The following is a 57,671-nucleotide window of genomic DNA, read 5'->3' as shown; positions in this document are numbered from 1 at the left end:
GGTCAGCGGCGGGGTCATGTAGCTGGCCAGTTCGATATCATCGTAGCCAATCACCGCCATATCGTCAGGAATACGCAATCCCGCCTGGTACAACGCCTTATACGCCCCAAATGCCATGGCATCGTTGCCAATAAAGACGGCCTGCGGGCGCGGTGTCTGCGCCAGCAATGTCTGCATCGCCTCGAAACCGCCCTGAAATTCAAAATCGCCGGTAATACGGTAACCCTCCGGAACCGCGAGTCCCGCCCGAGCCATCGCGGAAAGGTATCCCTCCAGACGCAGACGCGCCGGGGTTTTATCCAGCGGGCCAGTAATGCAGGCGATGCGGGTATGGCCTTTGTCGATCAGATACTGGGTTGCCATATCTCCGCCCAGCAGGGAGTTATCCTGAATCAGATCGCTGGTCCCGTCGAACGGCGCCCAGTCCATCATCACCGTGGGGATAGACGGATAACGCTGAATGATCTCTTTCGAGGGTTGATGCGTTTCGGTACACAGCAGCAGTAACCCGTCGACGCGTTTTTGCATCAGCGTCTCCAGATTACGGTTCATACGCTGCTCATCCCCTTCGGTATTGCACAGCACCAGACTGTAGCCGCGTTCGAAGCAGCTGCGTTCCACCCCGCGGACAAGTTCAGAATAAAAGGGATTCGTACTGGCGGTGATCAGCATGCCAATGGTGCGCGTCTGGTTGAGCTTCAGGCTGCGGGCCAGCGCAGACGGCGCATAGTTGAGATCTTTCACTGCGGCTTCGACTTTCTCCCGAATCGCCTCGCTGACGAAGCGATCGTTATTAATGACGTGGGAGACTGTCGACGTAGAAACGCCCGCCAGGCGGGCGACATCTTTCATTGTGGCCAAGCGTTACCCCTGCTGACTTAAGAATTCATCGATCTCTTTACGCCACGGAACGGAGGGCTGGGCACCTTTGCGCGTGACGGCGATAGCCGCAGCAGCATGCGCAAAGCGGAGAGCATCATCCATTCCCTTTCCTTCCAGCAGCGCTGTCACCAATGCTCCGTTAAACGTGTCGCCAGCCGCAATGGTGTCAATCGCCTTGACCTTAAAGCCCGGCACGCGACGGCCTTCGCCGTTTACGCTTGCCCACACGCCGCGGCTACCGAGGGTAATGATAACGGTGCCGATGCCTTTATCGTGCAGCGCTTTCGCTGCACGTGCTGCGTCAGCATCATTTTCAACACGAATGCCCGTCAGTTTTTCCGCTTCGGTTTCGTTCGGTGTAATGATGTCCACCCGCGCCAGCAGTTCGTCTGATAATACACGGGCAGGCGCAGGATTAAGTACGACAGTGGTATGATTTTGATGCGCAATGTCAGCGGCCGCCAGTACGCTTTCTACGGGCGATTCCAGCTGCATCAGTAACGCGTCGGCATTAGCGATAAGCTCACGCTGTGCTTCAACGCGTTCCGTCGTAAGACGGGCATTCGCGCCTGCATGAATACCGATGACATTCTCACCTTCCGCGTTGACGAAAATCAGCGCCACGCCGGTCGATTCCCCTGCAACAACGCTGACTGGCGCAACATCGATGTTATCGCTGGCGAGCTGTTTACGCACGCGCTCACCGGTATCGTCATCACCTGTACAGGCGATAAACGCGATATTTGCCCCACTGCGTCCTGCTGCAACCGCCTGGTTGGCACCTTTACCGCCAAATGCCACCTGATAATGGTTGCCGGTGACGGTTTCGCCCGGCGTCGGGAAGGATTCAAGGTTAAGAATGTGATCGGCATTGATACTGCCAAGGACGACGAGGTTGCCTGCGGTTTTCATGGTTGAGCTGTCCATCTGAGAGCGCCACCGGTGTTACCCGGTGGCGTATGCCACACTTTTCTTTATTGGTGTCCCTCAGGCAGCCAGCGACTGCCTGAATCGCCTTTTTACTGCTTGATGACCAGTTTCAGGTCAACTGGATATTTAGCCTGAACTTTTTCGCCCTTCAGCACTTTGTCAGCAGTCTGCACGCCAGTCGCGCCGATCTGCTCAGGCAGCTGAGCGATGGTCGCCGCCAGTTTGCCATCATTTACCGCTTTTTCACCATCTGGTGTGCCGTCAAATCCGACAACCATCACATCAGATTTACCTGCAGTCTGCAGGGCACGCAGCGCGCCGAGCGCCATTTCGTCGTTCTGTGCGAACACCGCCTGCACGTCTGGGTGCGCGGTCAGCAGGTTCTGCATGACGTTCAGACCTTTAGTACGGTCGAAGTCAGCAGGCTGGCTGGCCAGGACGTTAAATTTGTGAGCCGCAACCGCCTGCTGGAAACCTTCGCCACGTTCGCGGGCTGCGGACGTACCGGCAATACCCTGCAGTTCGATAACTTTCGCGCCTTCACCTGCTTTCTTCGCGATGTAGTCACCCGCGATTTTACCGCCCAGCACGTTATCAGACGCAATGTGGCTCACAACGTCGCCTTTCGTTGCCTGACGGTCCAGGGTGATCACTGGGATCTTCGCCTGGTTTGCCATCTTCACGGCGTTACCCACCGCGTCAGAATCGGTTGGGTTGATCAGCAGAATTTTGGTGCCGCGAACGGTTAAGTCCTGCACGTTAGCCAGCTCTTTCGCCGGGTTGTTCTGTGAATCCAGCACCACCAGGTTGTAGCCCAGTTTGTCGGCTTCTTTCTGTGCGCCATCCTTCAGGGAGACGAAGAACGGGTTATTCAGCGTGGAGATAACCAGCGCGATGGTGTCTTTCGCCATAGCGTTAGCACTTACGGTTGCGCTCAGCGCGACAGCAGAAACCAGGGTAGCCAGTTTTTTCATGTTCATATCTAAGATGTCCTGTAGTGTCGTCAGTTACTGTTTTTTGTTGTCTACCAGGACCGCCAGCAAAATCACCACTGCTTTAACGATCATCTGGTAATAGGAGGAAACACCTAACAAATTCAAACCATTATTCAGGAAACCGAGAATCAGTGCGCCGATCAATGTCCCAACAATGCGACCTTTACCGCCCGCAAGACTCGTACCGCCCAGAACCACTGCCGCAATGGCATCCAGCTCATACCCCGTACCCGCCGTTGGCTGCGCGGAAGAGAGGCGCGCCACTTCGATGATACCCGCCAGAGAGGCCAGCAAACCGCACAGTGAGTAAACGATAATTTTAACTTTGTTGACGCTGATACCGGACAGACGCGTTGCCGCTTCGTTACCACCCAGTGCATAAATATAGCGGCCCAGACGCGTGTGGTGCAGCATGTACCACGCCGCCAGGAAGACGATGGCCATGATCCAGACCGGCGTCGGGATACCCAGCGGGCGACCGATACCGAACCAGCCAAACAGATCGGCGTTGTCCGTAAAGCCGGTGTTAACCGGGCTGCCGTTGGTATACACCATGGTGACACCGCGCAGCAGCAGCATCATTACCAGCGTCGCAATAAACGCCTGAACACGACCTTTCGCCACAATAACCCCGGTGACAGCACCAATTGCCGCACCCAGCGCCAGCGCAGCGGCAACGGCCACCAGCGCGTTGACCTCAATCCCGACGATTGAAGCAGCAACCGCACCGGTGAGCGCCAGCAGGGAACCGACGGACAGATCGATACCCGATGTCAGGATCACCAGCGTCATCCCGACCGCCATAATGGCGTTCACGGAGGTCTGCTGAAGAATGTTGAACAGGTTATTAACGGTGAAGAAATTGGGACTCATGGTCGACACAATCGCGATCAGCACCAGCAGGGCAATCAGCGATTTTTGTTCCATCAGCCATGCCTTTGTGAAATAACGGCGACCAGAAACAGCCTGGGTAGTCATCTTCTTACTCCTGATTCACGCGATTAAGCTTGCCCACAGCGGCAGCCATCAGAACTTCCTGGGTGGCCTGCTCGCGAGTGAATTCACCGCCGAGATGCCCTTCATGCATGACGATAATGCGATCGCTCATGCCTAATACCTCTGGCATCTCGGAAGAGACCAGAATGATGCTCAGACCGTCGGCCTTGAACTGGTTAATCAGCTGATAGATCTCTTTTTTGGCCCCTACGTCCACGCCGCGGGTAGGTTCATCAAGGATCAACACTTTCGGGCGCGTCATCAGCCCGCGTGCAATCGCCACTTTCTGTTGATTACCGCCGGACAGCAGGCCAATCGCCTGTTCCATCGAGGGGGTTTTCACATTAAAGAGGCGGATAAAATCGCTGACTGCCTGCTGTTCATCTTTATGTTTCAGGCTGCCGCCGCTGCGGCTGAAATAGCGCAGGGCGGTAAGAGACATGTTCTCTTTCACCGACATGCCCAGCACTAAGCCGTCGCGCTTACGGTCTTCGGAGATATAAACAATACCATTCGCCAGGCCATCCTGCGGAGAGCGCGTCACCACTTCATGCCCGTCGAGAGTGACATAACCGCTGGATCGCGGCAGCGCACCGTACAGCACTTTCATCAGCTCGGTACGGCCAGCACCCATTAGCCCTGCCACGCCAAGAATTTCCCCTTTACGCAGGGTAAAGGAGACATTGTCCACGCCAGGGCCACAGAGGTTATCCACCTTCAGGCGGATCTCACCCGGTGCTTTGTCGAGGTGCGGGTACTGATCTTCGAGCTTGCGTCCCACCATCATTTCGATAAGCGTATCTTCCGTCAGCGATGCCACTTCACGCTCGGCAATAAACTGCCCGTCGCGGAAGACGGTAACGTCGTCGCAGATCTCGAAAATCTCTTTCATACGGTGAGAGATATAGACAATTCCACGTCCCTGCGATTTCAGCTCGCGGATGACGCGGAACAGGGATTCGGTTTCGGTATCGGTCAGGGCGTCCGTCGGTTCATCCATAATGATGACCTTCGACTCAAAGCTCAGCACTTTCGCGATCTCCACCATCTGCTGGTCGCCAATGGAGAGTTCGCCCACCAGACGGTCGCTTTTGAAGCGCAGGTTCAGCTTCGCCAGCAGCTTATCCGCTTCGGCATACATCGTTTTCCAGTCAATTTTGCCAAACCGGTTAACAAATTCGCGGCCAAGGAAGATGTTCTCCGCAATAGTGAGCTGCGGGATCAGGTTCAGTTCCTGGTGAATAATGCCGATCCCCGCTTCCTGCGAGGCTTTTGGACCGCTGAAGGTGGTCTCTTTACCCAGCCACAAAAGTGAACCGGCATCGCGTTGATAGATACCGGTCAGCACTTTCATCATGGTGGATTTGCCGGCGCCATTCTCGCCCACCAGCGCCATTACGCGTCCGGCATAAACGTTCAGCGCCGCGCCAGAAAGGGCTTTTACGCCCGGGAACGATTTATCGATCCCTTTAAGTTGTAGTAATGCGTCCATGATGGCCTCAGAAGGTGACGCCAGCACAGAGAATGATATTCGCATACGGGGAACACTCCCCGCTGCGAATCACCGCCTGACTGTCTGCGGTTTGTTGTTTGAACTGTTCGTGCGTTGTGTAACGAATTTCTATGGTGTTTCCCTGGTGTTGTTGCAGTTGCTCAATGTGATTGAGCAACGTTTCGTGGAGTTGCGGATTATGTTGTTTAATTTCCGTCGCGAGAATGGCCGCCTCAACCTGCATCTCCGCGGTCACTACATCCAGTACCTGCATAAACGAGGGCACGCCCTGCGTTAACGCCATATCAATACGGGTTGTGTTGCGCGGAACCGGTAAGCCAGCATCGCAAACCACCAGCGTATCGGTATGCCCAAGACGGGAAATAACCGATGAGATTTCTGAGTTGAGAACCGTGCCTTTCTTCATTTTCTTGCTCCACTAGCGAAACGTTTCGCTGAAATCAGTTTAGTCTTAAGAGTGTTCAGAAAACCACCATGACGTAACAGAATTGTGATCGGTGTCGAAACGTTTCGCTAAGTGAAATGAGAAGTAAATTTTGGCGGGAATATTGAGTATGAATAGGCCGGGTAAGCGAAGCGCCACCCGGCATTTTAAGAAGCTTAAATCTCGACCTGGGTTCCCAGCTCGATCACACGGTTAGGCGGGATCTCAAACTGGTCCGGCGCACGCAGGGCGTTTCGCTGCAGAATAAGATACAGCTTGCCGCGCAGGCGCAGATACCACGGACGTTTACCGATAATCAGCGACTCATGCGACATAAAGAACGATGTTTCCATCATGCGGCAGCTTAAACCTTCCAGACCGCAGCGGTGGAAGACCTCTTCCACGTTCGGCGTCTCACGCCAGCCGTAGCTCGCCACCACGCGCCAGAAGGTTGGCGACAGTTGCTCAATTTGAACACGGCGCACATTGTGAACATACGGTGCATCTTCGGTGCGCAGGGTCAGCAGGATAACCCGCTCATGCAGTACCTTGTTGTGCTTGAGGTTATGCATCAATGCGAACGGAATAACGTTCAACGCACGAGACATATACACCGCCGTGCCCGGTACGCGAACCGGTGGGGATTTCTCCAGCGAGGCAATCATCGCCTCCAGGGAGTTTCCGTGTTCATGCATACGACGCAGCAGACGGAAACGCTCGCTTTTCCACGTGGTCATCACAATGAACATCAACAGACCAAGCGTCAGCGGCAGCCAGCCGCCGGAGACAATCTTATCGAGGTTTGCCGAGAACAGCGGTACGTCGATGCACAGGAAGCCCACCAGAATCATCGCCACGAGGAACTTGTTCCAGTGCCAGTTTCGGTACGCCACCGTGGTGGAAAGAAGCGATGTCAGCACCATGGTGCCTGTTACCGCAATACCGTACGCCGCGGCCAGGTTGCTGGAGTGCTCAAAGCTGACGATCACGATCACCACAGCAAAATAGAGCAGCCAGTTAACAAACGGGATGTAGATCTGGCCCGATTCCATCTCTGAGGTATGGATGATACGCATGGGAGAGAGATACCCCAGACGCACGGCCTGGCGCGTCAGAGAGAACACGCCGGAAATGACCGCCTGAGAAGCGATAACGGTGGCCAGCGTGGCCAGAATAAGCATCGGCACCAGCGCCCAATCCGGGGCCAGCAGGAAGAAGGGGTTTTTAATCGCTTCCGGTTTTTTCAGCAGCAGCGCCCCCTGCCCGAAGTAGTTCAATACAAGCGATGGCAGGACAACTAAAAACCACGCCACGCGAATCGGCAGTTTGCCGAAGTGCCCCATATCTGCATACAGCGCTTCAACACCGGTAATAGAGAGCACAACGGCGCCGAGCGCCACGAAGGAAACGACTTTGTATTCAAGGAAGAAATGGATAGCCCAGTATGGGTTCAGCGCCTGCAGAACCTCCGGGTTGCCAATAACTCCGCGCAAACCGAGCGCCGCCAGAATCAGGAACCAGGCCAGCATAATCGGTGCGAACAGTTTCCCCACCAGCCCGGTACCGTGCTTCTGGATAATAAACAGCAACGTCAGAACGATTATCGCCAGCGGAACCACCCACGTATCAAGCTGCGGTGCGATAATCTCAAGCCCCTCAATCGCCGAAAGCACCGAGATAGCAGGCGTGATGACCACTTCCCCATAGAAGAAGCTGCCACCAATCAGGCCAATAATAACCAGTACCGACGTCATTCTGGCCGAGGTGTTGCGCCCCGCAAGGGACATCAGGGTCAGGATCCCCCCCTCACCTGCGTTATCTGCACGCATCACAAAGGAGAGGTATTTAACAGAAACCACCAGGATCAGCAGCCAGAAGATGAGGGACAGGAAGCCAAATACGGCATCGCGTTCAACACCAAAGCCAAACTGGCCGGACAGACATTCACGAAGCGTATAAAGCGGGCTGGTGCCGATATCACCGTAGACAACCCCGATCGCCGCAAGCGTAATTGCGGGTAATGATTGCTTATTATCAGTGCTCATAGACTAGTCTTTTCGTTTAAATAACAAATGTGTTCCTGTTCCCTTGGTCCACAAAAAGCGCACAGTATGCACGATTCGTTGCAAAATCGAACCCCTAAATGCAACCGCATTAATGTAGCGCAAAGAAAATTGCGCCGCACTTCAGCCTATTACCAGCCCTGACTGAAACGTCTATACTCGCTTCAATTAGCCGCCACGACGGCGAAAGGATGCAAAAACTATTATGGCTCACTCACATTTATTAGCAGAAAGAATTTCCCGTCTCAGCAGCGCACTGGAGAAAGGTCTTTTCGAACGCAGTCACGCCATCCGCCTCTGTTTACTGGCGGCGTTGAGCGGTGAAAGCGTATTTCTGCTTGGCCCGCCGGGCATTGCTAAAAGCCTGATTGCCCGTAGGCTGAAATTTGCCTTTCAGAATGCACGCGCCTTCGAATACCTGATGACCCGCTTTTCCACCCCTGAAGAGGTTTTCGGCCCGCTGTCCATCCAGGCGCTGAAAGATGAGGGGCGTTATCAACGCCTTACCGAGGGGTATCTGCCGGAAGCAGAGATTGTATTTCTCGATGAGATCTGGAAAGCGGGACCGGCCATTCTGAATACCCTGCTCACGGCGATTAACGAACGTCGGTTCCGTAACGGCGCCAGCGAAGAAAAAATCCCGATGCGCCTGCTGGTGGCCGCCTCGAACGAACTTCCCGAAGCCGACAGCAGCCTTGAAGCGCTGTATGACCGCATGCTGATCCGCCTGTGGCTGGACAAAGTGCAGGATAAATCGAACTTCCGCTCCATGCTGACCAGCCAGCAGGATGAAAATGAAAACCCGGTAGCCGCTTCACTGCAGGTCACGGACGAGGAGTATCAGCAGTGGCAGGTGGATATCGGCAAAATCACACTGCCGGACGCGGTCTTTGAGCTGATCTACCAGCTCCGTCAGCAGCTTGATCTCCTTCCTTCTGCACCTTATGTTTCCGACCGTCGCTGGAAAAAAGCAATCCGTCTGCTGCAGGCCAGCGCCCTGTTCAGCGGGCGCGACGCGGTTGCCCCTATCGATCTGATCCTGCTGAAAGACTGTCTCTGGCACGATGCCGAAGGGATGAATCTGATGCAGCAGCAGCTTGAAATATTGATGACCGGACACGCCTGGGGCCAGCAATCAATGCTCAACCAGCTTGGGGCGATAGCCCAACGGCGCATTCAGCTACAGCAGCAGCAAAGTGATAAAACAGCACTGAAGGTGAACCGTCTTGGCGGCATGTTCGCCCGTAAACCGCACTACGAACTGCCCGCTGAGCTGACCAGCCCAACGCTGACGCTGCTTCTCCAGCAGCCGCTTAAACTCCATGACATGCAGGTGGTGCACATTACGCTTGAGCGTGACGCGCTGGCCCAGTGGCTTGATAAGGGCGGAGAGATCCGCGGTAAGCTTAACGGTATAGGCTTTGCACAGCCGCTGAATATGGAAGTGGACAGCAGTCAGCACCTGGTGATCCGCGACGTAAGCCTACAGGGGTCACGCCTTGCCCTCCCGGGAAGCGCCTCTGACAGCGTGCCGGAAGAGATCACGCAGCAGCTGGAGGCGCTGGATACCGAATGGCATCAGCAGCATACGCGCTTCAGCGAACAGCAAAAGTGCCTCTTTATTCACAGCGACTGGTTAGGTCGCATTGAAGCCAGCCTGCAGGATGTGAGCGCGCAGATCAAACAGGCTCGTCAATGCTAACGCTGGATACGCTTAACGTCATGCTGGCCGTCAGCGAAGATGGGTTGATCGAAGAGGTGATTATTACTCTTCTGGCGTCTCCTCAGCTGGCGGCTTTTTTTGAAAAATTCCCGAAGCTAAAAAAAGCGATGACGGACGATCTCCCGCGCTGGCGGGACAACCTGCGACAGCGGTTTAAAGAGACCGAAGTGCCACAGGAGTTAACCGAAGAGGTGGCCTGCTATCAGCAGTGCCAGCGCCTTTCCACGTCGCAGTTTATTGTTCAGATCCCGCAAACCCTGACGTTACTCGATAAAGTACACTCCCCTTTTGCCAGCCAGGCCCGGGCGCTGGTCACCGATAACGCCACCTTCACCCCCGCCTTACACACACTCTTTTTACAGCGCTGGCGCCTCAGCCTTGTGGTTCAGGCCACGACGCTGAACCAGCAACTGCTGGATGAAGAGCGTGAACAATTGCTCAGCGAAGTTCAGGAACGCATGACCTTAAGCGGTCAGCTGGAGCAGGTACTGGTAGAGAATGAAAACGCTGCCGGACGTCTCTGGGATATGAGTGCAGGCCAAATCAGGCGTGGGGATTATCAGCTGATTGTCCGGTATGGTGATTTCCTGGCGCAGCAGCCCGAGCTGATGAAGCTTGCGGAACAGCTGGGTCGCTCAAGGGAGGCTAAATCGGTCCCAAAGAAGGATGCCCCGATGGAAACCTTCCGCACCCTGGTGCGGGAACCGGCCACCGTGCCGGAACAGGTGGATGGGCTCCAGCAAAGCGATGACATTTTACGCCTGCTGCCTACGGAGCTGAGCACGCTCGGGATGACCGAGCTGGAATATGAGTTTTATCGTCGGCTGGTGGAAAAACAGCTTCTGACCTATCGCCTGCATGGCGAAGCCTGGCGCGAAAAAATCAGCCAACGTCCGGTGGTCCATCAGGATTTTGATGAGCAACCGCGCGGCCCATTTATCGTTTGTGTGGATACATCCGGATCGATGGGCGGTTTCAACGAACAGTGTGCCAAAGCGTTCTGCCTGGCGCTGATGCGCGTGGCGCTCGCCGACCGACGTCGCTGCTTTATCATGCTCTTTTCCAGTGAAGTGGTCAGCTATGAGCTGACCCATCAGCAGGGTATTGAGCAGGCGATCCGCTTTTTAAGCCAGCGTTTTCGCGGCGGTACCGATCTGGCCAGCTGTTTTCGCAGCATTGTGGAACGTATGCAGGGCGGCGACTGGTACGACGCTGACGCGGTGGTGATTTCCGATTTTATTGCCCAGCGGCTGCCGGATGACGTGGTGAACAAAGTGAAGGAGTTACAGCGGGTGCATCAGCACCGTTTCCACGCAGTGGCGATGTCCGCCCATGGAAAACCCGGCATCATGCGCATCTTCGATCATATCTGGCGCTTTGATACCGGGTTGCGTAGCCGCCTGCTCAGACGCTGGCAGCGTTAATTACAGAAGCGAGCTGACGCTTTCGCGTACCTGCTGCGGCCAGACACCACACTGCACCTGACCAATATGCGACAGTTGCAGCAGCAGCATGGTCAGACGGGACTGGCCGATGCCGCCGCCAATGGTCTGCGGCATCTCACCGCGCAGCAGCGCCTGGTGCCATTCCAGCGTGAGACGATCTTCATCACCGGTCACCGCCAGCTGGCGTTTCAGCGCATCAGCATCCACGCGGATCCCCATTGAGGAGAGTTCAAACGCATCTTCCAGCACGGGGTTCCAGACCAGAATATCGCCGTTCAGACCAGCAAATTCGCCCTCGCTCATGGTGCTCCAGTCATCATAATCCGGTGCACGAACATCATGACGTTTACCATCCGACAGCTTACCGCCGATCCCCATCAGGAAGACGGCACCCAGTTCTTTAGCGATCGCACGTTCACGACCTTTAGTATCCAGATCCGGGAAACGACTCAGCAACTCCTGGCTGTGAACAAAGTGGATCGATTCCGGCAGGAACGGTGCCAGACCAAACTCTTTGCTTACGGCCGCTTCGGTCGCTTTGATCCCGGCGTAGATCGCCTCAACGGTGGATTTCAGCGTGCCGACATGACGCTCGCCATCACCCATTACGCGCTCCCAGTCCCACTGGTCAACGTAAACAGAGTGAATGGCAGACAGGCGGTCTTCATCGGGGCGGAGGGCTTTCATGTGCGTGTAGAGTCCTTCGCCCGCGCTGAAGTCGTGCTGTCCCAGGGTTTGACGCTTCCACTTCGCGAGGGAATGAACCACTTCGAACTGGGCGTCTGGCAGTGTTTTCACTTTCACCTGCACCGCTTTTTCGCATCCGGACAAGTTATCCTGCGTCCCATCACCCACGCGGCTGAGAATCGGTGCCTGAACTTCAATCAGACCCAGCTTCTCTTCCAGCTGGCGGGAAAAATGGGATTTAACGAAACTGATCTGGCGTTGTTTTGCGATATAAGCGGTTTTCATTATTTATACTCCTGCGTCCTGTTGGTATTGATTAAGCAACAGAAAAGGCATTCAATTCAATAATCAAACAACAAAAAGCCACCTTCACTTTTGATTCGTTAAAATTTAACGCTAGAATAGAGTGATTCATTAATCTTCATAAGAAAAAGCTATGGAAAATTATCAGATCGATAATCTGGACCGCGGCATCCTGGAGGCGTTAATGGCCAATGCCCGTACCGCCTATGCCGAACTGGCGAAGCAGTTTGGCGTCAGCCCGGGGACGATTCATGTTCGTGTAGAGAAGATGAAACAGGCGGGGATCATTACCGGGGCACGTATTGATGTCAGCCCAAAACAGCTGGGTTATGACGTCTGCTGCTTTATTGGCATTATTCTTAAAAGCGCAAAAGATTATCCTTCCGCGCTGGCGAAGCTGAACGCGCTCGATGAAGTCACAGAGGCGTACTACACCACCGGCCACTACAGCATCTTTATCAAGGTGATGTGCCGTTCCATCGACGCCCTGCAGCAGGTACTTATCAACAAGATCCAAACAATCGATGAAATTCAGTCCACCGAGACGTTGATCTCCCTGCAAAACCCGATCATGCGTACCATTCGCCCCTGATCGGGCAAATCCATACCCACATTTTCCACAGGTAGATCCCAGCCCGTTCACAGCGTACAATGGCCCCTCTTTATCTGAGCGAGCGATCAATGGCGGACATTACCCTTATCAGTGGCAGCACCCTTGGCGGCGCGGAATATGTAGCGGAACATCTGGCTGAGAAGCTGGAGGATGCGGGATTTTCCACACAAACGCTGCACGGGCCTTTGCTTGAAGATCTCCCGACTGATGGGGTCTGGCTGGTGATCACCTCCACGCATGGCGCAGGCGATCTTCCGGATAACCTGCAACCTTTATATGACGAACTGCAGGAACAGCAGCCAGACCTGTCAAACGTGCGTTTTGGCGCAGTGGGTATTGGCAGCCGTGAATATGACACCTTCTGCGGTGCTATAGAGAAAGTCGAAGCCGCTGTCACCGCCTGCGGAGCTAAACAGGTGGGTGAAACGCTGAAGATCAACATCCTCGATCATGATATTCCGGAGGATCCGGCTGAGATCTGGCTGGGTGAATGGAAAAATTTACTCAAAAACGATTAAAGATCGCGCGAACAGATGTGGATAACTCTGGTTAAAAGCTCGTATTAAGCAGTAGTTATCCAAAGAACAACGTTGAAGTCGTTTTTGCCCTGTGTATAAAGTCGCGATCTGATCCCAGCTTATACGGGCCAGGATCACCGATCATTCACAGCAAACGATCCTTTCTAACCCCATGATCTTCTTTATGAGATCGGACTTATCCACAAAGGTCCGCGATCCTAATAAGAGATCACAATAGAACAGATCTCTAAATAAAAAGATCTTCTTTTTAATAGCCCAGGATCCCAATGCTTTCTCGAAAGACTAAAGTTGAGTAGAATCCACGGCCCGGGCTTCAATCCATTTTCATACCGCTTTACGCGAGGCAGACCACCATGTTTTATCAGGATCCTTTTGACGTCATCATCATTGGCGGGGGTCACGCAGGCACTGAGGCCGCAATGGCCGCAGCGCGAATGGGTCAGCAGACCCTGCTTTTGACACACAATATCGACACGCTGGGACAAATGTCCTGTAATCCGGCGATTGGCGGCATTGGGAAAGGACACCTGGTAAAAGAAGTGGATGCACTTGGCGGCCTGATGGCGAAAGCGATCGATCACGCAGGTATTCAGTTTAGGATACTAAACGCCAGTAAAGGCCCCGCTGTGCGTGCGACCCGCGCTCAGGCAGACCGCGTGCTTTATCGTCAGGCGGTGCGTACCGCCCTGGAGAACCAGCCGAACCTGATGATCTTCCAGCAGGCAGTGGAAGATCTTATCGTGGAGAACGATCGTGTCGTTGGCGCGGTTACCCAGATGGGGCTCAAATTCCGCGCCAAAGCGGTTGTTCTGACCGTCGGGACATTCCTGGACGGTAAGATCCATATCGGTCTGGATAATTACAGCGGCGGACGTGCTGGCGATCCGCCATCTATCCCACTGTCACGCCGTCTGCGTGAACTGCCGCTGCGTGTCAGCCGTCTGAAAACCGGTACTCCACCGCGTATTGATGCGCGCACCATTGATTTCAGCGTGCTGGCACAACAGCACGGCGATAACCCAATGCCGGTCTTCTCGTTCATGGGCAATGCAGCGCAGCATCCGCAGCAGGTACCGTGCTATATCACGCATACCAACGAAAAAACCCATGACGTGATCCGCAATAACCTCGATCGCAGCCCGATGTACGCCGGCGTGATCGAAGGGATCGGCCCACGCTATTGCCCGTCGATCGAAGACAAAGTCATGCGCTTTGCCGATCGTAACCAACACCAGATCTTCCTTGAGCCTGAAGGGCTGACCTCGAACGAAATCTATCCGAACGGCATCTCCACCAGCCTGCCGTTCGATGTGCAGATGCAAATTGTTCGCTCAATGCAGGGGATGGAGAATGCGAAAATCGTTCGCCCTGGCTACGCTATTGAGTACGATTTCTTCGATCCGCGTGACCTGAAGCCAACTCTGGAGAGCAAATTCATCCACGGTCTGTTCTTCGCAGGTCAGATTAACGGCACCACCGGTTACGAAGAAGCTGCTGCACAGGGCCTGCTGGCCGGTCTGAACGCCGCCCGTTTCTCTGCCGAGAAAGAGGGCTGGGCTCCGGCGCGTTCTCAGGCTTATCTGGGCGTGCTGGTCGACGATCTCTGCACGCTGGGCACCAAAGAACCGTACCGTATGTTTACCTCTCGCGCAGAATATCGCCTGATGCTGCGCGAAGATAACGCCGACCTGCGTCTGACCGAAATGGGTCGTGAGCTGGGTCTGGTGGATGACGAACGCTGGGCGCGCTTCAACGAGAAACTGGAGCGCATTGAGCAGGAACGTCAGCGCCTGAAAACGACCTGGGTTAATCCGCAGGCTGAAACCGCTGCGGAAGTGAACGCTCACTTAACTGCGCCGCTCTCGCGCGAAGCCAGCGGTGAAGATCTGCTGCGTCGCCCGGAAGTGACCTATGAGAATCTGGTGAAACTCACCGCCTTTGCCCCGGGTCTTGAAGACGCTGAAGCGGCAGAGCAGGTTGAGATCCAGGTGAAATACGAAGGTTACATCGCGCGTCAGCAGGATGAGATCGAAAAGCAGCAGCGTAACGAAAACACGCTGCTGCCGGAAATGCTGGACTATCGTCAGGTGACGGGGCTGTCCAACGAGGTGATCGCCAAGCTGAACGATCACAAACCGGTGTCGATCGGCCAGGCCTCCCGCATCTCGGGCGTTACCCCAGCAGCGATTTCGATTCTGCTGGTGTGGCTGAAAAAGCAGGGCATGCTGCGCCGCAGCGCGTAATATGTGTAATTCGCCCGGTGGCGCTGCGCTTACCGGGCCTACAGAACTCCGTAGGGCGGGTTAGCGAAGCGCCACCCGCCACTTAAGTCTCTCAACAGGTATTCACCGTGCTCAATAAACTCTCTCGTCTGCTGGATCAGGCAGGTATTTCGCTCACCGATCACCAGAAAAATCAGCTGGTGGCCTATGTCGATATGCTGAACAAATGGAATAAAGCGTACAACCTCACCTCCGTACGCGACCCCAACGAGATGCTGATTCGCCATATTCTCGATAGCATTGTGGTTGCGCCGTACCTGAACGGTGAGCGCTTTATCGATGTGGGCACGGGTCCTGGCCTGCCGGGTATTCCCCTGTCAATTGTCCGCCCGGAAAGCCATTTCACGCTGCTGGATAGCCTTGGCAAGCGCGTGCGTTTTTTGCGCCAGGTACAGCATGAGCTGAAGCTTGAGAACATCACGCCTGTGCAAAGCAGGGTAGAGGAGTTTCCGGCAGAGCCACCGTTCGACGGGGTTATCAGCCGTGCGTTTGCTTCGCTTAATGACATGGTGAGCTGGTGTAAGCACTTACCGGCAGGGAATGGCCGTTTTTATGCGCTGAAAGGGCAGTTGCCCGGCGATGAAATTGAACAGCTTCCGGACGGTTTTGCTGTCGAGTCCATTGAGAAATTACAGATTCCTCAGCTCGAAGGCGAACGTCATCTGGTGATAATTAAGCCAAACAATTTTTAAAAAATTAATAAAAAATGTGGAATTTGTGCTGTTCTGTCAGTGTTAAAAAACAGCACAACACAACGGATTTTGCCGGAGAGAATTTAACCGTGTTTTTACTAAGGGTTTTCTAATGGTTAACTTCCTCACCATTGTTCACCCTGAAGATAATCAACCACGAAAATATCAGCCTGCTAAAAGTGGAAAGCAGCAACCAGAATGCAATGTTAAATATTTATTAAGAATGTCAATAAAAGGTTTTTATTGTATACGGGGCTGTTTTGAAAATAGTTGCGACATTTTATCTTTAATTTCAGAAAGATGAAATTAAGCGATTTACGAGTTTGATAAATACAACCTTATCGCAAATGTGTATTTTGTGATCTCGTGCACGCTTTGTAGTCAACGTTTTCGCGCTGTTTGCAGTTTTGCTCGAAGGTCGGGGCTTTCATCAAAAGTTGAAAAATAGCGGCGGGGAAAAATATTTAAACATTTATTCACCTTTTCGCTACTTAATGTTTGAAATCACGGGTGCGCACCGTATAATTTGACCGCTTTTTGATGCTTGACTCTGAGCCTTAAAGGACGTTTTATACGACACGCGGCATACCTCGAAGGGAGCAGGAGTAAAAACGTGATGTCTGTGTCGCTCTTGAGTAGAAACGTTGCTCGTAAGCTTCTGTTCATTCAGTTTCTGGCTGTGATAGCAAGTGGACTGCTGTTTAGCCTCAAAGACCCCTTCTGGGGCATCTCCGCCGTGTGCGGGGGTTTGGCGGTTGTGCTGCCAAACATGTTGTTTATGATTTTTGCCTGGCGTCATCAGGCGCATACACCTGCCAAAGGCCGCGTGGCCTGGTCCTTCGCCCTCGGCGAAGTGTGTAAGGTGTTGCTGACCTTTGCTCTACTGGTGATGGCGCTGGCGGTTTTGAAAGTGGTATTCATGCCGCTGATAGCTACGTGGGTTTTGGTGCTGGTGGTACAAGTTCTGGCTCCAGCTGTAATCAATAACAAAGGGTAAAAGGCATCATGGCTTCAGAAAATATGACGCCGCAGGATTACATAGGTCACCATCTGAATAACCTTCAGCTGGACCTGCGTACATTCTCGCTGGTGGATCCGCATAACCCCCCGGCCACCTTCTGGACGATCAACATCGACTCCATGTTCTTCTCGGTGGTTTTGGGTCTTCTGTTCCTGGCCATGTTCCGCGGTGTTGCTAAAAAGGCGACCAGCGGTGTTCCAGGGAAATTCCAGACGTTCGTTGAGATGATCATCGGCTTCGTCCATGGCAGCGTGAAAGACATGTACCATGGTAAGAGCAAGCTGATTGCGCCACTGGCACTGACCGTGTTCGTGTGGGTCTTCCTGATGAACCTGATGGACCTTCTGCCTATCGATTTCCTGCCGTGGATTGGCGAGCATGTCTTCGGTCTGCCTGCTCTGCGCGTGGTTCCGTCTGCTGACGTGAACATCACCCTGTCGATGGCGCTGGGCGTGTTTATCCTGATTCTTTTCTACAGCATCAAAATGAAAGGCGTAAGCGGCTTTGTGAAAGAGCTTACCTTGCAGCCGTTCAACCACTGGGCGTTTATTCCGGTCAACCTGATCCTGGAAGGCGTTAGCCTGCTGTCCAAACCTGTTTCACTGGGTCTGCGACTGTTCGGCAACATGTATGCGGGTGAGCTGATTTTCATTCTGATCGCGGGTCTTCTGCCGTGGTGGTCACAGTGGGTTCTGAATGTGCCGTGGGCCATTTTCCACATCCTGATCATTACGCTGCAAGCCTTTATCTTCATGGTTCTGACGATCGTCTATCTGTCGATGGCGTCTGAAGAGCACTGATTTTTTACCAACACTACTACGTTTTAATTGAAACAAACTGGAGACTGTCATGGAAAACCTGAATATGGATCTGCTGTACATGGCTGCCGCTGTGATGATGGGTCTGGCGGCTATCGGTGCTGCGATCGGTATCGGCATCCTCGGGGGCAAATTCCTGGAAGGCGCTGCGCGTCAACCTGATCTGATTCCTCTGCTGCGTACTCAGTTCTTTATCGTTATGGGTCTGGTGGATGCTATCCCAATGATCGCTGTAGGTCTGGGTCTGTACGTGATGTTTGCTGTCGCGTAGTAGTTGTTTTAAAACCCCAAGCCACAGAAATTTAAGAGGTATTGTGCTGTGAACATGAACGCAACAATCCTCGGCCAGGCCATCGCGTTTATTATCTTTGTCTGGTTCTGCATGAAGTATGTATGGCCGCCTTTAATGGCTGCCATCGAAAAACGTCAGAAAGAAATTGCTGACGGTCTGGCTTCTGCAGAACGTGCAAAGAAAGATTTGGACCTTGCACAGGCCAACGCGACAGACCAGCTGAAAAAAGCGAAAGCGGAAGCTCAGGTAATCATCGAACAGGCTAACAAACGCCGTTCTCAGATCCTGGACGAAGCCAAAGCTGAAGCAGAACAGGAACGTACTAAGATCGTGACACAGGCTCAGGCTGAAATTGAAGCTGAGCGTAAACGTGCTCGTGAAGAACTGCGTAAGCAGGTTGCGATTCTGGCTGTTGCTGGCGCCGAGAAGATCATCGAACGTTCCGTGGATGAAGCTGCTAACAGCGACATCGTGGACAAACTTGTCGCTGAACTGTAAGGAGGGAGGGGCTGATGTCTGAATTTGTTACGGTAGCTCGCCCCTACGCCAAAGCAGCTTTTGACTTTGCTGTCGAACACCAAAATGTCGATCGCTGGCAGAATATGCTGGCGTTTGCCGCTGAGGTGACGAAAAACGAACAAATGGCCGAGTTGCTTTCTGGTGCATTAGCACCTGAAACCCTCGCCGCGTCGTTCATCGCCGTGTGCGGAGAGCAACTGGATGCCAACGGCCAGAACCTGATTAAGGTAATGGCAGAAAATGGTCGTCTCCGTGTGCTCCCGGATGTTCTCGAGCAGTTTGAGCACTTACGTGCCCTTAGTGAAGCTACTGCTGAAGTTGAAGTAACTTCTGCGACTGAACTGAGTCATGAACAGCTTGCGAAAATTACCGCCGCGATGGAAAAACGTCTGTCACGCAAAGTTAAGCTGAATTGCAAAATCGATAAGTCTGTAATGGCAGGCGTAATCATCCGCTCGGGTGATATGGTCATTGATGGCAGCGTACGCGGCCGTCTTGAGCGCCTTGCAGACGTCTTGCAGTCTTAAGGGGACTGGAGCATGCAACTGAATTCCACCGAAATCAGCGAACTGATCAAGCAGCGCATTGCTCAGTTCAATGTTGTGAGCGAAGCTCATAACGAAGGTACTATTGTTTCTGTAAGTGACGGTGTTATCCGCATCCACGGCCTGGCCGATTGTATGCAGGGTGAGATGATTTCCCTGCCGGGTAACCGTTACGCTATCGCACTGAACCTGGAGCGCGACTCCGTAGGTGCAGTTGTGATGGGTCCATACGCTGACCTCGCCGAAGGCATGAAGGTTAAGTGTACTGGCCGTATTCTGGAAGTTCCGGTTGGCCGTGGCCTGCTGGGTCGTGTTGTTAACACCCTGGGTGCACCAATCGACGGTAAAGGTCCGGTTGAGCACGATGGCTTCTCTCCAATCGAAGTTATCGCACCGGGCGTTATCGACCGTCAGTCCGTAGATCAGCCTGTTCAGACGGGTTATAAGTCCGTTGATGCCATGATCCCAATCGGTCGTGGTCAGCGTGAACTGATCATCGGTGACCGTCAGACCGGTAAAACCGCGATGGCTATCGATGCCATCATCAACCAGCGTGACTCCGGCATCAAATGTGTGTACGTGGCTATCGGCCAGAAAGCGTCCACCATTTCTAACGTGGTTCGTAAACTGGAAGAGCACGGCGCGCTGTCTAACACCATCGTTGTTGTGGCTACCGCTTCTGAATCTGCTGCACTGCAATACCTGGCGCCATACGCCGGTTGTGCTATGGGTGAATACTTCCGTGACCGCGGTGAAGATGCACTGATCGTATACGATGACCTGTCTAAACAGGCTGTTGCTTATCGTCAGGTTTCCCTGCTGCTCCGTCGTCCACCAGGACGTGAAGCGTTCCCTGGCGACGTATTCTACCTCCACTCTCGTCTGCTGGAGCGTGCTTCCCGCGTTAACGCGGAATACGTCGAGAACTTCACCAAAGGTGAAGTGAAGGGTAAAACGGGCTCTCTGACCGCGCTGCCGATCATTGAAACCCAGGCGGGTGACGTTTCTGCGTTCGTTCCGACCAACGTAATCTCCATTACCGATGGTCAGATCTTCCTGGAAACCAACCTGTTTAACTCCGGTATTCGTCCGGCGGTTAACCCGGGTATCTCCGTATCCCGTGTAGGTGGTGCTGCTCAGACCAAGATCATCAAGAAACTGTCCGGTGGTATCCGTACCGCGCTGGCACAGTATCGTGAACTGGCTGCGTTCTCTCAGTTCGCATCCGATCTGGACGAAGCAACCCGTAAACAGCTGAGCCATGGTCAGAAAGTGACCGAGCTGCTGAAGCAGAAACAGTACGCACCAATGTCTGTTGCTCAGCAGGGCCTGGTACTGTTCGCGGCTGAACGCGGTTACCTCGAAGATGTGGAACTGGCGAAAATCGGTAGCTTCGAAGCCGCTCTGCTGGCTTACGTCGACCGTGATCACGCTCCGCTGATGCAAGAGATCAACCAGACCGGTGGCTATAACGACGAAATCGAAGGCAAGCTGAAAGCTATCCTCGATTCCTTCAAAGCAACCCAATCCTGGTAATCGTCCGGCGGCTTGTCTCAGGACAAGCCGCCTGGCATTGAGGAGAAGCTCATGGCCGGCGCAAAAGAGATACGTAGTAAGATCGCAAGCGTCCAGAACACGCAAAAGATCACTAAAGCGATGGAGATGGTCGCCGCTTCCAAAATGCGTAAATCGCAGGATCGCATGGCGGCCAGCCGTCCTTATGCAGAAACCATGCGCAAAGTGATTGGTCACCTTGCAAACGGTAATCTGGAATATAAGCACCCTTACCTGGAAGAACGCGACGTTAAGCGCGTGGGCTACCTGGTGGTGTCGACCGACCGTGGTCTGTGTGGCGGCTTGAACATTAACCTGTTCAAAAAACTGCTGGCGGATATGAAAGGCTGGTCCGATAAAGGCGTTCAGTGCGACCTCGCATTGATCGGCTCTAAAGGCGTCTCTTTCTTTAACTCCGTTGGTGGCAACATTGTCGCTCAGGTGACCGGTATGGGTGATAACCCGTCCCTGTCCGAACTGATCGGCCCGGTTAAAGTGATGTTGCAGGCCTATGATGAAGGCCGTCTGGACAGACTGTACGTTGTCAGCAACAAATTTATTAACACCATGTCTCAGGTGCCAACGCTCACTCAGATGCTGCCTTTACCGGCTTCAGAAGATGACGAGCTGAAACAGAAAGCCTGGGATTACCTGTATGAACCCGATCCGAAACCGCTGCTGGATACCCTGCTGCGTCGTTACGTTGAATCTCAGGTTTATCAGGGCGTTGTAGAAAACCTGGCCAGCGAGCAGGCCGCACGAATGGTGGCGATGAAAGCCGCGACCGATAATGGCGGCAGCCTGATTAAAGAGCTGCAGTTGGTTTACAACAAAGCTCGTCAGGCCAGCATTACTCAGGAACTCACCGAGATCGTCTCGGGGGCCGCCGCGGTTTAACCAGGTTTACGAATTACGTAGAGGATTCAAGATGGCTACTGGAAAGATTGTCCAGGTAATCGGCGCCGTGGTGGACGTCGAGTTCCCTCAGGACGCCGTACCACGCGTGTACGACGCGCTTGAGGTACAGAATGGTAACGAGAGCCTGGTGCTGGAAGTTCAGCAGCAGCTCGGCGGCGGTATCGTGCGTACCATCGCGATGGGTTCTTCCGACGGTCTGCGTCGTGGTCTGGAAGTTAAAGACCTTGAGCACCCGATCGAAGTCCCGGTAGGTAAAGCAACACTGGGTCGTATCATGAACGTATTGGGTCAGCCAATCGACATGAAAGGCGACATCGGTGAAGAAGAGCGTTGGGCTATCCACCGCGCGGCACCTTCCTACGAAGAGCTGTCCAGCTCTCAGGAACTGCTGGAAACCGGTATCAAAGTTATCGACCTGATGTGTCCGTTTGCGAAGGGCGGTAAAGTTGGTCTGTTCGGTGGTGCGGGTGTAGGTAAAACCGTAAACATGATGGAGCTGATCCGTAACATCGCGATCGAGCACTCCGGTTACTCCGTATTTGCGGGCGTAGGTGAACGTACTCGTGAGGGTAACGACTTCTACCACGAAATGACCGACTCCAACGTTCTGGACAAAGTATCCCTGGTTTACGGCCAGATGAACGAGCCACCAGGAAACCGTCTGCGCGTTGCGCTGACTGGTCTGACGATGGCTGAGAAATTCCGTGACGAAGGCCGTGACGTTCTGCTGTTCGTTGATAACATCTACCGTTACACCCTGGCCGGTACTGAAGTATCTGCACTGCTGGGTCGTATGCCTTCAGCGGTAGGTTATCAGCCTACGCTGGCGGAAGAGATGGGTGTTCTTCAGGAACGTATCACCTCTACCAAAACCGGTTCTATCACCTCCGTTCAGGCGGTATACGTACCTGCGGATGACTTGACTGACCCATCACCAGCAACCACCTTTGCGCACTTAGATGCAACCGTGGTACTGAGCCGTCAGATCGCGTCTCTGGGTATCTACCCGGCCGTTGACCCGCTGGACTCCACCAGCCGTCAGCTGGATCCACTGGTTGTTGGTCAGGAACACTACGACACCGCGCGTGGCGTACAGTCCCTGCTGCAGCGTTACCAGGAACTGAAAGACATCATCGCCATCCTGGGTATGGATGAACTGTCTGAAGAAGACAAACTGGTGGTAGCACGTGCGCGTAAGATCCAGCGCTTCCTGTCCCAGCCGTTCTTCGTTGCGGAAGTATTCACCGGTTCTCCAGGTAAATACGTTTCCCTGAAAGACACCATCCGTGGCTTTAAAGGCATCATGGAAGGCGAATACGATCACCTGCCAGAGCAGGCGTTCTACATGGTTGGTTCCATCGAAGAAGCTGTGGAAAAAGCCAAAAAACTTTAACGCCTTAATCGGAGGGTGATATGGCAATGACTTACCACCTGGACGTCGTCAGCGCAGAGCAACAAATGTTCTCCGGTCTGGTCGAGAAAATCCAGGTAACGGGTAGTGAAGGTGAACTGGGTATCTTCCCGGGTCACGCACCGCTGCTCACCGCCATTAAGCCTGGTATGATCCGCATCGTTAAACAGTTCGGTCACGAAGAGTTTATCTATCTGTCCGGCGGCATTCTTGAAGTGCAGCCTGGCAGTGTGACCGTTCTGGCCGATACCGCTATTCGTGGCCAGGATCTCGACGAAGCGCGAGCCCTGGAATCGAAGCGTAAGGCTGAAGAGCACATTAGCAGCTCTCATGGTGACGTGGATTACGCTCAGGCGTCTGCGGAGCTGGCCAAAGCGATCGCCAAACTGCGCGTTATCGAGTTGACCAAAAAAGCGATGTAACACCGGCTTGAAAAGCACAAAAGCCAGTCTGGATACCAGGCTGGCTTTTTTTTCGTCCTTAATTCATGACGAAAAAGATGTAGAATTTTAAGCACCAAACGTTTTTACTTCTCACTCAAACTACCGTCAGGATGCGTATGTCAAACAGTGCGATGAGCGTGGTGATCCTTGCCGCAGGCAAAGGTACCCGCATGTATTCCGATCTGCCTAAAGTGCTTCATACACTGGCAGGAAAGCCAATGGTGCAGCATGTTATTGATGCAGCAAATGAATTGGGCGCTCGCCAGGTTCACCTGGTCTATGGCCACGGCGGCGATCTGCTTAAAAAAACGCTGAGCGATGACAAGCTCAACTGGGTGCTTCAGGCTGAACAGCTGGGAACCGGCCACGCAATGCAGCAGGCAGCACCGTTCTTTGCCGATGACGAAGACATTCTGATGCTCTACGGCGATGTTCCGCTGATCTCCATCGACACATTGACTCGCCTGCGTGAAGCCAAACCGCAGGGCGGTATCGGTTTATTAACCGTCGTGCTGGACGATCCGACCGGCTACGGCCGCATCACCCGTGAAAACGGCAACGTCACGGGTATCGTTGAACATAAAGACGCCAGCGAAGCACAGCGCCAGATTCAGGAGATCAACACCGGTATCCTGATGGCTAACGGCGCGGACATGAAGCGCTGGCTGTCTAAGCTCAACAACAACAACGCGCAGGGTGAATACTACATCACCGACATCATTGCGATGGCGTACCAGGAAGGGCGTGAGATTGCGGCGGTTCACCCGGCGCGTATCAGCGAAACCGAAGGGGTGAATAACCGCCTTCAGCTTTCCCGTCTGGAGCGTGTTTATCAGTCCGAACAGGCCGAAAAACTGCTGCTGGCCGGCGTGATGTTGCGCGATCCGGCGCGTTTCGATCTGCGTGGAACGTTAACGCACGGGCGCGACGTTGAAATTGATACTAACGTTATCCTGGAAGGTAACGTCACGCTGGGTAACCGCGTCAAAATTGGTGCGGGCTGTGTGATCAAAAACAGCATCATCGGTGATGATTGCGAAATTAGCCCATACAGCGTGGTGGAAGATGCCCGTCTTGACGCAGCGTGCACTATTGGGCCGTTCGCGCGTCTGCGCCCGGGGGCTGAGCTGCTGGAAGGCTCACATGTTGGAAACTTCGTTGAGATGAAAAAAGCGCGTCTGGGTAAAGGCTCTAAAGCCGGTCATTTGACCTATCTGGGCGATGCGGAAATTGGCGACAACGTGAATATTGGCGCAGGAACGATTACCTGCAACTATGACGGCGCGAATAAGTTTAAAACCATCATCGGTGATGATGTGTTTGTCGGCTCCGACACTCAGCTGGTGGCGCCTGTTACCGTGGGTAACGGTGTAACGATTGCCGCCGGGACAACCGTTACGCGCGATATCGCCGATAACGAACTGGTATTAAGCCGTGTGCCGCAGGTGCACAAGCAGGGCTGGAAACGCCCTGTGAAGAAGAAGTAACGGATTTACCCCTCACCCTAACCCTCTCCCCAAAGGGAGAGGGGATCGTTCGGTGCGGTGTTTTTCTCCCTCGCCCCTTTGGGGAGAGGGCCGGGGTGCGGGGATAATATAATCCTCCCCCCACAAGCAGTACCCATAACAATAACCCCACTCTCTACAAGGCTCGGGGCGCCCGGAAAGGGCAAATACAGGTCAGCGACAACGCATGGCATAACGCCATAATCAGGAAATCTAACTATGTGTGGAATTGTTGGCGCAGTTGCGCAGCGTGATATTGCTGAAATCCTTCTCGAAGGTTTACGTCGTCTGGAATACCGTGGCTACGACTCTGCCGGTCTGGCAGTAGTGGATGCAGAAGGTCATATGACCCGTCTGCGTCGCCTCGGTAAAGTGCAGATGCTGGCCCAGGCCGCGGAAGAACACCCGCTGCACGGTGGCACCGGTATTGCGCATACCCGCTGGGCGACACACGGCGAACCGTCTGAAGGCAACGCGCACCCGCATGTGTCTGAACACATCGTGGTCGTGCATAACGGCATTATCGAAAACCACGAACCGCTGCGCGAAGAACTGAAAGCGCGCGGCTATACCTTCGTTTCTGAAACCGATACCGAAGTGATTGCGCACCTGGTGCACTGGGAGCTGGCACAGGGCGGCACGCTACGTGACGCGGTGCTGCGCGCAATCCCACAGCTGCGCGGTGCGTACGGTACGGTGATCATGGACTCCCGCGATCCGTCCACCCTGCTGGCGGCGCGTTCCGGTAGTCCAATGGTTATCGGTATGGGCATGGGCGAAAACTTTATCGCTTCTGATCAGCTGGCGCTCCTGCCGGTCACCCGCCGCTTTATCTTCCTGGAAGAGGGTGATATCGCAGAAGTGACTCGCCGCAGCGTGACGGTATTTGATACCAAAGGCGAGCAGGTGAAACGCCCTGAAATTGAATCCAATCTGCAGTACGACGCGGGCGACAAAGGCGCTTACCGTCACTACATGCAGAAAGAGATTTACGAGCAGCCAAACGCCATCAAAAACACCCTGACCGGTCGTATCAGCCACGGTGAAGTGGACCTGAGCGAACTGGGTACCAACGCAAACGAGCTGCTCAGCAAGGTTGAGCACATTCAGATTGTGGCCTGCGGTACCTCCTACAACTCCGGGATGGTCTCTCGCTACTGGTTTGAGTCGCTGGCTGGCGTGCCGTGCGATGTGGAAATCGCCTCTGAATTCCGCTACCGCAAATCCGCCGTGCGCCGTAACAGCCTGATGATCACCCTTTCTCAGTCTGGCGAAACGGCAGATACCCTGGCGGCGCTGCGTCTCTCTAAAGAGCTGGGTTACCTGGGATCGCTGGCTATCTGTAACGTGCCGGGCTCATCGCTGGTGCGTGAATCCGATTTGGCGCTGATGACCAAAGCGGGCACTGAAATCGGCGTGGCCTCCACCAAAGCGTTTACCACGCAGCTGACGGTTCTGCTGATGCTGGTGGCGAAACTGGCGCGTTTGAAAGGGCTGGATGCTTCTGTTGAGCATGACATCGTTCATGGTCTGCAGGCGCTGCCAAGCCGTATTGAGCAGATGTTGTCTCAGGATAAGCGCATTGAAGCCCTGGCTGAAGATTTCTCTGACAAGCACCACGCCCTGTTCCTCGGCCGTGGCGACCAGTACCCTATTGCGCTGGAAGGCGCGCTGAAGCTGAAAGAGATCTCCTACATCCACGCTGAAGCCTACGCGGCAGGCGAGCTAAAACACGGCCCGCTGGCGCTGATTGACGCGGATATGCCGGTTATCGTTGTGGCACCTAACAACGAACTGCTGGAAAAACTGAAGTCCAACATTGAAGAAGTTCGCGCCCGCGGTGGTGTACTGTACGTCTTCGCTGATAAGGACGCCGGTTTTGCCAGCAGCGACAACATGCATATCATCGAGATGCCGCATGTAGAAGAGGTTATTGCCCCTATCTTCTACACCGTGCCGCTGCAGTTGCTGGCTTACCACGTTGCGCTGATCAAAGGCACCGACGTTGACCAGCCGCGTAACCTGGCGAAATCGGTCACCGTAGAATAATCCCTCCAGGCTCCACCTTCGGGTGGAGCTTTTTTACCCTGCCTGGTTTGTTTTTAATCAACGCATTCGCGTTTTTATTTATGACAATCTGTCATCTTCAGCTACTTTTTTCAGTGTCACATAAAGAAAATATTTCTGAAAAGTTCTTGTCATGATTGTGGCTAACATGATGATAAATCAGGAATCTTTCGCTGGTTTTTAAGCTAAATTTCCATTGTCATAAAACTGTCATAATTCGTACATTTATCTGTCACCTGTTTGTCCTATTTTGCTCATCGTAGCCACTTAAACAATGATTTACGAAATCCTTGCAGGAGACATTATGAAAGTTATGCGTACCACTGTCGCAACTGTTGTCGCCGCGACCTTATCTCTGAGCGCTTTCTCTGTATTCGCAGAAGCAAGCCTGACTGGCGCTGGTGCAACCTTCCCTGCGCCGGTGTATGCCAAATGGGCGGATACCTACCAGAAAGAAACCGGTAACAAGGTTAACTATCAGGGTATCGGCTCCTCCGGTGGCGTGAAACAAATTACCGCAAACACCGTTGATTTCGGCGCATCCGACGCTCCGCTGTCTGATGACAAACTGGCTCAGGAAGGCCTGTTCCAGTTCCCGACCGTAATCGGTGGTGTGGTTCTGGCGATCAACCTGCCGGGCGTGAAGTCGGGTGAGCTGGTGCTGGACGGCAAAACCCTGGGTGATATCTACCTGGGCAAAATCAAAAAATGGGATGACGAAGCCATCGCTAAGCTCAACCCTGGCCTGAAGCTGCCTTCTCAGAACATCGCCGTGGTTCGCCGCGCGGATGGTTCTGGTACCTCTTTCGTCTTCACCAGCTACCTGGCGAAGGTGAACGAAGAGTGGAAATCTAAAGTCGGTTCCGGCTCTACCGTTAACTGGCCAACCGGTCTGGGCGGTAAAGGGAACGACGGTATCGCCGCGTTCGTACAGCGTCTGCCGGGCTCTATCGGTTACGTAGAATATGCGTACGCCAAGCAGAACAACCTGTCCTACACCAAACTGGTTTCTGCTGATGGCAAACCTGTCAGCCCGACTGAAGAGAACTTTGCCAACGCTGCAAAAGGCGCTGACTGGAGCAAATCCTTCGCTCAGGACCTGACTAATCAGAAAGGTGAAGACGCGTGGCCAATCACCTCTACCACCTTCATTCTGGTTCACAAAGAGCAGAAGAAACCTGAGCAGGGTGCAGAAGTGCTGAAGTTCTTCGACTGGGCATACAAAAACGGCGGCAAACAGGCTAATGACCTGGATTATGCCAGCCTGCCAGACAGCGTGGTTGAGCAGATTCGTGCTGCATGGAAAACCAACGTGAAAGACAGCAGCGGTAAAGCGCTGTACTAACAGGATATATTTAACGAAGATGGCGGGTGGCGCTACGCTTACCCGCCCTACGGTTAACGCTGTAGGCCCGGTAAGCGTCAGCGCCACCGGGCATATTCGTAAAACGTCTCAAACAGAAGAGTAATTTATGGCTGCAACCAAGCCTGCATTTAACCCTCCGGGTAAAAAAGGTGACATGATTTTCAGCGCGCTGGTAAAACTGGCTGCGCTGATTGTGCTATTGCTACTGGGCGGCATTATAGTGTCTCTGATTTTCTCCTCCTGGCCGAGCATTCAGAAATTCGGTTTCTCCTTCCTGTGGACCAAAGAGTGGGACGCGCCGAATGATATCTACGGTGCGCTGGTGCCGATTTACGGCACGCTGGTCACCTCGTTCATCGCCCTGCTGATTGCAGTTCCGGTAAGCTTTGGTATCGCCCTGTTCCTGACGGAACTGGCACCGGGCTGGCTGCGACGCCCGCTGGGTATCGCCATTGAACTGCTGGCGGCCATTCCAAGTATCGTGTACGGCATGTGGGGTCTGTTTATCTTTGCGCCACTGTTTGCCACGTATTTCCAGGAGCCGGTGGGTAATGTTCTTTCCGCTATTCCGTTTGTGGGGGCGCTGTTCTCCGGCCCGGCATTCGGTATCGGTATTCTGGCGGCTGGTGTGATCCTCGCCATCATGATTATTCCGTACATTGCGGCAGTTATGCGCGATGTGTTCGAACAAACCCCGGTGATGATGAAAGAGTCGGCTTACGGCATTGGCTGCACCACCTGGGAAGTGATCTGGCGTATCGTTCTTCCGTTCACCAAAAATGGGGTGATTGGGGGCGTGATGCTGGGCTTAGGGCGTGCGTTGGGTGAGACCATGGCGGTGACCTTTATCATCGGTAACACCTACCAGCTCGACAGTGCCTCGCTCTATATGCCGGGTAACAGTATTACCTCCGCACTGGCGAACGAATTCGCCGAAGCGGAATCCGGGCTGCACGTGGCGGCGCTGATGGAGCTGGGTCTGATCCTGTTCGTGATTACCTTCATCGTACTGGCGATCTCCAAGCTGATGATCCTGCGTCTCGCGAAAAATGAGGGGGCACGCTAATGGCAACTCTCGAAATGCAAAGCCCTGCTCAGCTTGCGGAATCCCGCCGCAAAATGCAGGCGAAGCGTCGTTTTAAAAACCGTATCGCGCTGACGCTCTCGATGGCGACGATGGCATTCGGTCTGTTCTGGCTGATCTGGATCCTCTTCTCTACCGTGGTTCGCGGTATCGACGGCATGTCTCTGGCGCTGTTCACCGAAATGACGCCTCCGCCGAACACGGCGGGTGGTGGACTGGCGAACGCCCTGGCAGGCAGCGGATTGCTGATCCTGTGGGCGACGGTATTCGGTACGCCGCTTGGCATCATGGCGGGTATCTATCTGGCGGAATATGGCCGTAAATCCTGGCTCGCAGAAGTGATTCGTTTCATTAACGACATTCTGCTCTCTGCGCCGTCTATTGTGGTGGGTCTGTTTGTTTACACCATTGTTGTGGCACAAATGGAACACTTCTCCGGCTGGGCGGGTGTGATTGCGCTGGCGCTGCTGCAGGTGCCTATCGTCATTCGTACCACCGAGAACATGCTCAAACTGGTGCCGGACAGTCTGCGTGAAGCGGCGTATGCGCTGGGTACACCAAAGTGGAAAATGATCTCCGCGATTACGCTTAAAGCCTCTGTCTCCGGGATCATGACCGGTATTCTGCTGGCCATTGCCCGTATCGCGGGTGAAACGGCACCGCTGCTGTTTACCGCCCTCTCCAACCAGTTCTGGAGCACGGACATGATGCAGCCGATCGCCAACCTGCCGGTGACGATCTTTAAATTTGCGATGAGCCCATTCGCGGAATGGCAGCAGCTGGCCTGGGCCGGGGTGCTGATCATCACCCTTTGCGTACTGTTGCTGAACATTCTGGCGCGCGTCATTTTCGCGAAGAAGAAACACGGTTAATTTTTTACGGCGCGGCAGTTCGCGGCGCCGAATGAGGAAATGAGTCAATGAGTATGGTTGATACTGCCCCGGGTAAGATTCAGGTTCGTGATTTGAACTTCTACTACGGCAAATTCCATGCCCTGAAGAATATCAACCTGGATATCGCGAAGAACCAGGTAACGGCATTCATCGGTCCGTCCGGCTGTGGTAAATCCACGCTGCTGCGCACCTTTAACAAAATGTACTCGCTCTATCCAGAGCAGCGTGCCGAAGGCGAAATCATCCTGGACGGTGAAAACATTCTGACCCAGGCTCAGGATATCGCCCTGCTGCGCGCCAAAGTGGGCATGGTTTTCCAGAAACCGACGCCGTTCCCGATGTCGATATACGACAACATCGCGTTTGGTGTACGCCTGTTTGAAAAGCTCTCCCGTGCCGATATGGACGAGCGCGTGCAGTGGGCGTTGACCAAGGCCGCATTATGGAACGAAACCAAAGATAAGTTGCACCAGAGCGGTTACTCTCTCTCCGGCGGGCAGCAGCAGCGTCTGTGCATTGCGCGTGGAATCGCGATCCGCCCGGAAGTGCTGCTGCTGGATGAGCCGTGTTCAGCGCTGGACCCGATCTCCACCGGTCGTATCGAAGAGCTGATCACCGAGCTGAAGCAGGATTACACCGTGGTTATCGTGACCCACAACATGCAGCAGGCTGCGCGTTGCTCCGACCACACGGCATTTATGTACCTGGGCGAGTTGATTGAGTTCAGTAACACGGACGATCTGTTCACCAAGCCCGCTAAAAAGCAAACAGAAGACTATATCACCGGTCGTTACGGTTGATTCAGGAGCGCGCTATGGACAATCTCAATCTTAATAAACACATTTCCGGCCAGTTCAATGCAGAGCTGGAAAGTATTCGCACTCAGGTCATGACCATGGGTGGCATGGTCGAGCAACAGCTTTCTGATGCGATCACGGCGATGCACAACCAGGACAGCGAACTGGCGAAGCGCGTTATCGAAGGCGATAAAAACGTCAACATGATGGAAGTGGCGATTGACGAAGCGTGTGTGCGCATCATCGCCAAGCGTCAGCCGACGGCGAGCGACCTGCGTCTGGTGATGGCCATCATCAAAACCATCGCCGAGCTGGAACGTATCGGTGACGTTGCGGATAAAATCTGCCGCACCGCGCTGGAGAAATTCTCTCAGCAGCATCAGCCGCTGCTGGTAAGCCTGGAGTCGCTGGGCCGCCACACGGTGCAGATGCTGCACGACGTGCTGGATGCCTTTGCGCGTATGGATCTGGATGAAGCGGTACGTATCTACCGTGAAGACAAGAAAGTCGACCAGGAGTATGAAGGCATTGTGCGCCAGCTGATGACCTACATGATGGAAGATTCACGTACGATCCCAAGCGTACTGACCGCCCTGTTCTGCGCGCGCTCTATCGAGCGTATCGGCGACCGCTGCCAGAACATTTGCGAATACATTTTCTACTTCGTGAAAGGTCAGGACTTCCGTCACGTGGGCGGCGACGAACTGGACAAACTGCTGGCGGGTAAAGATCCGAAAGAGTAATCAGTGGTTAAAATGCCCGGTGGCGCTGCGCTTACCGGGCCTACAAAAACCTATCGTGTAATATTCCACCCGCGCGCCTTCCACAATTCCGGCAACTGCGCCAGATCGGTAAAGGTCGTCACTTTTGGATGATCGATCGGCTTGTTGTGCGGGTCGGCACAGAAATAAAACACTTCCATTCCTGCATCAATGCCCGACTGCGCGCCCGCGGACGAGTCATCCACCAGAATACAGTTCTCTACGTTGACGTTCATTGCGTTTGCCGCATGGAACATCAGCGCAGGATCTGGCTTCCAGCGTTGAATATCGTAGCCGCTGAACAGTTTTTCCGGGAAGTGGTGCAGCATCTCAAGCTTACCCAGCGAGTGCTGCATTTTGCTGACCGGTCCGTTAGACACCACGCAGATCGGTACCGTCATGGCATCCAGCAGCGCGTTTGCGCCAGCAATGACCTCCAGCTCAGAATCGAACAGGCGTGCGACCTCGGCGCGGTACACCGGTTCCAGATCCGTTTTCGCCAGATCCACACCGTGTTCGGCGTTAATGATGTCGATGATCTCGTACAGCTTCACGCCCTTAAAGCGTTTGAACACCTCGTCGAGATTGAGCGTAATACCAAATTCCTGGAACATGGCGACATACGCGCGGGAACAAATGACCTCACTGTCGACCAGCGTACCGTCGCAGTCGAAAAATACCGCTTCAATTCCGGACATGCCTTTCCCTTTTTACAAGTTTAACGTTTACGTACTGCAGTTCAACGAGACGCAATCGTTGCCGTATAAGCAAAATCAATGAAAAAAGTATCTCGTAACCGCCACTATTGTCGCATTTTGGTATAGGATAGCGACGAATTTTCCCTCCTTGTTCGGAAATTGATGATGAGTCAACAACACACAACCCAGACATCGGGTCAGGGTCTGCTTGAGCGCGTGTTTAAACTGCGCGAGCACGGCACAACGGCACGCACCGAAGTGATCGCCGGTTTTACCACCTTCCTGACGATGGTCTATATCGTTTTTGTTAACCCACAAATTCTGGGCGTTGCTGGCATGGATACCAGCGCCGTCTTCGTGACCACCTGCCTGATCGCTGCACTTGGCAGCATTCTGATGGGCGTATTCGCTAACCTGCCGGTTGCGCTGGCTCCGGCGATGGGGCTTAACGCATTCTTTGCGTTCGTGGTAGTTCAGGCGATGGGGCTGCCGTGGCAAGTCGGCATGGGCGCTATCTTCTGGGGTGCGGTTGGTCTGCTGCTGCTGACTATTTTCCGCGTGCGTTACTGGATGATTGCTAACATTCCTGTCAGCCTGCGCGTGGGTATCACCAGCGGTATCGGTCTGTTCATCGGTATGATGGGGCTGAAAAATGCCGGTGTTATCGTCGCTAACCCGGAGACGCTGGTCAGCATCGGTCACCTGACCTCCCATAACGTGCTGCTGGGCGTGCTGGGCTTCTTTATCATCGCGATCCTCGCTTCCCGCAATATTCATGCGGCGGTGCTGGTGTCCATCGTAGTGACCACCCTACTGGGCTGGATGCTGGGTGACGTTCACTATAACGGCATTGTCTCCGCACCACCGAGCGTCTCTACCGTTATTGGTCATGTTGATCTGGCGGGTTCCCTGAATCTGGGCCTGGCGGGGGTGATTTTCTCCTTTATGCTGGTGAACCTGTTTGACTCCTCCGGCACGCTGATCGGCGTGACCGACAAAGCGGGCCTGGCGGATGAGAAAGGTAAATTCCCGCGCATGAAGCAGGCGCTGTTTGTGGACAGCATCTCCTCTGTCAGCGGTGCTTTTATCGGAACCTCTTCTGTTACCGCTTACATTGAGTCCTCTTCCGGTGTCTCCGTAGGGGGCCGTACCGGTCTGACCGCGGTTGTGGTGGGTATTCTGTTCCTGCTGGTGATCTTCCTTTCTCCACTGGCTGGCATGGTTCCACCGTATGCGGCTGCCGGTGCGCTGATTTACGTGGGGGTACTGATGACCTCCAGCCTGTCGCGCGTGAAGTGGGATGATTTAACCGAAGCGGTACCGGCGTTTATTACCGCGGTAATGATGCCGTTCAGTTTCTCTATTACTGAAGGTATCGCGCTGGGCTTTATCTCTTACTGCGTGATGAAGATTGGCACCGGTCGTTTCCGCGACCTCAGCCCGTGCGTCATCATTGTGGCGCTGCTGTTTGTGCTGAAGATTGTGTTTATCGACGCCAAATAAACATGTTTGCACCCTCTCCCGTGGGAGAGGGCTGGGGTGAGGGCATCAGCCCGCACCTCACTTAAGCCTTCACCCTCTTGATATAATCCCCAAACGCCGTCAACTGGCCAGAGAGATGGTCACGCGTGCTCTGATCCACCACTTCACCCGTCTGCGGGTCGACTTTATTCTGAATCACTCCACCCATAAATTCCGGCTTGTTCATGACCATTGCATCCAGGAATACCAGGATCTGACGCAGGTGATACTGGCAGCGCGCACCGCCAATGGCACCCATTGAACTGGTCTGAATCAGCACCGGCTTACCGGAAAGCGGCTGCTCCGGCAGGCGGGATAGCCAGTCAATTGCGTTTTTCAGACCACCCGGAACCGAGTAGTTATACTCTGGCGTCACAATCACCACCCCGTCAGCCTGGCGAATCTGCTCGGCCAGCGCTTCGACGCTCTGCGGAAAGCCTTCTTCCTGCTGCACGTCCGCATCGTAAAGGGGAATGTCACCAATGGACGGCAGGGCGCTAATCTCCATACCCGCCGGAGCCAACTGTGGCAGCGTACGGGCAACCATCCCGTTAAATGAACCTTTGCGCAGGCTTCCCAGTAATGTAACGACTTTCAACGTTTCAGACATGATTACTCCTGTTTCATCATGATGACCCTGAACGGATCAGCTAAGGGTATATGCTTTTTCTGCCGGTAAACTGGTTAATCTCATCAGGCGCGCGGCGGGCTCGTTGGCACGTTCGGGCACATCCGGAAGGCTACTCCATCCCTGTTTACTGTCAAATTCCCAGATTTTCAGCCGTTCAATGGCAGGTGTCACTGCTACAGACCAGATCAGTACGTCCTCAACATCGCTGAGCGCTTCTACCAGCGCGGCTTGCGTGGAGCGCAGGCGTCCGGAGCCCGGCAGGAGTTGCAGCTGACTGGCATCGTCTGACGCGCAGCCACAGAGCTTACGAATGCTCTGACGCAAGGTGATAAGCTGAGCCCGGGCTTCAGTGGGATCGTTCTGGTTGCGCACCCACAGCTGTTCATTGCTGGAGAGCGGGTAATCATCATGCGGGCTGGCGCCGTGAAAACCGCGTGTCGCGCGCTGAAGCTCCATATCCAGCCCGCAATCGCCTTCGGTGGTGAGTGCCACGCCAATAATATTGCCCGTATAGGCAATGGAGAAACGCGGCAGCTCCGGGTCGGCAAAGACCGGACGACCTTCAGGTTGGATGATGATGTCCGGCAGCTCACTGGTGCCGTACAGCATAAACAGCAGTTCAGCAAGAAGCGCCCGGGACGCCAAAAAACGCGACCGACGGTGCTCAGGTAGTTTGAGCGCTTCACTGTGACACGCTGAAGAAATTCTGGCCGATACGAGACGACCTTCTGTCAGTATCCCTCTTGCAAAGTGCGTAGCCATTTTTCGCTCCTTGATAATGGTCGTAGTCGGTTAAACGGTTACATCATTATCGCTTAACTCAACTCCTGTTTTAATCAGTAAATGATAGTAAGAAAAGGCTGAGGACCGAACTTTACATTTTCTTAGGCGAAAATTGGATCGCTGACACCCTATAACGCCTTGATGGTCTCGCGTAGCCAGAGGATTTTCGGATTATGGCTGTTCCGTTTATGCCAGATCTGCGTGAAGGGCTGGAGGACCATAAGTAAAAGGATGCAGAGCATGCTACAGCCAATCAGAATCCCGATCAGCATATTGCGCGCAAACGGCGTCAAGAACGAGACCGCCATACTGACCATCGTGGAATACTGCTCGCGATTAAAACCCATGGTTTCCATCAGCAGCACCGGGGAAACGGTTACATAGGTGAGGATCGCCGCCACGCACAGGGTAGCGTTCAATAACCGACTAATAAAAAACGGTTCAGTAGCTTTCGGCCGGATGGCTCTCTTTGAGTACGGCAATCGACTGGACAAGGGTGATTTCCTGGGGGAAATCACCCTTCAGTAACGGGGGTCACTTACCAATACAGAAGCTCGAGAAGATCCTCCCAAGCAGATCGTCCGACGTAAACTCCCCGGTGATCTCACTCAGATTCTGCTGCGCCAGGCGCAACTCTTCCGCCAGCAATTCCCCCGCCCATGCGCCAATCAGCTGCGCTTTGCCCTGCTCGAGGTGACGTGCCGCCTCTTCCAGCGCCTGCAGGTGGCGACGCCGCGCCAGGAAGCCGCCTTCCATGCTGGTGTCAAAGCCCATGCTCTGCTTGAGATGGTTACGCAGGTCGTCAACGCCCTCGCCGGTGCGGGCCGACAGACGGATAAGTGAGTGACCATTCACATCGCTGATGCCCAGCGTTTCGCCGGTGACGTCTGCTTTGTTACGCACCACGGTGATCGGCAGTTTAGCCGGCAGACGGGCGATAAAGTCCGGCCAGATCTCCGCCGGGTCAACGGCATCGGTCGTGGTGCCATCTACCATAAACAGCACACGGTCGGCCTGCTCAATCTCCTGCCAGGCGCGCTCGATACCAATACGCTCCACTTCGTCGCTGGCATCACGCAGACCCGCAGTGTCGATGATATGCAACGGCATGCCGTCGATGTGAATATGCTCGCGCAGCACGTCGCGGGTGGTCCCGGCGATGTCGGTCACGATCGCCGCCTCACGGCCCGCGAGGGCGTTCAGCAGGCTCGATTTCCCGGCGTTTGGACGACCCGCGATGACCACCTTCATCCCTTCACGCAGCAGGCTCCCCTGGCGCGCTTCGGCGCGAACGGCATCGAGATCGGCCATCACGTCATTGAGCTGGGCTTCAATTTTACCGTCAGAGAGAAAGTCGATTTCTTCATCCGGGAAGTCAATCGCTGCTTCGACGTAGATCCTGAGGTGAGTAAGTGCTTCCACAAGGTGATTTACGCGTGCGGAAAACGCGCCCTGCAACGAGTTCAGGGCGGAGCGGGCCGCCTGTTCAGAGCTGGCGTCGATCAGGTCTGCAATCGCCTCGGCTTGCGCCAGGTCGAGCTTGTCGTTGAGGAAGGCACGTTCGGAGAACTCGCCCGGCTTCGCAATGCGCAGGCCCGGCAGAGTCAGAATACGTTTTAACAGCAGGTCGAGGATGACCGGGCCACCGTGACCCTGCAGCTCCAGCACGTCTTCACCAGTAAAGGAGTTCGGGCCGGGGAACCACAGCGCAATGCCCTGGTCCAGTGGGGTACCGTCGCTGTCTTTAAACGGCAGATAATCAGCGTAGCGCGGCTTTGGCAGTTTACCCAGCACCGCTTCAGCGACCTCGCGCGCCTTCAGGCCGGAGATACGCAAAATGCCTACACCACCGCGTCCCGGTGGGGTTGCCTGGGCGACGATAGTGTCGTTATGGCTCATGGTTGCTCTCGTTCAATACAAATAAAAAAGGCGGTCAATCGACCGCCCTTATTTTAGCGTTAACTTACCGAATCAGGACTTTTTCTTTTCGCGGCTATGCAGGCCACGTTTTTCCAGACCACGGTAAATCAGCTGCTGCTGGATGATGGTCACCAGGTTGCTGACGATATAGTACAGCACCAGACCTGACGGGAACCACAGGAAGAACACGGTGAAGATGACCGGCATAAAGGTCATGATCTTCTGCTGCATCGGGTCGGTCACGGTGGTCGGAGACATCTTCTGGATGAAGAACATCGTCACGCCCATCAGGATCGGCAGGATGTAGTACGGGTCCTGTGCGGACAGGTCATGGATCCACAGCGCGAACGGCGCATGGCGCAGCTCAACGGAACCCATCAGCATGTAGTACAGCGCAAGGAAGATTGGCATCTGAATCAGCAGCGGGAAGCAGCCACCCAGCGGGTTCACTTTCTCTGCTTTATACAGGGCCATCATCTCCTGGCTCTGACGCTGTTTGTCATCGCCCAGACGCTCGCGCATTGCCTGAATCTTCGGCTGCAGCATACGCATCTTCGCCATGGAGGTGTACTGCGCTTTGGTCAGCGGGTACATGATGCCACGTACGATGAAGGTGATAACGATGATGGAGAAGCCCCAGTTACCCAGGAAGCTGTGGATGAACTTCAGCAGCTTGAACAGCGGCTGAGAGATGAACCACAACCAGCCGTAGTCAACGGTCAGATCCAGGTGCGGTGCAACAGCAGCCATTTTGTCCTGGATTTCCGGGCCGACCCACAGGGTGCTTGCCAGCTTACCGGTTTGACCCGGCTGAACCAGAACCGGCTGAGATTTGTAGCCGATAGCCGCAATACCGTTGCCCAGATTCGCGGTGTAGAAGTTATTGGTACCGTCGTTATTTGGGATCCATGCCGTTGCGAAATACTGCTGCAACATTGCCACCCAACCGCCTTTGGAGCTGACGTTCAGGTTTTCGTTATCGGCAATGGTGTCGAATTTGTATTTCTCATACTTCGCGTCAGGCGTGGAGTATGCCGCGCCACGGAAGGTATGCAGCGCAAAGTTGCTGCTTCCGGTGTCACGGTGAGACGGCAGATTGATGGACTGCTTCAGCTGACCAAAGGTCGATACTTCAAGCGGTTTCGCACCGGCGTTCTGTACGCTGTAGCCCACGTTCACTGCATATTCACCGCGTTTCAGGGTGAAGGTTTTAGTGAAGGTGTTGCCTGCCGCGTCGGTGTAGGTCATCGGAATAACGAGTTCGTTCTGGCCATCAGCCAGTACAAAGGTGTCGTTTTCGACGTTGTACAGTGGACGCGCACCGTTAGCCGGGTTATCCGGGCCATCACGACCGGTCAGGCCGCTCTGCGCCTGGTAGATAAACTCTGGCGTGGTTTCCAGTAACTGGAACGGCTCGGTAGACTTCAGCTCTTTCGGGTAGGTCAACAGCAGCGCCTGCTCAACATCACCACCACGGGTGTTGATAGTCAGCTCAAGCACATCGGTCTTAACCGTAATCTGTTTCCCCTGGCCACTGGCCGGTACGCCCTGGTCGGCGGCACTCCCCTGGCTGCTCGTTGTCTGCGTGGTCTGCTGCTGGGGTTGAGGATTTTTATCCTGCTCCCATGCCTGCCAGATCATGAAAGACACGAACAACAAAGCGATGATAAGAAGATTGCGTTGCGAATCCATCGTTAGTGTTCTCTGGTATCAAAGGGTCCTGGGGGGACGGGGTCGTCTCCACCTGGGTGTAAAGGGTGGCATTTTAATACGCGTTTCACCGTCAACCAACTGCCTTTTATCACTCCAAACCTGCGCAATGCCTCAATTCCGTAGCTTGAGCATGTTGGCGTGAAACGGCAGTGTGGCCCGAGTAGCGGACTAATCAGGCGTTGATAGACCCGAATGAGGGCTATCAGGACCCGCGAGCCAGGCGACAGTGGCGGCGCCATAATTTTTCCAACGCTTCCGAGAGAGCACGGTTATCGAGGTCGGCAACCCCTTTTTTCGCCACCACCACGAAATCCATAGAAGGCAGTTCGTGCTGACGTAAACGGAAGCTTTCACGCGTCAGACGTTTAATCCGGTTGCGTTCATGCGCACGCTTAACGTTTTTCTTGGCGACAGTAAGACCGATGCGGGGATGCCCCAGCGAATTTTGGCGGCCGAGGATGGTGATTTGCGGCGTGCCAGCCCGTAGTGGCTGCTGGAAGACGAAAGTGAAATGAGCGGGAGTTAACAAACGTAACTCCCTGGGAAATGCTAGCTTAACCACTCAGGGGTTAGCTTTATTACTTGGAAACGGTCAGACGAGCGCGGCCTTTAGCACGACGACGTGCCAGAACCTGACGACCATTTTTAGTAGCCATACGAGCACGGAAGCCGTGAGAACGGTTGCGCTTCAGTACAGACGGTTGAAAAGTGCGTTTCATGGCGATTTCTACCTAAACTTGAATAAATTCACTGACTTTTGCGTATACCCGAACGAGATTCGAACGACTAACGCCTCAGCGTGGGTGATTAAAGAGGCCGGATTGTAATAATTGTACACTCCGGAGTCAATTCTCTTTCCTTATTTCCCGCGTATTTCCGCACGATTTCGCGTGGAAAATGAGCAACGGACGACGCAGGAAGAAGAGCATCACGTGCCGGGTCGAGGATTATACGGTCTCATCAACAAAGCGCAAGGATCGTCCTGGATCTTCGTTAGATCATTTAAGCAAAAAATTGTCTGTTCTCATTAAATTTTCCAATATGCGGGCTAAATCGTGGGGCACTCCCGCCAGGATCGTTTACACTTACCCGGTTTCGGATCTTCCTGTGGATAAATCGGTAAGAATCTGTGAGAAACAGAAGATCTCTGGCTCAGTTTAGGCTATGATCCGCGGTCCCGATCGGGATCCAGCGATCCTGGCCGGGCATAAACACAATATCGTTCAGGTTGTTTCAACGATGGCGTGTATAACCGCAGATAGCGGTTCGCACATCCCCCTCATTGGGTCATGTCGATGTGCGCCAACAATCATGAATATTCAATAGTTTTCTTTTATTGTTCGAGTGGAGTCCGCCGTGTCACTTTCGCTTTGGCAGCAGTGTCTTGCCCGATTGCAGGATGAGTTACCAGCCACAGAATTCAGTATGTGGATCCGCCCGTTGCAGGCGGAACTGAGCGATAACACGCTGGCTTTGTATGCGCCAAACCGTTTTGTGCTCGATTGGGTAAGGGACAAGTACCTTAATAACATCAACGGACTGCTGAATGATTTCTGCGGGTCAGATGCCCCGCAGCTGCGCTTTGAAGTGGGCACAAAGCCGGTCACCCAGACGGTGCGCGAAACCGTAAACGTGGCAGCGCCTGCTCAGGCGGCACCCGCTCCGGCTCCTCGCGTTGCTCCTGCTGCACGTCCGGGTTGGGATAATGTGCCTGCCCCGGCAGAACCGACCTACCGCTCTAACGTTAACGTCAAACACACCTTCGATAACTTCGTGGAAGGTAAATCGAACCAGCTGGCACGCGCGGCGGCTCGCCAGGTGGCAGACAACCCCGGTGGAGCCTATAACCCGCTGTTCCTCTATGGCGGCACGGGTCTGGGTAAAACGCACCTTCTGCACGCGGTGGGTAACGGCATTATGGCGCGCAAGCCAAATGCGAAAGTGGTGTATATGCACTCCGAGCGCTTCGTTCAGGACATGGTAAAGGCCCTGCAAAACAATGCGATCGAAGAGTTTAAACGCTATTATCGTTCTGTTGATGCGCTGCTGATCGATGACATTCAGTTCTTTGCGAATAAAGAACGATCGCAGGAGGAGTTTTTCCACACCTTCAATGCGCTGCTGGAAGGTAACCAGCAGATCATTTTGACCTCGGATCGTTATCCAAAAGAGATCAACGGTGTGGAAGATCGTCTGAAATCCCGCTTCGGCTGGGGCCTGACCGTGGCGATCGAGCCGCCGGAACTGGAAACCCGCGTCGCGATCCTGATGAAAAAAGCCGATGAGAACGACATTCGCCTGCCGGGTGAAGTGGCGTTCTTTATTGCCAAGCGTCTGCGTTCCAACGTTCGTGAGCTGGAAGGGGCGCTGAACCGCGTCATCGCCAATGCCAACTTTACCGGCCGCGCGATCACCATCGATTTTGTGCGTGAAGCGCTGCGCGATCTGCTGGCACTGCAGGAAAAACTGGTCACTATCGACAACATTCAGAAGACGGTGGCCGAGTACTACAAAATCAAAGTGGCAGATTTACTGTCTAAACGTCGTTCCCGCTCGGTGGCGCGCCCGCGTCAGATGGCGATGGCGCTGGCAAAGGAGTTAACCAACCACAGTCTGCCGGAGATCGGCGATGCGTTTGGTGGCCGTGACCATACGACCGTGCTGCACGCTTGTCGCAAGATTGAGCAGTTACGCGAAGAAAGCCACGACATAAAAGAAGATTTTTCCAATTTAATCAGAACATTATCATCGTGACGCTATGAAATTTACCGTTGAACGTGAACATTTATTAAAACCGCTGCAACAGGTGAGTGGCCCATTAGGTGGCCGCCCAACGCTGCCTATTCTCGGAAACCTGCTGCTTCAGGTCGCGGACGGTACGCTGTCGCTGACCGGCACAGACCTGGAAATGGAAATGATCGCGCGCGTTACGCTGACTCAGCCGCATGACGCAGGCGCGACCACGGTTCCGGCACGTAAATTCTTTGATATCTGCCGCGGACTGCCGGAAGGCGCAGAGATCGCGGTGCAGCTGGAAGGCGACCGCATGCTGGTGCGCTCTGGCCGCAGCCGTTTCTCCCTCTCCACGCTGCCTGCTGCGGACTTCCCGAACCTGGACGACTGGCAAAGTGAAGTCGAATTCACCCTGCCGCAGGCGACGATGAAGCGTCTGATTGAAGCCACGCAGTTCTCTATGGCGCACCAGGACGTTCGTTACTATTTAAACGGCATGCTGTTCGAAACCGAAGGGGAAGAGCTGCGTACCGTGGCCACCGACGGCCACCGTCTGGCGGTCTGTTCCATGCCAATTGGCGACTCACTACCTAACCATTCGGTGATCGTGCCGCGTAAAGGCGTAATTGAGCTGATGCGTATGCTCGACGGTGGCGACACGCCGTTGCGCGTGCAGATCGGCAGCAACAACATCCGCGCTCACGTGGGCGATTTCGTCTTCACATCCAAGCTGGTTGACGGTCGTTTCCCGGATTATCGCCGCGTATTGCCGAAGAACCCGGACAAAACGCTGGAAGCGGGTTGCGATAGCCTCAAGCAGGCGTTTGCCCGCGCGGCCATTCTCTCGAACGAGAAATTCCGCGGTGTGCGCCTGTACGTAAGTGAAAACCAGATCAAAATCACCGCCAATAACCCGGAGCAGGAAGAGGCAGAAGAGATTCTGGACGTCACCTACGCCGGGGCTGAGATGGAAATCGGGTTTAACGTCAGCTACGTGCTGGACGTGCTGAATGCACTGAAATGCGAGAACGTTCGCATTCTGCTGACTGACTCCGTTTCGAGCGTACAGATTGAAGATGCCGCATCACAGTCGGCTGCGTATGTTGTTATGCCAATGAGACTGTAATGTCGCTCACCCGTCTGTTGATCCGCGACTTTCGCAATATCGAAAGCGCGGATCTCGCTTTATCCCCTGGCTTTAACTTCCTGGTTGGCGCAAACGGCAGCGGCAAAACCAGCGTGCTTGAAGCCATCTATACGCTCGGCCATGGCCGGGCGTTTCGCAGTTTGCAGATTGGTCGCGTGATTCGCCACGAACAGGAATCCTTTGTCCTGCACGGGCGTTTGCAGGGTGAGGAGCGGGAAACCGCCATTGGCCTGACCAAAGACAAGCAGGGCGACAGCAAGGTGCGCATCGACGGTACCGACGGCCACAAAGTGGCGGAGCTGGCGCTGCTGATGCCGATGCAGCTGATCACGCCGGAGGGGTTTACTTTACTCAACGGCGGCCCCAAATACAGAAGAGCGTTCCTCGACTGGGGATGCTTTCACAACGAAGCCGGTTTCTTTAACGCCTGGAGCAACCTGAAGCGTCTGCTTAAGCAGCGTAACGCCGCATTGCGCCAGGTCACGCGCTACGCCCAGCTGCGCCCGTGGGACATGGAATTAATTCCTCTTGCGGAACAAATCAGCCGCTGGCGTGCCGAATACAGCGCAGGCATCGCCGAAGATATGGCCGACACCTGCAAACAGTTTTTACCTGAATTTTCTCTCACCTTCTCCTTCCAGCGTGGCTGGGAAAAAGAGACGGATTATGCCGAGGTGCTGGAGAGAAACTTCGAGCGCGACCGTATGTTGACCTACACCGCGCACGGCCCGCACAAGGCGGATTTCCGCATTCGTGCTGACGGTGCGCCGGTAGAAGACACCCTGTCGCGCGGGCAGCTCAAGCTCCTGATGTGCGCGCTGCGCCTGGCGCAGGGGGAGTTCCTCACCCGCGAAAGCGGGCGACGCTGCCTGTACCTGATAGATGATTTTGCCTCGGAACTTGACGACGCGCGGCGCGGGCTGCTTGCCAGCCGCCTGAAAGCCACGCAGTCGCAGGTTTTCGTCAGCGCCATTAGCGCTGAACACGTTATGGACATGTCGGACGAAAATTCGAAGATGTTTACCGTGGAAAAGGGTAAAATAACGGATTAACCCAAGTTGAAATGAGCGAGAAACGTTGATGTCGAATTCTTATGACTCCTCCAGTATCAAAGTCCTGAAAGGGCTGGATGCGGTGCGTAAGCGCCCGGGTATGTATATCGGCGATACGGATGACGGCACCGGTCTGCACCACATGGTATTCGAGGTGGTAGATAACGCTATCGACGAAGCGCTCGCGGGTCACTGTAAAGACATTATCGTCACCATCCACGCCGATAACTCTGTTTCCGTACAGGATGACGGCCGTGGTATCCCGACCGGTATCCATCCGGAAGAGGGCGTGTCTGCTGCAGAAGTGATCATGACCGTTCTGCACGCAGGCGGTAAATTTGACGATAACTCCTATAAAGTCTCCGGCGGCCTGCACGGCGTAGGTGTTTCCGTGGTAAACGCCCTGTCGCAGAAACTGGAACTGGTTATCCAGCGCGAAGGCAAAATTCACCGCCAGATCTATCAGCACGGCGTGCCTGAAGCGCCGCTGGCCGTGACCGGCGATACCGAAAAAACCGGTACCATGGTGCGTTTCTGGCCGAGCCTCGAAACCTTCACCAACGTCACCGAATTCGAGTACGACATCCTGGCAAAACGCCTGCGTGAACTGTCGTTCCTGAACTCCGGCGTCTCAATTCGTCTGCGTGACAAACGCGACAACAAAGAAGACCACTTCCACTATGAAGGTGGTATCAAAGCGTTCGTTGAATACCTGAACAAGAACAAAACGCCAATTCACCCAAATATCTTCTATTTCTCTACTGAAAAGGACGGTATCGGCGTGGAAGTGGCTCTGCAGTGGAACGACGGTTTCCAGGAAAACATCTACTGCTTCACCAACAACATTCCACAGCGTGACGGTGGTACGCACCTTGCGGGCTTCCGTGCGGCGATGACCCGTACCCTGAACGCCTACATGGACAAAGAAGGCTACAGCAAAAAAGCGAAAGTCAGCGCCACCGGTGATGACGCCCGTGAAGGCCTGATTGCTGTTGTCTCCGTGAAAGTGCCGGATCCGAAGTTCTCCTCACAGACCAAAGACAAGCTGGTCTCCTCTGAGGTGAAATCGGCGGTTGAACAGCAGATGAACGAACTGCTGAGCGACTACCTGCAGGAAAACCCGAACGACGCGAAAATTGTTGTCGGTAAAATTATCGATGCAGCGCGTGCCCGTGAAGCGGCGCGTAAAGCCCGTGAAATGACCCGCCGTAAAGGCGCGCTGGACTTAGCGGGTCTGCCGGGCAAACTGGCTGACTGCCAGGAACGCGACCCGGCGCTGTCCGAACTGTACCTTGTGGAAGGGGACTCCGCGGGCGGTTCTGCGAAGCAGGGCCGTAACCGTAAGAACCAGGCCATCCTGCCGTTGAAAGGTAAAATCCTCAACGTTGAGAAAGCGCGTTTCGACAAAATGCTCTCTTCTCAGGAAGTGGCGACGCTGATCACCGCGCTGGGCTGCGGCATTGGTCGTGACGAATACAACCCGGACAAGCTGCGCTATCACAGCATCATCATCATGACCGATGCGGACGTCGACGGCTCGCACATCCGTACGCTGCTGTTGACCTTCTTCTACCGTCAGATGCCGGAAATCGTTGAACGCGGCCACGTCTACATTGCACAGCCGCCGCTGTACAAAGTGAAGAAAGGCAAACAGGAACAGTACATCAAAGATGACGACGCGATGGATCAGTACCAAATCGCGATCGCACTTGATGGTGCGACCCTGCATGCGAACTCCAGCGCTCCGGCACTGGCAGGTGAGCCGCTGGAGCGTCTGGTGTCTGAGTTCAACGCCACGCAGAAAATGATTGGTCGTATGGAGCGTCGCTATCCAAAAGCGCTGCTGAAGGAGCTGATCTATCAGCCAACCCTGACTGAAGCCGATCTGAGCAACGAGCAGGCGGTGACCCGCTGGGTGAACGCGCTGGTGAGCGAGCTGAACGAGAAAGAGCAGCACGGTAGCCAGTGGAAGTTCGACGTTCAGCAGAACGCGGCGCAGCAGTTTGAGCCGATTATTCGCGTGCGTACCCACGGCGTCGATACCGATTACCCGCTGGAGCACGAGTTTGTGACCGGCCCGGAATACCGTCGTATCTGCACTCTTGGCGAGAAGCTGCGTGGTCTGATTGAAGACGATGCGTTCATCGAACGTGGCGAACGTCGCCAGCCGGTGGCCAGCTTCGAACAGGCGCTGGAATGGCTGGTGAAAGAGTCCCGTCGCGGCCTCTCAATCCAGCGTTATAAAGGTCTGGGCGAAATGAACCCGGATCAGCTGTGGGAAACCACCATGGATCCGGAAAGCCGTCGCATGCTGCGCGTTACCGTTAAAGACGCGATTGCTGCCGACCAGTTGTTCACGACCCTGATGGGCGATGCGGTTGAACCTCGTCGTGCCTTCATCGAAGAGAATGCGCTGAAAGCGGCGAATATCGATATTTAATCGTTGTTATACAGCACGACTCAGGCCGCGCATTTAGCGCGGCTTTTTTTTTGGCTCAGGCATATCCAGCGACAGCACTGACGGTAAACGGCTGGCAAGCGTATCGATGGCAATTCTGACTCTGAGTGGCAGATGCGGCGTCTGTTGCCAGACTGCATGAACGTCGAAGCGTACGTCCGGCGCCTGCTTTAAAAGCGGGATGAGTTTCCCCTGCTGTATTTCTCTGCGGGCCATCCAGCAGGGCAACCATGCAATGCCGTATCCTGCCAGCGCTGCGTCGCAAATCGCCTGTAAATCATCCATATTGAGGGATGAGCGGGGAGTAAAGGTGTGCGATCTCCCTTCGTTATCCATCAGCTGCCAGGGTAACACTCTGCCTGCCCGCAGATAGTTAATGGCAGTATGGTGGGGTAAATCAGCAACGGTGTCTGGCTGACCGCTTTTTTGCAGATATTCTGGCGCAGCACAGAGCACCATGCGGTGTTCTCCCAGCCTTCTGGCGACCAGAACGCTACTGTCCTGCAGCGTGCCGTTGCGCACCGCCATATCAAACCCTTCCTCTACGAGATCCACCACGCGGTCGCTGAATGACATTTCCAGTTCAAGACCGGGATGTTCCTGCGCCAGTTCTATCAGCAGTGGCGCGACGCACTGGCGACCAAACAGCACCGGCATGGCCACACGCAGGCGGCCGCTGATCTGCTGCTTCCCCGTTTCCAGCAGCGATTCCGCGCCCCTAATCTCATCCAGCGCGCGCAGGCAGCGCTCGTAAAAAAGCGCCCCGTTATCGGTCAGGCTTTGGCTGCGGGTGGTGCGGTGAAACAGTCGGACCCCCAGCCGCTCTTCCAGGCGAGCGATGCTTTTCCCCACCGCGGAGCGCGACAAATGCAGGCGGATCGCGACCTGCGCAAAACTGCCCGCCTCCACGGCGGCCACGAAAACGGGAATATCCTTCAGCGTACTGGTCATGGATTGTTTACATTATGGCGTCAATAGTGGGAAAAGTTATCGCCACTGGCAACAAAGAGTCAACGGTAGACTGTCGATACTGAAGCTTATTTAACGGCAGGAGAAAAACGATGGCAGAGACAATGCAACGCTGGTCAATGAACGCTCTCGGACGGGAGAATCTTAAACTCACCCAGGAACCTGTTCCGAAGCCAGGTCCAGGCGAAGTGCGCGTGCGGGTGAATGCCGTTGCGCTCAACTATCGCGATAAAATGGTTATTGAAGGCATGATGCCGATCCCGCTTTCCTTCCCGTTCACACCGGCGTCTGACATGGCCGGCGTGGTGGACAGCATCGGTGAAGGCGTGACGCGTTTTCAACCCGGCGCTCGCGTCATCTCGACGTTCTTCCCGGAGTGGATCGACGGCAGGCCGCAGGCGGATGCCCGTCATTTGCCCTATAAAACGAGCGGAGGGTACTTCCCGGGGATGCTGGCTGAGTACGTGATCGTGAATGAAAACGGGCTGGTGGCCGCTCCGGAAACCCTGGATGACGTTGAGGCCAGCACATTACCTTGTGCAGGGCTAACCGCCTGGTTTGCGCTGGTGGAGCGCGGGAACTTGCGAGCCGGACAATCGGTGCTGGTACAAGGCACCGGCGGGGTGGCGATTTTCGCACTGCAAATTGCAAAAGCACTCGGTGCAGAGGTTTACGTGACCTCGGGGAGTGATGAAAAGCTGGCGCGGGCCAAAAAACTGGGAGCCGATCGGGGTATCAACCGGCTGAAAGGCGACTGGGCTGAAGCGCTTTTAACGCTGACTCAGGATCGCGGCATTGACCACATTATTGAAACCGTGGGGGGAGAAAACTTGCAGCACTCCCTGCGTGCCGTTGCCGTTCATGGACGCATCTCGGTGATTGGCGTGCTGGCCGGGAGCGAGATTACGCTATCAGCGGGTGAGTTGTTGCTGAAATCCCCGGTTATTCAGGGGATTGGTGTCGGGCATCGCCGTGCGCTGGAAGAGTTTGTCCGCGCCGTGGAGGTGACAGGGCTGAAACCGGTCATTGAGCAGCGCTACCGTTTTGACCAGCTGGAGCAGGCGCTGGAACACCTCGATCGCGGCGCGTTTGGTAAAATCGTCCTCACCCGCGAGTGAGTCAACGTTCCCCGGGATTGCGGAAAAAGGGGTTTTCTGTTGCGCAATGTAGCTCTATTTTTGTGTGCTTAATCGCGTTAGCATGAGGTAGCACTCATTTATCCCGGGGACCTCATGGCTATCAAACTCATTGCAATCGATATGGACGGCACGTTGCTGCTGCCAGACCACACTATCTCTCCAGCCGTTAAAAACGCAATCGCCGCGGCGCGCGCAAAGGGCGTGAATGTGGTACTGACCACCGGGCGTCCGTATGCGGGCGTGCACAGCTACCTCAAAGAGCTACACATGAATCAGCCGGGCGATTACTGCATCACCTATAACGGCGCGCTGGTGCAGAAAGCGGCGGACGGCAGCACGGTTGCGCAAACCGCGCTGAATTACGATGACTATCTGTTCCTGGAAAAACTGTCCCGTGAAGTCGGGTCTCACTTCCACGCGCTCGATCGTACAACGCTCTACACCGCTAACCGCGACATCAGCTATTACACCGTGCACGAATCATATGTCGCCACCATTCCGCTGGTGTTCTGTGAAGCAGAAAAAATGGATCCGAACACTCAGTTCCTGAAAGTGATGATGATCGATGAGCCTGAGGTCCTCGATAAAGCCATTGCGCGCATCCCGGCGGAGGTCAAAGAGAAATACACCGTGCTGAAAAGCGCGCCGTACTTCCTCGAAATCCTCGATAAACGCGTCAATAAGGGCACCGGCGTGAAGTCGCTTGCCGACGCGCTGGGCATTAAGCCTGAAGAGATCATGGCCCTGGGCGATCAGGAAAACGACATCGCAATGATTGAATACGCGGGTATGGGCGTGGCGATGGAAAACGCCATCCCGTCAGTGAAAGAAGTGGCGAACTTCGTCACCAAATCTAACCTGGAAGACGGCGTGGCTTACGCGATTGAGAAATTTGTCCTCTCCTAACAGTCGCCCTTAATCATCAGCCTCGGTTATCAACCGGGGCTTTTTTTGGCCCTGAGTTTATTGGATTGTTCTTTTTGTGATCTGGATTGTAGTACAACATTAATTGATTGTACTACATTGTCACCACAGCAAAGGCGAAAGGCCTCACGTTTGTACTGCAAAAGTGAGGCGAAATTCAGCGGTCGCGGTAAAGTAGTGATGGACTTACAGAGCACAAGGACTCTCCATGACTCTCAATAAAACCGATCGCATTGTCATCACGCTGGGTACACAGATTGTGGGTGGCAAATATGTTCCCGGCTCGCCGCTGCCGGCAGAGGCAGAACTGTGTGAGGAGTTTGAAACCTCCCGCAACATCATCCGGGAAGTGTTCCGTTCGCTGATGGCGAAGCGGCTGATTGAAATGAAACGCTATCGCGGCGCGTTTGTTGCCCCGCGCAACCAGTGGAACTACCTCGATACTGATGTTCTGCAGTGGGTACTGGAAAACGATTACGACCCGCGGCTGATTGGCGCCATGAGCGAGGTACGAAACCTGGTAGAACCGGCTATCGCCCGCTGGGCGGCAGAGCGCGCCACCTCAGGTGACCTGGCGCAGATTGAGTCGGCGCTGAACGACATGATCGCCAATAACCAGAACCGTGAGGCATTTAACGAGGCGGATATTCGCTACCACGAGGCGGTACTGCAGTCGGTGCATAACCCGGTCTTACAGCAGCTTAGCGTGGCGATCAGCTCGCTACAGCGAGCAGTATTTGAACGTACCTGGATGGGTGATGAGGCCAATATGCCAAAAACGCTCCAGGAACATAAAGCGCTGTTCGATGCGATACGGCATCAGGACGGCGATGCGGCAGAGCAGGCGGCGCTCACCATGATTGCCAGCTCAACACGAAGGCTGAAGGAAATCACATGACATCACGCTACATCGCAATTGACTGGGGATCGACCAATCTGCGCGCCTGGCTGTACCAGGGCGAGCAGTGCCTGGAGAGCAGGCAATCAGAAGCAGGCGTGACGCGTCTGAACGGAAAATCCCCCGAGGCGGTGTTAGCAGAGGTCACACAAAACTGGCGCGACAGCGCCACGCCCGTGGTGATGGCGGGGATGGTGGGCAGCAACGTGGGCTGGAAAATCGCGCCTTATCTGCCTGTTCCTGTCTCTTTCTCCGCCATTGGCAAGCAGTTAACGTCCGTTGGCGACAATATCTTGATTGTTCCCGGTTTGTGCGTCTCGCGCGACGATAACCATAACGTGATGCGCGGTGAAGAGACACAGCTGCTCGGTGCGCGCACGCTTTCTCCTTCTTCTGTCTACGTCATGCCCGGCACGCACTGCAAGTGGGTCCAGGCAGATGCAGAGCATATCCACGATTTTCGCACCGTAATGACCGGCGAATTGCACCATTTGCTGCTTAATCATTCGCTGTTGGGGGCCGGTTTACCGGAGCAGGTTCCGTCGCCGGAGGCGTTTGCTGCTGGCCTTGCTCGTGGGATCGCTTTTCCTGATGTTTTGCCGCAACTTTTTGAGGTTCGCGCCTCGCACGTGCTGGGAAATCTCCCGCGCGAGCAGGTCAGCGAGTTTCTTTCTGGCCTGCTGATTGGCGCAGAAGTCGCCAGCATGCGTGAGTTCGTCGGGTGCGAGCAGGCTGTCACGATTGTCGCTGGTGCAGCGCTGACGTCGCGCTACGAGCAGGCGTTTCGCGCGATTGGCCGTGAAGTATCAACGGTATCCGGCGACACGGCATTTCAGGCAGGAATAAGGAGCATCGCTCATGCAGTGGCAAACTAGTCTTCCCCTTATCGCAATCTTGCGCGGCATTACCCCCGACGAGGCGCTGGCGCACGTCGGTGCCGTGATCGACGCCGGATTCGACGCGGTGGAAATCCCGCTCAACTCCCCCGAATGGGAAAAAAGTATTCCGACAGTGGTAGAGGCCTTTGGTGATAAAGCGCTGATTGGCGCAGGAACCGTCTTGCAGCCGGAGCAGGTGGAGAGGCTGGCAAAGATGGGCTGCAAGCTCATCGTCACCCCCAACATCAACCCCGAGGTGATCCGCCGCGCGGTGAGCCATGGAATGACCGTGTGTCCAGGATGCGCGACGGCAACCGAAGCCTTTACCGCCCTCGAGGCGGGTGCGCAGTCGCTCAAAATTTTCCCCTCTTCGGCCTTTGGTCCTGACTATATCAAAGCACTGAAAGCGGTCTTGCCCGCCAGCGTGCCGGTCTTTGCCGTGGGCGGCGTGACGCCAGAAAACCTGGCGCAGTGGATTAACGCCGGTTGTGTGGGCGCGGGGCTGGGCAGCGATCTCTATCGCGCCGGACAGTCCGTTGAGCGTACCGCGCAGCAGGCGGCAGCATTTGTGAAAGCGTATCGAGAGGCAGTGCAATGAAAATAACCAAACTCACCACGTACCGTTTACCCCCGCGCTGGATGTTCCTGAAAATCGAAACCGATGAAGGCGTGGTTGGCTGGGGTGAACCGGTGATAGAAGGGCGCGCACGCACCGTGGAGGCCGCGGTGCATGAACTGGGGGAATACCTGATTGGTCAGGATCCGGCACGCATTAACGACCTGTGGCAGGTGATGTACCGGGCGGGCTTTTATCGCGGTGGCCCAATCCTGATGAGCGCCATCGCCGGTATTGACCAGGCGCTGTGGGATATCAAAGGCAAAGTGCTGAATGCCCCGGTCTGGCAGCTGATGGGAGGCCTGGTACGCGACAAAATCAAAGCCTACAGCTGGGTGGGTGGCGACCGCCCTGCGGAAGTGATCGACGGCATTACGCAGCTGCGCAATATCGGCTTCGATACTTTTAAGCTTAACGGCTGTGAAGAGATGGGCGTGATTGACAACTCGCGCGCGGTGGACCGGGCGGTGAATACCGTGGCGCAAATCCGTGAAGCTTTCGGTAACGAGATTGAGTTTGGTCTGGACTTCCACGGACGCGTCAGTGCGCCAATGGCCAAAGTGCTGATTAAAGAGCTGGAGCCCTATCGTCCGCTGTTTATTGAAGAGCCCGTCCTGGCCGAGCAGGCGGAGTACTATCCGAAACTGGCTGAACAGACCCATATTCCTATCGCCGCAGGTGAGCGTATGTTCTCGCGCTTCGAGTTCAAACGCGTGCTGGAGGCAGGCGGTATTGCGATCCTGCAACCGGATCTCTCCCATGCGGGCGGTATCACCGAATGCTACAAAATTGCCGGGATGGCAGAAGCCTACGATGTGGCGCTGGCGCCGCACTGTCCACTAGGGCCCGTTGCGCTGGCGGCCTGCCTGCACGTGGATTTTGTCTCCCGCAATGCCGTGTTCCAGGAACAGAGCATGGGTATTCACTATAACAAGGGCGCGGAATTGCTCGACTTTGTGAAAAACAAAGAAGACTTCAGCATGGAAGGCGGTTTCTTCAAACCATTAATGAAGCCGGGCCTTGGCGTGGACATTGACGAAGCCAAAGTCATTGAGCTCAGTAAAAATGCGCCGGACTGGCGTAACCCGCTGTGGCGTCATGAAGATGGCTCCGTAGCCGAGTGGTAAATCGCCGGATGGCGCTACGCTTATCCGGCCTACTCTCTCGTAGGCCCGGTAAGCGAAGCGCCACCGGGCAATAAAAACGTACATACAAAAATATAACCCTCTGTAAATTACAGGGCATGGTGAGCGGCTTCGCTATGCCCAAAATCTGGAGACAGATTGCGATGGATATTCCAGTTACTGCTACAAAGACCGGGCGTCGCCGCTACCTGACGCTAATCATGATCTTTATTACCGTGGTCATTTGCTATGTTGACCGCGCCAACCTTGCCGTGGCCTCGGCCCATATTCAGGAAGAGTTTGGGATCACCAAGGCGGAAATGGGCTACGTCTTCTCGGCGTTTGCCTGGCTCTATACGCTCTGCCAAATCCCCGGCGGCTGGTTCCTCGACCGAGTGGGGTCGCGTCTGACCTACTTCATCGCCATTTTAGGCTGGTCCGTGGCGACCCTGTTCCAGGGCTTCGCGACCGGGCTGATGTCGCTGATTGGCCTGCGTGCTATCACCGGCGTTTTCGAGGCACCCGCGTTCCCCACCAACAACCGTATGGTCACCAGTTGGTTCCCGGAGCATGAACGTGCCTCTGCGGTGGGCTTTTACACCTCCGGGCAGTTTGTCGGCCTGGCATTCCTGACCCCGCTGTTAATCTGGATCCAGGAGCTGCTAAGCTGGCACTGGGTGTTTATCGTCACTGGTGGGATCGGCATTATCTGGTCCCTGATCTGGTTCAAGGTCTATCAACCGCCGCGTCTGACAAAAAATATCACCAAAGCGGAGCTGGACTACATCCGCGACGGTGGCGGCCTGGTAGACGGCGATGCGCCAGTGAAAAAAGAGGCGCGTCAGCCGCTGACCCGCGCGGACTGGAAGCTGGTCTTCCATCGTAAGCTGGTGGGGGTTTATCTCGGTCAGTTTGCTGTTACGTCGACGTTGTGGTTCTTCCTGACCTGGTTCCCAAATTACCTCACCCAGGAAAAGGGGATTACCGCGCTGAAGGCGGGCTTTATGACCACCGTGCCGTTCCTTGCCGCATTCTTTGGCGTGCTGCTCTCGGGCTGGCTGGCGGATAAGCTGGTCAAAAAAGGCGTCTCATTAGGTGTTGCGCGTAAAACGCCGATTATCTGCGGGCTGTTGATCTCAACCTGCATCATGGGCGCCAACTACACCAACGATCCGGTGTGGATTATGACCCTGATGGCGCTTGCGTTCTTCGGCAACGGTTTTGCCTCTATCACCTGGTCGCTGGTGTCGTCTCTGGCGCCGATGCGTCTGATTGGCCTGACCGGTGGTGTGTTCAACTTCGTCGGTGGACTCGGCGGGATCACTGTGCCGCTGGTCATCGGCTACCTGGCGCAGGACTACGGCTTTGGCCCGGCCCTGGTCTACATCTCCGCCGTGGCGTTGATTGGCGCGCTCTCCTACATCCTGCTGGTCGGCGACGTGAAACGAGTAGGCTAATCCCTTCGGATGTTTTACCCTGATGCGATAACTGCGCATCAGGGTATCCCATGAAACAAATCACCTTTGCTTCCCGCAACCACCAGCTCACCAATATCAATACCTGGACACCGGACAGCCAGTGGCTGGTCTACGATGTGCGCCCGTCCGGGGCATCGTTCACCGGCGAAACCATAGAGCGGGTAAACGTCAGTACGGGCGAGGTTGAGGTGATTTATCGTGCCACGCACGGCGCGCATGTCGGGGTGGTGACCGTTCATCCTGCACAAGACAAATACGTCTTTATCCACGGCCCGAAAAACCCGGATGCAGACTGGCAATACGATTTTCACCATCGCCAGGGCGTGATTGTCCATAACGGCCAGGCGAGCAACCTCGATGCCATGGATATCACCGCGCCCTATACCGCAGGCGCACTCCGTGGCGGCAGCCATGTACACGTCTTTAGCCCGAACGGGCAGTTCGTCAGCTTCACCTATAACGACCATGTGTTGCATGAGCGCGATCCAAAGCTCGATTTACGTAACGTTGGCGTCGCCGCACCCTTTGGCCCGGTCACCCCGCAGGGCAACCATCCTCATGAATATCCGGGCACCTTCTGGAGCGTGCTGGTAAGCCGCACGACGCCGAACCCACAGCCGGGCAGCGATGAGATCAACCGCGCCTATGAAGAGGGCTGGGTGGGCAACGGCAGGCTGGCGTTTATTGGCGATACCCTGTCTGTGAAAGGCGAAAAAGTGCCTGAACTGTTTATTGTCGATCTGCCCAAAGACGAGCAGGGCTGGAAACAGGCAGGCGATGCGCCATTGCAGGGCACGCCAGAGACGATGCCAGCACCGCCTGCTGGCGTGCTGCAGCGCCGTCTGACTTTCACCCATCAAAAGGCGTATCCGGGGCTGGTGAACGTGCCGCGCCACTGGGTGCGCAGCAACCCGCAGGGTACGCAGATTGCTTTTCTGATGCGTGATGACAACGGCATTGTCCAGCTGTGGCTGATCTCACCGGAGGGGGGCGAGCCGCGTCAGTTAACGCATACCGAAAGCGGTATCCAGTCGGCATTCAACTGGCATCCTTCGGGCGACAGTCTGGGATTTGTGCTGGAAAATCGTATCGCCTGCTGCGATGCGCAGACCGGAGAGGTCACGTTTTTGACGTCCGATCACGGCAATCCGCCGTCTACCGATGCGGTCGTCTTTTCCCCGGACGGGCGCGCTATTGCATGGATGGAGGAGAAAGAGGGTTTCCGCCAGCTGTGGCTAACGGAAACCGTACAGGATTAGCGTCGCGGCATCTCGGCGGGCGGGATAACGGCGTTGGTTGCCAGATTTTGCTGCTCGCTTTTCTCAACGCGCGAGCGTACGGAACTGTCCGTGCGGAACATATCCCAGGGCAGCAAAAGCGTATCGGCCACTGCCGTGAACGGCATATCGAGGATCACCAGGGATTTGGTGCCCCAGTTCGTGTCATCATCGGAGATCATCGCCGCGCTGGCGCGCGTCCCCGGATATGTTCCTTCTTTACCGCCGGTGTGAGACATCACGCTCGAACACCCGCAAAGTAAAACCACCCCGCTGAACATCGTCAGCTTAATCAGAACATTTTTCATCATCACTCAGTCATCGTTAATGGCACTGCATAGACCTGCAACTCTGGGTTATAGCGAGCCTTGTTGAAAATGAATAGCCCAATAACCCCGCACTGTGGCAGCCATCGCAATTTAACCCTTTGTGCTGTTGTCCCAGTCTAAGCGAGAAGCACAAAAGTGCAAAAAAAAGTGCGAACGTCGCGGTTGAAAACACCGGTTCCAGACCCATTTTAAGAATGTAACCCGATAACGAACACGCCTGATGGGTGTTCGGGGGGCGCAATGGCCTGTCCATGGTGGAAGGCTAAAATTTCTCGCTGATTTCAGGAGCTTTTATTTATGCGTAACTTCGATCTTTCCCCGCTATACCGTTCTGCAATTGGTTTTGACCGCCTGTTTAACCATTTAGAAAATAACCAAAGCCAGAGCAACGGCTACCCTCCATACAATGTTGAGCTGGTTGATGAAAACCACTACCGCATTGCCATTGCTGTCGCCGGTTTTGCAGAGAGCGAACTGGAGATCACCGCGCAGGACAACCTGCTGGTGGTGAAAGGTTCACATACGGCCGAGCAGAAAGAACGTACCTACCTTTACCAGGGCATTGCCGAGCGCAACTTTGAACGCAAGTTCCAGTTAGCGGAGAACATTCACGTTAAAGGCGCGAACCTGGTCAACGGTCTGCTGTTTATCGAGCTGGAACGTGTGATTCCGGAAGAGAAAAAACCGCGCCGTATCGAAATTAATTAATGCCGCGGGTCGCGTCAGCGGCCCACTCAGAATTGCTTGCCGAACCGGGAGCATATGCGAATCCACAAGGATTTGCAGGAACAACTGTGCACAAAAATAAACTGTGCCGAACTCGCTTCTCAGAAGGAGATTTAGTATGCGTAACTACGATTTATCCCCCCTGCTGCGTCAGTGGATTGGTTTTGACAAACTGGCTAGCGCCCTGCAAAGCACCACTGAGCACCAGACGTTTCCGCCGTACAACATCGAAAAAAGCGACGATAACCACTATCGCATCACGCTGGCGCTGGCCGGGTTCCGCCAGGACGATCTGGATATCCAGCTCGAAGGCACGCGTCTGACCGTGAAAGGGTCGCCGGAAAAACAAGAAACCGAGACCAAATGGCTGCATCAGGGGCTGGTGACTCAGCCGTTTAGCCTGAGCTTTACCCTGGCAGATCATATGGAAGTCTCCGGCGCGACCTTTACCAACGGGTTGCTGCATATTGACCTGGTCCGTAACGTGCCGGAAGCCATCGCGCCACAGCGTATCGCCATTAGCGAGCGGCCGGCGCTGAATAGCTAATGCTGTGCGGGCTGGTGCCCTCACCCCCA

At 54.7% G+C, this 57,671-nt stretch carries 55 protein-coding genes, 1 pseudogene and 1 other annotated feature (1 of these 57 running past the window's edge); of the genes and pseudogenes, 37 read left to right on the top strand and 19 right to left on the bottom strand.

Annotation, left to right across the window (positions count from 1 at the left end):
* The 7 genes from rbsR to kup all read right to left on the bottom strand — a co-directional run.
* A protein-coding gene (gene rbsR / locus VF709_RS22040) for a ribose operon transcriptional repressor RbsR (RefSeq protein ID WP_013099392.1) crosses the window boundary here: on the bottom strand, positions 1-861 show its 5' portion. 132 nt of this gene lie to the left of the window's left edge; the window shows 861 of its 993 coding nt (coding positions 1-861); its start codon is at positions 859-861; the stop codon falls past the left edge of the window.
* A gap of 3 nt (positions 862-864) precedes the next feature.
* Positions 865-1,794 carry a ribokinase gene (gene rbsK, locus VF709_RS22035; protein WP_038420966.1) on the bottom strand — a complete coding sequence of 310 codons (930 nt, stop codon included), beginning with the start codon at positions 1,792-1,794 and terminating at the stop codon, positions 865-867.
* Positions 1,795-1,901: 107 nt separating this feature from the next.
* The gene (rbsB, locus tag VF709_RS22030) at positions 1,902-2,792 is read right to left on the bottom strand and encodes a ribose ABC transporter substrate-binding protein RbsB (protein ID WP_013099394.1); all 891 of its coding nucleotides are present in this window, start codon (positions 2,790-2,792) and stop codon (positions 1,902-1,904) included.
* A 27-nt stretch (positions 2,793-2,819) separates the two neighbouring features.
* The gene (gene rbsC, locus VF709_RS22025) at positions 2,820-3,785 is read right to left on the bottom strand and encodes a ribose ABC transporter permease (RefSeq protein WP_029883505.1); all 966 of its coding nucleotides are present in this window, start codon (positions 3,783-3,785) and stop codon (positions 2,820-2,822) included.
* A gap of 4 nt (positions 3,786-3,789) precedes the next feature.
* On the bottom strand, positions 3,790-5,295 hold the full coding sequence (rbsA, locus tag VF709_RS22020) for a ribose ABC transporter ATP-binding protein RbsA (protein WP_020690258.1): 1,506 nt from the start codon (positions 5,293-5,295) through the stop codon (positions 3,790-3,792).
* A 7-nt stretch (positions 5,296-5,302) separates the two neighbouring features.
* Positions 5,303-5,722, bottom strand: coding sequence for a D-ribose pyranase (gene rbsD / locus VF709_RS22015; protein WP_020690257.1), 420 nt, complete (start codon positions 5,720-5,722; stop codon positions 5,303-5,305).
* 194 nt (positions 5,723-5,916) lie between these two features.
* The gene (kup, locus tag VF709_RS22010; RefSeq protein WP_440232300.1) at positions 5,917-7,785 is read right to left on the bottom strand and encodes a low affinity potassium transporter Kup; all 1,869 of its coding nucleotides are present in this window, start codon (positions 7,783-7,785) and stop codon (positions 5,917-5,919) included.
* Between the two features lie 223 nt (positions 7,786-8,008).
* Between kup and ravA the strand changes: the two genes are divergently transcribed.
* On the top strand, positions 8,009-9,505 hold the full coding sequence (ravA, locus tag VF709_RS22005; protein WP_013099399.1) for an ATPase RavA: 1,497 nt from the start codon (positions 8,009-8,011) through the stop codon (positions 9,503-9,505).
* On the top strand, positions 9,499-10,950 hold the full coding sequence (viaA, locus tag VF709_RS22000; RefSeq protein WP_013099400.1) for an ATPase RavA stimulator ViaA: 1,452 nt from the start codon (positions 9,499-9,501) through the stop codon (positions 10,948-10,950). The genes ravA and viaA overlap by 7 nt, the downstream gene beginning before the upstream one ends.
* Here the strand turns inward: viaA and asnA are convergent, their stop codons facing one another.
* Positions 10,951-11,943: an aspartate--ammonia ligase gene (asnA, locus tag VF709_RS21995; protein ID WP_440232299.1), complete on the bottom strand. Its 993-nt coding sequence runs from the start codon at positions 11,941-11,943 to the stop codon at positions 10,951-10,953.
* A gap of 151 nt (positions 11,944-12,094) precedes the next feature.
* On the opposite strand from asnA, the gene asnC reads away from it, so the two are divergent.
* The 20 genes from asnC to phoU all read left to right on the top strand — a co-directional run bounded on the left by asnC (position 12,095) and on the right by phoU (position 32,063).
* Positions 12,095-12,553: a transcriptional regulator AsnC gene (asnC, locus tag VF709_RS21990; protein ID WP_008500198.1), complete on the top strand. Its 459-nt coding sequence runs from the start codon at positions 12,095-12,097 to the stop codon at positions 12,551-12,553.
* Between the two features lie 89 nt (positions 12,554-12,642).
* Positions 12,643-13,092 (top strand): FMN-binding protein MioC, encoded by a 450-nt coding sequence (gene mioC, locus VF709_RS21985; RefSeq protein WP_013099402.1) that lies wholly within the window; start codon positions 12,643-12,645, stop codon positions 13,090-13,092.
* A gap of 374 nt (positions 13,093-13,466) precedes the next feature.
* Positions 13,467-15,356, top strand: coding sequence for a tRNA uridine-5-carboxymethylaminomethyl(34) synthesis enzyme MnmG (mnmG, locus tag VF709_RS21980; protein WP_008500196.1), 1,890 nt, complete (start codon positions 13,467-13,469; stop codon positions 15,354-15,356).
* Between the two features lie 107 nt (positions 15,357-15,463).
* Entirely contained in the window at positions 15,464-16,087 is a 624-nt protein-coding gene (gene rsmG / locus VF709_RS21975; protein WP_149896775.1) for a 16S rRNA (guanine(527)-N(7))-methyltransferase RsmG, read from the top strand.
* A 616-nt stretch (positions 16,088-16,703) separates the two neighbouring features.
* A complete protein-coding gene (atpI, locus tag VF709_RS21970; protein ID WP_006177553.1) occupies positions 16,704-17,084 on the top strand; it encodes a F0F1 ATP synthase subunit I in 381 nt (126 codons plus the stop codon).
* Between the two features lie 8 nt (positions 17,085-17,092).
* On the top strand, positions 17,093-17,908 hold the full coding sequence (gene atpB / locus VF709_RS21965; protein WP_013099405.1) for a F0F1 ATP synthase subunit A: 816 nt from the start codon (positions 17,093-17,095) through the stop codon (positions 17,906-17,908).
* Positions 17,909-17,957: 49 nt separating this feature from the next.
* Positions 17,958-18,197 carry a F0F1 ATP synthase subunit C gene (atpE, locus tag VF709_RS21960; protein ID WP_000429386.1) on the top strand — a complete coding sequence of 80 codons (240 nt, stop codon included), beginning with the start codon at positions 17,958-17,960 and terminating at the stop codon, positions 18,195-18,197.
* 48 nt (positions 18,198-18,245) lie between these two features.
* The gene (atpF, locus tag VF709_RS21955; RefSeq protein WP_013099406.1) at positions 18,246-18,716 is read left to right on the top strand and encodes a F0F1 ATP synthase subunit B; all 471 of its coding nucleotides are present in this window, start codon (positions 18,246-18,248) and stop codon (positions 18,714-18,716) included.
* A gap of 14 nt (positions 18,717-18,730) precedes the next feature.
* Positions 18,731-19,264 (top strand): F0F1 ATP synthase subunit delta, encoded by a 534-nt coding sequence (atpH, locus tag VF709_RS21950; protein ID WP_013099407.1) that lies wholly within the window; start codon positions 18,731-18,733, stop codon positions 19,262-19,264.
* A 12-nt stretch (positions 19,265-19,276) separates the two neighbouring features.
* The gene (atpA, locus tag VF709_RS21945; RefSeq protein WP_003862367.1) at positions 19,277-20,818 is read left to right on the top strand and encodes a F0F1 ATP synthase subunit alpha; all 1,542 of its coding nucleotides are present in this window, start codon (positions 19,277-19,279) and stop codon (positions 20,816-20,818) included.
* A 51-nt stretch (positions 20,819-20,869) separates the two neighbouring features.
* A complete protein-coding gene (atpG, locus tag VF709_RS21940) occupies positions 20,870-21,733 on the top strand; it encodes a F0F1 ATP synthase subunit gamma (protein WP_003862364.1) in 864 nt (287 codons plus the stop codon).
* A gap of 31 nt (positions 21,734-21,764) precedes the next feature.
* Entirely contained in the window at positions 21,765-23,147 is a 1,383-nt protein-coding gene (gene atpD / locus VF709_RS21935) for a F0F1 ATP synthase subunit beta (RefSeq protein WP_003862362.1), read from the top strand.
* 20 nt (positions 23,148-23,167) lie between these two features.
* Positions 23,168-23,587 (top strand): F0F1 ATP synthase subunit epsilon, encoded by a 420-nt coding sequence (locus VF709_RS21930; protein WP_006177560.1) that lies wholly within the window; start codon positions 23,168-23,170, stop codon positions 23,585-23,587.
* Positions 23,588-23,724: 137 nt separating this feature from the next.
* Entirely contained in the window at positions 23,725-25,095 is a 1,371-nt protein-coding gene (glmU, locus tag VF709_RS21925; protein WP_045293067.1) for a bifunctional UDP-N-acetylglucosamine diphosphorylase/glucosamine-1-phosphate N-acetyltransferase GlmU, read from the top strand.
* Between the two features lie 237 nt (positions 25,096-25,332).
* Positions 25,333-27,162, top strand: coding sequence for a glutamine--fructose-6-phosphate transaminase (isomerizing) (gene glmS / locus VF709_RS21920; protein ID WP_047352065.1), 1,830 nt, complete (start codon positions 25,333-25,335; stop codon positions 27,160-27,162).
* Between the two features lie 322 nt (positions 27,163-27,484).
* On the top strand, positions 27,485-28,525 hold the full coding sequence (gene pstS, locus VF709_RS21915; RefSeq protein WP_013099410.1) for a phosphate ABC transporter substrate-binding protein PstS: 1,041 nt from the start codon (positions 27,485-27,487) through the stop codon (positions 28,523-28,525).
* Positions 28,526-28,652: 127 nt separating this feature from the next.
* On the top strand, positions 28,653-29,612 hold the full coding sequence (pstC, locus tag VF709_RS21910; RefSeq protein ID WP_013099411.1) for a phosphate ABC transporter permease PstC: 960 nt from the start codon (positions 28,653-28,655) through the stop codon (positions 29,610-29,612).
* A complete protein-coding gene (pstA, locus tag VF709_RS21905) occupies positions 29,612-30,502 on the top strand; it encodes a phosphate ABC transporter permease PstA (protein ID WP_013099412.1) in 891 nt (296 codons plus the stop codon). The genes pstC and pstA overlap by 1 nt, the downstream gene beginning before the upstream one ends.
* Positions 30,503-30,549: 47 nt before the next feature.
* Positions 30,550-31,323 (top strand): phosphate ABC transporter ATP-binding protein PstB, encoded by a 774-nt coding sequence (gene pstB, locus VF709_RS21900; protein ID WP_008500183.1) that lies wholly within the window; start codon positions 30,550-30,552, stop codon positions 31,321-31,323.
* Between the two features lie 14 nt (positions 31,324-31,337).
* Positions 31,338-32,063, top strand: coding sequence for a phosphate signaling complex protein PhoU (gene phoU / locus VF709_RS21895; RefSeq protein ID WP_008500182.1), 726 nt, complete (start codon positions 31,338-31,340; stop codon positions 32,061-32,063).
* 50 nt (positions 32,064-32,113) lie between these two features.
* Here phoU and yieH read toward each other — a convergent pair whose 3' ends face one another.
* On the bottom strand, positions 32,114-32,779 hold the full coding sequence (yieH, locus tag VF709_RS21890) for a 6-phosphogluconate phosphatase (RefSeq protein WP_038982282.1): 666 nt from the start codon (positions 32,777-32,779) through the stop codon (positions 32,114-32,116).
* 165 nt (positions 32,780-32,944) lie between these two features.
* On the opposite strand from yieH, the gene adeP reads away from it, so the two are divergent.
* Positions 32,945-34,282 (top strand): adenine permease AdeP, encoded by a 1,338-nt coding sequence (gene adeP, locus VF709_RS21885; RefSeq protein ID WP_023621401.1) that lies wholly within the window; start codon positions 32,945-32,947, stop codon positions 34,280-34,282.
* A gap of 61 nt (positions 34,283-34,343) precedes the next feature.
* Here the strand turns inward: adeP and VF709_RS21880 are convergent, their stop codons facing one another.
* The 8 genes and pseudogenes from VF709_RS21880 to rpmH all read right to left on the bottom strand — a co-directional run bounded on the left by VF709_RS21880 (position 34,344) and on the right by rpmH (position 40,066).
* Positions 34,344-34,910 (bottom strand): NADPH-dependent FMN reductase, encoded by a 567-nt coding sequence (locus tag VF709_RS21880; RefSeq protein ID WP_013099415.1) that lies wholly within the window; start codon positions 34,908-34,910, stop codon positions 34,344-34,346.
* Positions 34,911-34,946: 36 nt separating this feature from the next.
* Complete coding sequence (locus VF709_RS21875) at positions 34,947-35,693, bottom strand: 4'-phosphopantetheinyl transferase family protein (protein WP_013099416.1); 747 nt, start codon at positions 35,691-35,693, stop codon at positions 34,947-34,949.
* A 149-nt stretch (positions 35,694-35,842) separates the two neighbouring features.
* Positions 35,843-36,151 (bottom strand): annotated as a pseudogene (locus tag VF709_RS21870) (hypothetical protein); the annotation flags it as partial.
* Between the two features lie 97 nt (positions 36,152-36,248).
* The gene (gene mnmE / locus VF709_RS21865) at positions 36,249-37,613 is read right to left on the bottom strand and encodes a tRNA uridine-5-carboxymethylaminomethyl(34) synthesis GTPase MnmE (protein ID WP_020685446.1); all 1,365 of its coding nucleotides are present in this window, start codon (positions 37,611-37,613) and stop codon (positions 36,249-36,251) included.
* Between the two features lie 72 nt (positions 37,614-37,685).
* Positions 37,686-39,326, bottom strand: coding sequence for a membrane protein insertase YidC (gene yidC, locus VF709_RS21860; RefSeq protein ID WP_020685445.1), 1,641 nt, complete (start codon positions 39,324-39,326; stop codon positions 37,686-37,688).
* 2 nt (positions 39,327-39,328) lie between these two features.
* Positions 39,329-39,586 (bottom strand): membrane protein insertion efficiency factor YidD, encoded by a 258-nt coding sequence (gene yidD, locus VF709_RS21855; RefSeq protein WP_001307474.1) that lies wholly within the window; start codon positions 39,584-39,586, stop codon positions 39,329-39,331.
* Complete coding sequence (gene rnpA / locus VF709_RS21850; RefSeq protein WP_028028049.1) at positions 39,550-39,909, bottom strand: ribonuclease P protein component; 360 nt, start codon at positions 39,907-39,909, stop codon at positions 39,550-39,552. Before rnpA ends, yidD begins: the two co-directional genes overlap by 37 nt.
* A gap of 16 nt (positions 39,910-39,925) precedes the next feature.
* Positions 39,926-40,066 carry a 50S ribosomal protein L34 gene (rpmH, locus tag VF709_RS21845; RefSeq protein ID WP_000831330.1) on the bottom strand — a complete coding sequence of 47 codons (141 nt, stop codon included), beginning with the start codon at positions 40,064-40,066 and terminating at the stop codon, positions 39,926-39,928.
* Between the two features lie 637 nt (positions 40,067-40,703).
* Between rpmH and dnaA the strand changes: the two genes are divergently transcribed.
* From dnaA to gyrB, 4 genes are read left to right on the top strand one after another with little or no spacing between them, the layout of a single operon-like run.
* Positions 40,704-42,101, top strand: coding sequence for a chromosomal replication initiator protein DnaA (dnaA, locus tag VF709_RS21840; protein ID WP_014830027.1), 1,398 nt, complete (start codon positions 40,704-40,706; stop codon positions 42,099-42,101).
* Between the two features lie 4 nt (positions 42,102-42,105).
* Positions 42,106-43,206 (top strand): DNA polymerase III subunit beta, encoded by a 1,101-nt coding sequence (gene dnaN / locus VF709_RS21835; RefSeq protein WP_008500170.1) that lies wholly within the window; start codon positions 42,106-42,108, stop codon positions 43,204-43,206.
* Positions 43,206-44,279 carry a DNA replication/repair protein RecF gene (gene recF, locus VF709_RS21830; RefSeq protein ID WP_013094779.1) on the top strand — a complete coding sequence of 358 codons (1,074 nt, stop codon included), beginning with the start codon at positions 43,206-43,208 and terminating at the stop codon, positions 44,277-44,279. Before dnaN ends, recF begins: the two co-directional genes overlap by 1 nt.
* 28 nt (positions 44,280-44,307) lie before the next feature.
* Positions 44,308-46,719, top strand: coding sequence for a DNA topoisomerase (ATP-hydrolyzing) subunit B (gene gyrB, locus VF709_RS21825; protein ID WP_013094780.1), 2,412 nt, complete (start codon positions 44,308-44,310; stop codon positions 46,717-46,719).
* Between the two features lie 33 nt (positions 46,720-46,752).
* Here gyrB and VF709_RS21820 read toward each other — a convergent pair whose 3' ends face one another.
* Positions 46,753-47,688, bottom strand: coding sequence for a LysR substrate-binding domain-containing protein (locus VF709_RS21820; protein WP_440232298.1), 936 nt, complete (start codon positions 47,686-47,688; stop codon positions 46,753-46,755).
* A gap of 110 nt (positions 47,689-47,798) precedes the next feature.
* Here VF709_RS21820 and VF709_RS21815 point away from each other — a divergent pair, with 110 nt between their 5' ends.
* The 8 genes from VF709_RS21815 to VF709_RS21780 all read left to right on the top strand — a co-directional run bounded on the left by VF709_RS21815 (position 47,799) and on the right by VF709_RS21780 (position 56,022).
* Positions 47,799-48,824, top strand: coding sequence for a zinc-dependent alcohol dehydrogenase family protein (locus VF709_RS21815; RefSeq protein ID WP_013094782.1), 1,026 nt, complete (start codon positions 47,799-47,801; stop codon positions 48,822-48,824).
* A gap of 114 nt (positions 48,825-48,938) precedes the next feature.
* Positions 48,939-49,751, top strand: a complete 813-nt coding sequence (gene yidA, locus VF709_RS21810; protein WP_013094783.1) for a sugar-phosphatase — start codon at positions 48,939-48,941, stop codon at positions 49,749-49,751.
* Between the two features lie 226 nt (positions 49,752-49,977).
* On the top strand, positions 49,978-50,667 hold the full coding sequence (dgoR, locus tag VF709_RS21805; protein ID WP_003861109.1) for a D-galactonate utilization transcriptional regulator DgoR: 690 nt from the start codon (positions 49,978-49,980) through the stop codon (positions 50,665-50,667).
* A complete protein-coding gene (locus VF709_RS21800; protein ID WP_013094784.1) occupies positions 50,664-51,542 on the top strand; it encodes a 2-dehydro-3-deoxygalactonokinase in 879 nt (292 codons plus the stop codon). The genes dgoR and VF709_RS21800 overlap by 4 nt, the downstream gene beginning before the upstream one ends.
* A complete protein-coding gene (locus VF709_RS21795) occupies positions 51,526-52,143 on the top strand; it encodes a 2-dehydro-3-deoxy-6-phosphogalactonate aldolase (RefSeq protein WP_013094785.1) in 618 nt (205 codons plus the stop codon). The genes VF709_RS21800 and VF709_RS21795 overlap by 17 nt, the downstream gene beginning before the upstream one ends.
* Entirely contained in the window at positions 52,140-53,288 is a 1,149-nt protein-coding gene (gene dgoD / locus VF709_RS21790) for a galactonate dehydratase (RefSeq protein ID WP_013094786.1), read from the top strand. The genes VF709_RS21795 and dgoD overlap by 4 nt, the downstream gene beginning before the upstream one ends.
* A gap of 116 nt (positions 53,289-53,404) precedes the next feature.
* On the top strand, positions 53,405-54,742 hold the full coding sequence (locus VF709_RS21785; protein WP_161496901.1) for an MFS transporter: 1,338 nt from the start codon (positions 53,405-53,407) through the stop codon (positions 54,740-54,742).
* Between the two features lie 50 nt (positions 54,743-54,792).
* Entirely contained in the window at positions 54,793-56,022 is a 1,230-nt protein-coding gene (locus VF709_RS21780) for a DUF3748 domain-containing protein (RefSeq protein WP_149896774.1), read from the top strand.
* Here the strand turns inward: VF709_RS21780 and VF709_RS21775 are convergent.
* Complete coding sequence (locus VF709_RS21775; protein WP_020685435.1) at positions 56,019-56,351, bottom strand: YceK/YidQ family lipoprotein; 333 nt, start codon at positions 56,349-56,351, stop codon at positions 56,019-56,021. The two genes, VF709_RS21780 and VF709_RS21775, sit on opposite strands and share 4 nt — an antisense overlap.
* Before the next feature lie 249 nt (positions 56,352-56,600).
* Positions 56,601-56,673 (top strand) — a sequence feature (ROSE (Repression Of Heat Shock gene Expression) occurs in the 5'-region of heat shock genes and acts as an RNA thermometer to modulate expression.).
* Here VF709_RS21775 and ibpA point away from each other — a divergent pair.
* Both ibpA and ibpB read left to right on the top strand, forming a co-directional pair.
* Positions 56,667-57,077 carry a small heat shock chaperone IbpA gene (gene ibpA, locus VF709_RS21770; RefSeq protein WP_006177605.1) on the top strand — a complete coding sequence of 137 codons (411 nt, stop codon included), beginning with the start codon at positions 56,667-56,669 and terminating at the stop codon, positions 57,075-57,077. Its footprint overlaps the feature before it by 7 nt.
* 136 nt (positions 57,078-57,213) lie before the next feature.
* Positions 57,214-57,642 (top strand): small heat shock chaperone IbpB, encoded by a 429-nt coding sequence (gene ibpB / locus VF709_RS21765; protein ID WP_020685434.1) that lies wholly within the window; start codon positions 57,214-57,216, stop codon positions 57,640-57,642.
* Positions 57,643-57,671: the final 29 nt, after the last annotated feature.

The sequence above is a fragment of the Enterobacter sp. Lyrl_3 genome (assembly GCF_051948675.1).
GTDB classification, from domain to species: Bacteria; Pseudomonadota; Gammaproteobacteria; order Enterobacterales; family Enterobacteriaceae; genus Enterobacter; species Enterobacter cloacae.
This window is presented reverse-complemented; position numbering and strand designations above follow the sequence as displayed.

Bases quoted from the DNA above. Each gene is read 5' to 3' on its own strand.
- rbsK (WP_038420966.1), bottom strand. From the start codon at position 1,794: ATGAAAACCGCAGGCAACCTCGTCGTCCTTGGCAGTATCAATGCCGAT.
- rbsB (WP_013099394.1), bottom strand. From the start codon at position 2,792: ATGAACATGAAAAAACTGGCTACCCTGGTTTCTGCTGTCGCGCTGAGC.
- rbsC (WP_029883505.1), bottom strand. From the start codon at position 3,785: ATGACTACCCAGGCTGTTTCTGGTCGCCGTTATTTCACAAAGGCATGG.
- rbsA (WP_020690258.1), bottom strand. From the start codon at position 5,295: ATGGACGCATTACTACAACTTAAAGGGATCGATAAATCGTTCCCGGGC.
- rbsD (WP_020690257.1), bottom strand. From the start codon at position 5,722: ATGAAGAAAGGCACGGTTCTCAACTCAGAAATCTCATCGGTTATTTCC.
- kup (WP_440232300.1), bottom strand. From the start codon at position 7,785: ATGAGCACTGATAATAAGCAATCATTACCCGCAATTACGCTTGCGGCG.
- ravA (WP_013099399.1), top strand. From the start codon at position 8,009: ATGGCTCACTCACATTTATTAGCAGAAAGAATTTCCCGTCTCAGCAGC.
- viaA (WP_013099400.1), top strand. From the start codon at position 9,499: ATGCTAACGCTGGATACGCTTAACGTCATGCTGGCCGTCAGCGAAGAT.
- asnA (WP_440232299.1), bottom strand. From the start codon at position 11,943: ATGAAAACCGCTTATATCGCAAAACAACGCCAGATCAGTTTCGTTAAA.
- asnC (WP_008500198.1), top strand. From the start codon at position 12,095: ATGGAAAATTATCAGATCGATAATCTGGACCGCGGCATCCTGGAGGCG.
- mioC (WP_013099402.1), top strand. From the start codon at position 12,643: ATGGCGGACATTACCCTTATCAGTGGCAGCACCCTTGGCGGCGCGGAA.
- mnmG (WP_008500196.1), top strand. From the start codon at position 13,467: ATGTTTTATCAGGATCCTTTTGACGTCATCATCATTGGCGGGGGTCAC.
- atpI (WP_006177553.1), top strand. From the start codon at position 16,704: ATGTCTGTGTCGCTCTTGAGTAGAAACGTTGCTCGTAAGCTTCTGTTC.
- atpB (WP_013099405.1), top strand. From the start codon at position 17,093: ATGGCTTCAGAAAATATGACGCCGCAGGATTACATAGGTCACCATCTG.
- atpE (WP_000429386.1), top strand. From the start codon at position 17,958: ATGGAAAACCTGAATATGGATCTGCTGTACATGGCTGCCGCTGTGATG.
- atpH (WP_013099407.1), top strand. From the start codon at position 18,731: ATGTCTGAATTTGTTACGGTAGCTCGCCCCTACGCCAAAGCAGCTTTT.
- atpA (WP_003862367.1), top strand. From the start codon at position 19,277: ATGCAACTGAATTCCACCGAAATCAGCGAACTGATCAAGCAGCGCATT.
- atpG (WP_003862364.1), top strand. From the start codon at position 20,870: ATGGCCGGCGCAAAAGAGATACGTAGTAAGATCGCAAGCGTCCAGAAC.
- atpD (WP_003862362.1), top strand. From the start codon at position 21,765: ATGGCTACTGGAAAGATTGTCCAGGTAATCGGCGCCGTGGTGGACGTC.
- VF709_RS21930 (WP_006177560.1), top strand. From the start codon at position 23,168: ATGGCAATGACTTACCACCTGGACGTCGTCAGCGCAGAGCAACAAATG.
- glmU (WP_045293067.1), top strand. From the start codon at position 23,725: ATGTCAAACAGTGCGATGAGCGTGGTGATCCTTGCCGCAGGCAAAGGT.
- glmS (WP_047352065.1), top strand. From the start codon at position 25,333: ATGTGTGGAATTGTTGGCGCAGTTGCGCAGCGTGATATTGCTGAAATC.
- pstS (WP_013099410.1), top strand. From the start codon at position 27,485: ATGAAAGTTATGCGTACCACTGTCGCAACTGTTGTCGCCGCGACCTTA.
- pstC (WP_013099411.1), top strand. From the start codon at position 28,653: ATGGCTGCAACCAAGCCTGCATTTAACCCTCCGGGTAAAAAAGGTGAC.
- pstA (WP_013099412.1), top strand. From the start codon at position 29,612: ATGGCAACTCTCGAAATGCAAAGCCCTGCTCAGCTTGCGGAATCCCGC.
- pstB (WP_008500183.1), top strand. From the start codon at position 30,550: ATGAGTATGGTTGATACTGCCCCGGGTAAGATTCAGGTTCGTGATTTG.
- phoU (WP_008500182.1), top strand. From the start codon at position 31,338: ATGGACAATCTCAATCTTAATAAACACATTTCCGGCCAGTTCAATGCA.
- yieH (WP_038982282.1), bottom strand. From the start codon at position 32,779: ATGTCCGGAATTGAAGCGGTATTTTTCGACTGCGACGGTACGCTGGTC.
- adeP (WP_023621401.1), top strand. From the start codon at position 32,945: ATGAGTCAACAACACACAACCCAGACATCGGGTCAGGGTCTGCTTGAG.
- VF709_RS21880 (WP_013099415.1), bottom strand. From the start codon at position 34,910: ATGTCTGAAACGTTGAAAGTCGTTACATTACTGGGAAGCCTGCGCAAA.
- VF709_RS21875 (WP_013099416.1), bottom strand. From the start codon at position 35,693: ATGGCTACGCACTTTGCAAGAGGGATACTGACAGAAGGTCGTCTCGTA.
- mnmE (WP_020685446.1), bottom strand. From the start codon at position 37,613: ATGAGCCATAACGACACTATCGTCGCCCAGGCAACCCCACCGGGACGC.
- yidC (WP_020685445.1), bottom strand. From the start codon at position 39,326: ATGGATTCGCAACGCAATCTTCTTATCATCGCTTTGTTGTTCGTGTCT.
- yidD (WP_001307474.1), bottom strand. From the start codon at position 39,586: ATGGCGCCGCCACTGTCGCCTGGCTCGCGGGTCCTGATAGCCCTCATT.
- rpmH (WP_000831330.1), bottom strand. From the start codon at position 40,066: ATGAAACGCACTTTTCAACCGTCTGTACTGAAGCGCAACCGTTCTCAC.
- dnaN (WP_008500170.1), top strand. From the start codon at position 42,106: ATGAAATTTACCGTTGAACGTGAACATTTATTAAAACCGCTGCAACAG.
- recF (WP_013094779.1), top strand. From the start codon at position 43,206: ATGTCGCTCACCCGTCTGTTGATCCGCGACTTTCGCAATATCGAAAGC.
- gyrB (WP_013094780.1), top strand. From the start codon at position 44,308: ATGTCGAATTCTTATGACTCCTCCAGTATCAAAGTCCTGAAAGGGCTG.
- VF709_RS21820 (WP_440232298.1), bottom strand. From the start codon at position 47,688: ATGACCAGTACGCTGAAGGATATTCCCGTTTTCGTGGCCGCCGTGGAG.
- VF709_RS21815 (WP_013094782.1), top strand. From the start codon at position 47,799: ATGGCAGAGACAATGCAACGCTGGTCAATGAACGCTCTCGGACGGGAG.
- yidA (WP_013094783.1), top strand. From the start codon at position 48,939: ATGGCTATCAAACTCATTGCAATCGATATGGACGGCACGTTGCTGCTG.
- dgoR (WP_003861109.1), top strand. From the start codon at position 49,978: ATGACTCTCAATAAAACCGATCGCATTGTCATCACGCTGGGTACACAG.
- VF709_RS21800 (WP_013094784.1), top strand. From the start codon at position 50,664: ATGACATCACGCTACATCGCAATTGACTGGGGATCGACCAATCTGCGC.
- VF709_RS21795 (WP_013094785.1), top strand. From the start codon at position 51,526: ATGCAGTGGCAAACTAGTCTTCCCCTTATCGCAATCTTGCGCGGCATT.
- dgoD (WP_013094786.1), top strand. From the start codon at position 52,140: ATGAAAATAACCAAACTCACCACGTACCGTTTACCCCCGCGCTGGATG.
- VF709_RS21785 (WP_161496901.1), top strand. From the start codon at position 53,405: ATGGTGAGCGGCTTCGCTATGCCCAAAATCTGGAGACAGATTGCGATG.
- VF709_RS21780 (WP_149896774.1), top strand. From the start codon at position 54,793: ATGAAACAAATCACCTTTGCTTCCCGCAACCACCAGCTCACCAATATC.
- VF709_RS21775 (WP_020685435.1), bottom strand. From the start codon at position 56,351: ATGATGAAAAATGTTCTGATTAAGCTGACGATGTTCAGCGGGGTGGTT.
- ibpA (WP_006177605.1), top strand. From the start codon at position 56,667: ATGCGTAACTTCGATCTTTCCCCGCTATACCGTTCTGCAATTGGTTTT.
- ibpB (WP_020685434.1), top strand. From the start codon at position 57,214: ATGCGTAACTACGATTTATCCCCCCTGCTGCGTCAGTGGATTGGTTTT.